The organism is Micromonospora sp. NPDC005163, from assembly GCF_053599835.1.
Genome location: NZ_JBSFYP010000045.1, coordinates 1 through 55,515 on the forward strand (window position 1 = coordinate 1; position 55,515 = coordinate 55,515).

Annotated in this window: 45 protein-coding genes and 2 pseudogenes; 19 read left to right on the forward strand and 28 right to left on the reverse strand. The window is 72.4% G+C overall.

Annotation, left to right across the window (positions count from 1 at the left end):
* The 4 genes from ACWD6N_RS25930 to ACWD6N_RS25945 all read right to left on the reverse strand — a co-directional run.
* On the reverse strand, positions 1-742 hold a 742-nt coding region (locus ACWD6N_RS25930), incomplete at its 3' end, for an NAD(P)H-binding protein (protein ID WP_450005207.1).
* Position 743: 1 nt separating this feature from the next.
* Positions 744-5,768, reverse strand: coding sequence for an amino acid adenylation domain-containing protein (locus ACWD6N_RS25935; RefSeq protein ID WP_450005208.1), 5,025 nt, complete (start codon positions 5,766-5,768; stop codon positions 744-746).
* Positions 5,765-12,196 carry an amino acid adenylation domain-containing protein gene (locus tag ACWD6N_RS25940; RefSeq protein WP_450005209.1) on the reverse strand — a complete coding sequence of 2,144 codons (6,432 nt, stop codon included), beginning with the start codon at positions 12,194-12,196 and terminating at the stop codon, positions 5,765-5,767. Before ACWD6N_RS25940 ends, ACWD6N_RS25935 begins: the two co-directional genes overlap by 4 nt.
* A 16-nt stretch (positions 12,197-12,212) precedes the next feature.
* Positions 12,213-13,181 carry a ferritin-like domain-containing protein gene (locus ACWD6N_RS25945; protein WP_354965239.1) on the reverse strand — a complete coding sequence of 323 codons (969 nt, stop codon included), beginning with the start codon at positions 13,179-13,181 and terminating at the stop codon, positions 12,213-12,215.
* A gap of 78 nt (positions 13,182-13,259) precedes the next feature.
* On the opposite strand from ACWD6N_RS25945, the gene ACWD6N_RS25950 reads away from it, so the two are divergent.
* Positions 13,260-14,537 (forward strand): condensation domain-containing protein, encoded by a 1,278-nt coding sequence (locus ACWD6N_RS25950; RefSeq protein WP_450005210.1) that lies wholly within the window; start codon positions 13,260-13,262, stop codon positions 14,535-14,537.
* Here ACWD6N_RS25950 and ACWD6N_RS25955 read toward each other — a convergent pair.
* Entirely contained in the window at positions 14,534-16,069 is a 1,536-nt protein-coding gene (locus tag ACWD6N_RS25955) for a GMC family oxidoreductase (protein WP_450005211.1), read from the reverse strand. The two genes, ACWD6N_RS25950 and ACWD6N_RS25955, sit on opposite strands and share 4 nt — an antisense overlap.
* A 79-nt stretch (positions 16,070-16,148) precedes the next feature.
* Here ACWD6N_RS25955 and ACWD6N_RS25960 point away from each other — a divergent pair, with 79 nt between their 5' ends.
* Positions 16,149-16,544, forward strand: coding sequence for a VOC family protein (locus ACWD6N_RS25960; RefSeq protein WP_354965242.1), 396 nt, complete (start codon positions 16,149-16,151; stop codon positions 16,542-16,544).
* Between the two features lie 35 nt (positions 16,545-16,579).
* On the opposite strand, the gene ACWD6N_RS25965 is transcribed toward ACWD6N_RS25960, so the two are convergent.
* Entirely contained in the window at positions 16,580-17,635 is a 1,056-nt protein-coding gene (locus ACWD6N_RS25965) for an acyl-CoA dehydrogenase family protein (RefSeq protein WP_450005212.1), read from the reverse strand.
* 40 nt (positions 17,636-17,675) lie between these two features.
* On the reverse strand, positions 17,676-18,836 hold the full coding sequence (locus ACWD6N_RS25970) for an acyl-CoA dehydrogenase family protein (RefSeq protein ID WP_387322613.1): 1,161 nt from the start codon (positions 18,834-18,836) through the stop codon (positions 17,676-17,678).
* Positions 18,837-18,914: 78 nt separating this feature from the next.
* On the opposite strand from ACWD6N_RS25970, the gene ACWD6N_RS25975 reads away from it, so the two are divergent.
* Positions 18,915-19,754 (forward strand): acyl-CoA thioesterase, encoded by an 840-nt coding sequence (locus ACWD6N_RS25975; protein WP_354965245.1) that lies wholly within the window; start codon positions 18,915-18,917, stop codon positions 19,752-19,754.
* A gap of 16 nt (positions 19,755-19,770) precedes the next feature.
* Here the strand turns inward: ACWD6N_RS25975 and ACWD6N_RS25980 are convergent, their stop codons facing one another.
* The 4 genes from ACWD6N_RS25980 to ACWD6N_RS25995 form a co-directional block, all read right to left on the reverse strand.
* Positions 19,771-20,535 (reverse strand): ABC transporter permease, encoded by a 765-nt coding sequence (locus tag ACWD6N_RS25980; RefSeq protein WP_354965246.1) that lies wholly within the window; start codon positions 20,533-20,535, stop codon positions 19,771-19,773.
* A complete protein-coding gene (locus ACWD6N_RS25985) occupies positions 20,532-21,305 on the reverse strand; it encodes an ABC transporter permease (RefSeq protein WP_354965247.1) in 774 nt (257 codons plus the stop codon). The genes ACWD6N_RS25980 and ACWD6N_RS25985 overlap by 4 nt, the downstream gene beginning before the upstream one ends.
* Positions 21,302-22,279 (reverse strand): ATP-binding cassette domain-containing protein, encoded by a 978-nt coding sequence (locus ACWD6N_RS25990; protein ID WP_387322618.1) that lies wholly within the window; start codon positions 22,277-22,279, stop codon positions 21,302-21,304. The genes ACWD6N_RS25985 and ACWD6N_RS25990 overlap by 4 nt, the downstream gene beginning before the upstream one ends.
* A 77-nt stretch (positions 22,280-22,356) precedes the next feature.
* Positions 22,357-23,409 (reverse strand): phosphate acyltransferase PlsX, encoded by a 1,053-nt coding sequence (locus ACWD6N_RS25995; protein ID WP_354965249.1) that lies wholly within the window; start codon positions 23,407-23,409, stop codon positions 22,357-22,359.
* Between the two features lie 167 nt (positions 23,410-23,576).
* Between ACWD6N_RS25995 and ACWD6N_RS26000 the strand changes: the two genes are divergently transcribed.
* Together ACWD6N_RS26000 and ACWD6N_RS26005 are read left to right on the forward strand one after the other, a co-directional pair.
* Positions 23,577-24,170: a nucleotidyltransferase family protein gene (locus ACWD6N_RS26000; protein ID WP_354965250.1), complete on the forward strand. Its 594-nt coding sequence runs from the start codon at positions 23,577-23,579 to the stop codon at positions 24,168-24,170.
* A gap of 109 nt (positions 24,171-24,279) precedes the next feature.
* The gene (locus ACWD6N_RS26005) at positions 24,280-26,181 is read left to right on the forward strand and encodes a S9 family peptidase (RefSeq protein ID WP_387322621.1); all 1,902 of its coding nucleotides are present in this window, start codon (positions 24,280-24,282) and stop codon (positions 26,179-26,181) included.
* Positions 26,182-26,386: 205 nt separating this feature from the next.
* Here ACWD6N_RS26005 and ACWD6N_RS26010 read toward each other — a convergent pair whose 3' ends face one another.
* On the reverse strand, positions 26,387-26,695 hold the full coding sequence (locus tag ACWD6N_RS26010; protein WP_354965252.1) for a hypothetical protein: 309 nt from the start codon (positions 26,693-26,695) through the stop codon (positions 26,387-26,389).
* Positions 26,696-26,906: 211 nt separating this feature from the next.
* Between ACWD6N_RS26010 and ACWD6N_RS26015 the strand changes: the two genes are divergently transcribed.
* Entirely contained in the window at positions 26,907-29,141 is a 2,235-nt protein-coding gene (locus ACWD6N_RS26015; protein WP_387322623.1) for a Tn3 family transposase, read from the forward strand.
* 643 nt (positions 29,142-29,784) lie between these two features.
* Entirely contained in the window at positions 29,785-30,348 is a 564-nt protein-coding gene (locus ACWD6N_RS26020; protein WP_354965254.1) for a dihydrofolate reductase family protein, read from the forward strand.
* 273 nt (positions 30,349-30,621) lie between these two features.
* Here ACWD6N_RS26020 and ACWD6N_RS26025 read toward each other — a convergent pair whose 3' ends face one another.
* Positions 30,622-31,629, reverse strand: a complete 1,008-nt coding sequence (locus tag ACWD6N_RS26025) for an RNA polymerase subunit sigma-70 (RefSeq protein ID WP_387322625.1) — start codon at positions 31,627-31,629, stop codon at positions 30,622-30,624.
* 178 nt (positions 31,630-31,807) lie between these two features.
* Positions 31,808-32,734, reverse strand: coding sequence for a recombinase family protein (locus tag ACWD6N_RS26030; RefSeq protein ID WP_449938761.1), 927 nt, complete (start codon positions 32,732-32,734; stop codon positions 31,808-31,810).
* Between the two features lie 575 nt (positions 32,735-33,309).
* Here ACWD6N_RS26030 and ACWD6N_RS26035 point away from each other — a divergent pair.
* Positions 33,310-33,783, forward strand: a complete 474-nt coding sequence (locus ACWD6N_RS26035) for an HNH endonuclease (protein ID WP_450005213.1) — start codon at positions 33,310-33,312, stop codon at positions 33,781-33,783.
* Here ACWD6N_RS26035 and ACWD6N_RS26040 read toward each other — a convergent pair.
* Both ACWD6N_RS26040 and ACWD6N_RS26045 read right to left on the reverse strand, forming a co-directional pair.
* Positions 33,723-34,280 carry a GNAT family N-acetyltransferase gene (locus tag ACWD6N_RS26040; RefSeq protein WP_354965258.1) on the reverse strand — a complete coding sequence of 186 codons (558 nt, stop codon included), beginning with the start codon at positions 34,278-34,280 and terminating at the stop codon, positions 33,723-33,725. The genes ACWD6N_RS26035 and ACWD6N_RS26040 overlap by 61 nt on opposite strands.
* A 41-nt stretch (positions 34,281-34,321) precedes the next feature.
* Positions 34,322-34,966, reverse strand: coding sequence for a GNAT family N-acetyltransferase (locus ACWD6N_RS26045; protein ID WP_354965259.1), 645 nt, complete (start codon positions 34,964-34,966; stop codon positions 34,322-34,324).
* Between the two features lie 156 nt (positions 34,967-35,122).
* Here ACWD6N_RS26045 and ACWD6N_RS26050 point away from each other — a divergent pair, with 156 nt between their 5' ends.
* Positions 35,123-35,437: a helix-turn-helix domain-containing protein gene (locus tag ACWD6N_RS26050; RefSeq protein WP_450005232.1), complete on the forward strand. Its 315-nt coding sequence runs from the start codon at positions 35,123-35,125 to the stop codon at positions 35,435-35,437.
* A 384-nt stretch (positions 35,438-35,821) separates the two neighbouring features.
* Here the strand turns inward: ACWD6N_RS26050 and ACWD6N_RS26055 are convergent, their stop codons facing one another.
* A complete protein-coding gene (locus ACWD6N_RS26055) occupies positions 35,822-36,046 on the reverse strand; it encodes a hypothetical protein (RefSeq protein WP_450005214.1) in 225 nt (74 codons plus the stop codon).
* Here ACWD6N_RS26055 and ACWD6N_RS26060 point away from each other — a divergent pair.
* Complete coding sequence (locus ACWD6N_RS26060) at positions 36,033-36,575, forward strand: MSMEG_1061 family FMN-dependent PPOX-type flavoprotein (protein WP_450005215.1); 543 nt, start codon at positions 36,033-36,035, stop codon at positions 36,573-36,575. The genes ACWD6N_RS26055 and ACWD6N_RS26060 overlap by 14 nt on opposite strands.
* 69 nt (positions 36,576-36,644) lie before the next feature.
* On the opposite strand, the gene ACWD6N_RS26065 is transcribed toward ACWD6N_RS26060, so the two are convergent.
* Positions 36,645-37,424, reverse strand: coding sequence for a maleylpyruvate isomerase family mycothiol-dependent enzyme (locus ACWD6N_RS26065; RefSeq protein WP_450005216.1), 780 nt, complete (start codon positions 37,422-37,424; stop codon positions 36,645-36,647).
* Positions 37,425-37,642: 218 nt separating this feature from the next.
* Between ACWD6N_RS26065 and ACWD6N_RS26070 the strand changes: the two genes are divergently transcribed.
* Positions 37,643-38,446 (forward strand): DUF1062 domain-containing protein, encoded by an 804-nt coding sequence (locus tag ACWD6N_RS26070; RefSeq protein WP_450005217.1) that lies wholly within the window; start codon positions 37,643-37,645, stop codon positions 38,444-38,446.
* A 373-nt stretch (positions 38,447-38,819) separates the two neighbouring features.
* Here ACWD6N_RS26070 and ACWD6N_RS26075 read toward each other — a convergent pair.
* Together ACWD6N_RS26075 and ACWD6N_RS26080 are read right to left on the reverse strand one after the other, a co-directional pair.
* Positions 38,820-39,251: pseudogene (locus ACWD6N_RS26075) on the reverse strand (Tn3 family transposase); the annotation flags it as partial.
* Between the two features lie 73 nt (positions 39,252-39,324).
* Positions 39,325-41,226: a S9 family peptidase gene (locus ACWD6N_RS26080; RefSeq protein WP_450005218.1), complete on the reverse strand. Its 1,902-nt coding sequence runs from the start codon at positions 41,224-41,226 to the stop codon at positions 39,325-39,327.
* A 101-nt stretch (positions 41,227-41,327) separates the two neighbouring features.
* On the opposite strand from ACWD6N_RS26080, the gene ACWD6N_RS26085 reads away from it, so the two are divergent.
* Positions 41,328-41,810: a hypothetical protein gene (locus tag ACWD6N_RS26085; protein WP_450005219.1), complete on the forward strand. Its 483-nt coding sequence runs from the start codon at positions 41,328-41,330 to the stop codon at positions 41,808-41,810.
* A gap of 116 nt (positions 41,811-41,926) precedes the next feature.
* On the opposite strand, the gene ACWD6N_RS26090 is transcribed toward ACWD6N_RS26085, so the two are convergent.
* The 3 genes from ACWD6N_RS26090 to ACWD6N_RS26100 are packed head-to-tail and all read right to left on the reverse strand — an operon-like array spanning position 41,927 to position 42,934.
* On the reverse strand, positions 41,927-42,253 hold the full coding sequence (locus ACWD6N_RS26090; RefSeq protein ID WP_450005220.1) for a DUF1048 domain-containing protein: 327 nt from the start codon (positions 42,251-42,253) through the stop codon (positions 41,927-41,929).
* Between the two features lies 1 nt (position 42,254).
* The gene (locus ACWD6N_RS26095) at positions 42,255-42,611 is read right to left on the reverse strand and encodes a DUF1048 domain-containing protein (RefSeq protein ID WP_450005221.1); all 357 of its coding nucleotides are present in this window, start codon (positions 42,609-42,611) and stop codon (positions 42,255-42,257) included.
* A complete protein-coding gene (locus ACWD6N_RS26100; protein WP_450005222.1) occupies positions 42,608-42,934 on the reverse strand; it encodes a PadR family transcriptional regulator in 327 nt (108 codons plus the stop codon). Before ACWD6N_RS26100 ends, ACWD6N_RS26095 begins: the two co-directional genes overlap by 4 nt.
* 197 nt (positions 42,935-43,131) lie before the next feature.
* On the opposite strand from ACWD6N_RS26100, the gene ACWD6N_RS26105 reads away from it, so the two are divergent.
* From ACWD6N_RS26105 to ACWD6N_RS26120, 4 genes are all read left to right on the forward strand, one after another.
* Positions 43,132-44,949, forward strand: a complete 1,818-nt coding sequence (locus tag ACWD6N_RS26105; RefSeq protein WP_450005223.1) for a glycoside hydrolase family 3 protein — start codon at positions 43,132-43,134, stop codon at positions 44,947-44,949.
* 10 nt (positions 44,950-44,959) lie between these two features.
* The gene (locus tag ACWD6N_RS26110) at positions 44,960-46,252 is read left to right on the forward strand and encodes an exo-beta-N-acetylmuramidase NamZ family protein (RefSeq protein ID WP_450005224.1); all 1,293 of its coding nucleotides are present in this window, start codon (positions 44,960-44,962) and stop codon (positions 46,250-46,252) included.
* Positions 46,253-46,263: 11 nt separating this feature from the next.
* Positions 46,264-48,060 (forward strand): serine hydrolase, encoded by a 1,797-nt coding sequence (locus ACWD6N_RS26115; protein ID WP_450005225.1) that lies wholly within the window; start codon positions 46,264-46,266, stop codon positions 48,058-48,060.
* Positions 48,061-48,179: 119 nt separating this feature from the next.
* Positions 48,180-48,746 carry a maleylpyruvate isomerase N-terminal domain-containing protein gene (locus ACWD6N_RS26120; protein WP_450005233.1) on the forward strand — a complete coding sequence of 189 codons (567 nt, stop codon included), beginning with the start codon at positions 48,180-48,182 and terminating at the stop codon, positions 48,744-48,746.
* Positions 48,747-48,753: 7 nt separating this feature from the next.
* Here the strand turns inward: ACWD6N_RS26120 and ACWD6N_RS26125 are convergent, their stop codons facing one another.
* Entirely contained in the window at positions 48,754-49,305 is a 552-nt protein-coding gene (locus ACWD6N_RS26125; protein WP_450005226.1) for a GNAT family N-acetyltransferase, read from the reverse strand.
* Positions 49,306-49,373: 68 nt separating this feature from the next.
* Entirely contained in the window at positions 49,374-49,880 is a 507-nt protein-coding gene (locus ACWD6N_RS26130; protein ID WP_450005227.1) for a DnaJ family domain-containing protein, read from the reverse strand.
* A 232-nt stretch (positions 49,881-50,112) separates the two neighbouring features.
* On the opposite strand from ACWD6N_RS26130, the gene ACWD6N_RS26135 reads away from it, so the two are divergent.
* Positions 50,113-50,763 carry a LysE family translocator gene (locus ACWD6N_RS26135; protein WP_354965277.1) on the forward strand — a complete coding sequence of 217 codons (651 nt, stop codon included), beginning with the start codon at positions 50,113-50,115 and terminating at the stop codon, positions 50,761-50,763.
* 8 nt (positions 50,764-50,771) lie between these two features.
* Here ACWD6N_RS26135 and ACWD6N_RS26140 read toward each other — a convergent pair whose 3' ends face one another.
* The 3 genes from ACWD6N_RS26140 to ACWD6N_RS26150 are packed head-to-tail and all read right to left on the reverse strand — an operon-like array spanning position 50,772 to position 53,643.
* Positions 50,772-51,605, reverse strand: a complete 834-nt coding sequence (locus ACWD6N_RS26140; RefSeq protein WP_450005228.1) for an SDR family NAD(P)-dependent oxidoreductase — start codon at positions 51,603-51,605, stop codon at positions 50,772-50,774.
* Positions 51,602-52,939, reverse strand: coding sequence for a flavin-containing monooxygenase (locus ACWD6N_RS26145; RefSeq protein ID WP_450005229.1), 1,338 nt, complete (start codon positions 52,937-52,939; stop codon positions 51,602-51,604). The genes ACWD6N_RS26140 and ACWD6N_RS26145 overlap by 4 nt, the downstream gene beginning before the upstream one ends.
* A gap of 56 nt (positions 52,940-52,995) precedes the next feature.
* Complete coding sequence (locus tag ACWD6N_RS26150) at positions 52,996-53,643, reverse strand: TetR/AcrR family transcriptional regulator (protein ID WP_450005230.1); 648 nt, start codon at positions 53,641-53,643, stop codon at positions 52,996-52,998.
* 57 nt (positions 53,644-53,700) lie between these two features.
* On the opposite strand from ACWD6N_RS26150, the gene ACWD6N_RS26155 reads away from it, so the two are divergent.
* Complete coding sequence (locus tag ACWD6N_RS26155; protein ID WP_450005231.1) at positions 53,701-55,038, forward strand: MFS transporter; 1,338 nt, start codon at positions 53,701-53,703, stop codon at positions 55,036-55,038.
* A 46-nt stretch (positions 55,039-55,084) separates the two neighbouring features.
* Positions 55,085-55,515 (forward strand): annotated as a pseudogene (locus ACWD6N_RS26160) (hypothetical protein); the annotation flags it as partial.

Below are 55,515 nucleotides of genomic sequence, written 5' to 3' on the forward strand. Positions count from 1 at the left end.
GCCGGGCGCCGGCGGCGAGCGCGGCCGGCAACCGGCTGCCGGCGAACGCCGACCACCAGTCGACGTCGGTGAGGCCGAGCCGGCGGGCGACCCGCTCGGTCTCGGTGCTGAGGTACGGCTGCAGCAGCACCGGCTCGTCGAAGAACGGCACCGCCACGTCGGCGCGGGCGGCGAGGACTCGGCTGTGCCGCCCACCGTTACGCCACGCGGCCAGCGGCTCGCCGTAGTCGGCGTTCCCGGCGGCGATGAAGTCCAGGGCGGCGCCGAGGGTGAAACCGTCGCGGCCACCGACGTACCCGGTCATCCGCCGTGCCGCCGGCAGCTGCGCGGCGAGGTAAGCGGGAAGCAGCCCGGACAGGCCGGGCATCAACCCGGCGGAGAGCACCGCGACCCGGTCCGCGGCTGCCGGCACGGCGGACACCGCCGCGTGCAGCGGGTCGTCACCGGCCGCGTCGACGTAGCCGGCGCCGCTGCGCGCCGCCGCGCGGGCCACCGTGTCACCGATCGAGGCGGCCGGCCCGGCGCAGTTGACGACGGTGTGGCAGCCGGCGCAGAACGCGTCCAGGCTGGCGGCGTCGGTGACGTCCACCGCCCGCACGTGCACTCGCGGGTCGTCGGCGACGAGCTGGGCGGGGTCGCGGGCGCCGGCCCGTACGGTGTCGGCGCCCCAGGCCAGCAGGTGCGCCAGCGCGTGCCGGCCCACGCCGCCGGTGGCGCCCACCAGGGCCACCGTCCCGGGCACGTCAGCCGTCCCCGGCGATCGGACCGGCCCACGCTGCCGGATCGTCCGGCACCCGGCGCACGGTCAGCTCGCCCAGGCACACGTCGCGCCACCAGTCGACGCTCGTCGGGTCCGGCTCGGACGGGCAGAGCAGCGTGACGTCTCCCGCGTACGGGGAACTGCCGTAGCCGTCGCCGGTGACCGGGTCGGCGACCACCAGCCCGGCGACGTCCGCCCCCGATTCGGTGAGCTGCCGGGCCAGCTCCAACGCCAGCACCCCGGCCTCGCCCCGGCCGACCAGCGTCAGCGACCCGGTCGACAGGTGCTCGGCCAGCGCCGCCGTGTAGTCGGCGGCGAGGCGTTGCACCAGCGGCGCCGGGTCCAGGCCGGCGTAGCGGTGCAGGCCGGTGTCCGCGATCCCGCACACGGCTCCCGAGCTGGCCAGCCGCTCGGCCAGCCCGGCGTACCCGTCGAGGCCGCCGCTGCCATCGTGGACCAGGACGTACCGGGGCGGGCCCCCGCCGGCCAGCGTCACCACCTCGCCGGTGTCGCTGCCCGCCGGTTGCTCGTCCGGCCGGACACTGCCGGCGGCGGCCAGGTGGTCGGCGAGGTCGGCCACGGTCGGGTGCTCCAGGATCCGGCGCAGCAGCTCGTCGAAGAAGACGTCGGCGGCGGCCGGCACCCGCTCGGCGAGCTGGCCGGCGAGCTTCGCGGCGAGCAGCGAGTCGCCGCCGAGGGCGAAGAAGTCGGCGTCCCGCCCGACCCGCTCCACCCGCAGCACGTCGGCCCAGACGGCCGCGATCCGCTCCTCCAACTCGGTGAGCGGCGCCGCGGCGGCCACCTCGGGACCGGCCGTCGTGGCCGCCACCAACCGTCGTACGGCCGTGCGGTCCAGTTTGCCGTTCGCCGTGCGGGGCAGCTCGTCGACCACCTGCAGCACGCCCGGACTCATGTAGTCGGGCAGCCGCTCGGCCAGGTGTGTCCGCAGTTCGTCGGGTACCACCCGCCGCCGGTCGGCCTTGACCCGGGCGGCGATGATCCGCATGCCGAGCCCGGCCATCGGGTCGCCGGCCGCCGGCAGGTCGAGCACGGGGGACGCGCCGGCGGCGGCGAGCAGGCTGCGCCACTCGTCGCCGGTGAGGAACGTCCGGTCGGTGCCGTGGCGCAGGTCAGCGAAGTCCCCGAGGTCGTCGTCGAGCCGGACCAGCAGCTCCAGCGACGTCATGATCTGGTAGTGCTCCCGGGTCATCTCCAGCAGCACCAGGTGTCCGCCGGGGGCGAGCAGGCCGCGCAGCCGCGCCAGGGTGGCCGGTACGTCCCGGGTGGCGTGCAGGACATCGCCGGCGATCACGATGTCGGCGCTGTTCGGCGGCATCCCCTGCCCGGCCAGGTCGGCGTCGAGGTCCAGTTGCGCGAAGCGGATGCCCGGCCGGTCGGCGAAGCGTTGCCGGCCGGCACCGAGGAAGAACGCGGACAGGTCGGTGTAGAGGTAGTCGACGTCGAGGCCGTCCAGCGCGTCGAGCACGGCCGCGGTGGTGCCGCCGGACCCGGCGCCGACCTCGACGATGCGCACCGGCCCGGTCAGCCTCTCGGCGAGGGCGCGGACGGTCGCGGCCGCGACCGTGTTGGCCCACCGGTTGAACAGGGCGTCGGCGTAGAGGTTGTCCGACACCGACAGTTCGCCGCCGGGAAACAGCAGCGCGAGGGGGTCCTCGTCGCCGCGCAGCAGCGCCGGCAGCGCGGCGGCGCTGGCCTGGAAGTACCGGACCAGCTCGGGAGACTCCCCGACCGACGCGGCCCGCTCGGCCGCCGCGTCCCAGGCGCGCGCGGCGGGCGGCGGCGCTGCCACCAGCCGGTAGCCGTCGTCGTGGCGCAGCACCCCGGAGTCGGTGAGCGCCCGCAGCCAGCGGCGCAGCAGCCGCCGGTGCCGGGGCGCGACGCGGGTGGCGGCGTACACCTCGTCCAGGCTGTGCGGGCGGTCGTCGAGGGCGAGGCCGGCGGCGCGCAGGGTGTCCAGCATGGCGGCGAGGCCGAGGCGGTCCAGCTCGCGCAGGTACGTGTCGTAGGCGCCCAGGTCGGTGCCGGCCACCAGGGCGGCCCCGGCCGCGGTGGGTACGGCCGGGTCGACCGGCTGCCCGGGGCCGGGTTCGACGGCTGCGGGCTGGACGACGGCGGCCAGCCGCTTCTCCAGTGGACGGTCACCGTCCACCACGGCGATCGCCCCACCCACCGCGGGGTGCGTCAGCAGCGCCGACTCGACCTCGGCCAACTCGATCCGATGGCCGCGGATCTTGACCTGGAAGTCCTCCCGACCGAGGAACTCGATGGTGCCGTCGGGCAGGTAGCGCCCGAGGTCACCGGTGCGGTACAGCCGCTCGCCGCTGGCCGGGTCGGTGACGAACCGCTCGGCCGTGCGCGCCTCGTCGCCGAGGTAGCCCAGCGCCAGCCCCGCCCCGCCGATGTACAACTCCCCGGTGACCCAGTCCGGTCGGGGTCGCAGCGCGGCGTCACGCACGTGCCAGGTCTGGTTGGTCAGCGGCACCCCGTACGGGATGCTGCGCCAGGCGGGGTCCACCCGGCCGATCGGGTGGATGATCGACCAGATGGCGGCCTCGGTCGCGCCGCCCAGGCTGACCACGGCCAGGCCGGGGACCAGGTCGCGGATTTGGTCCGGCAGGGTCACCGGAATCCAGTCGCCGCTGAGCAGGGCCAGCCGCAGCGAGGGGATCCGGACCATCGGCGCGGCCGCGAGGTAGTCGGCGAGCATCTGCAGCTGCGCCGGCACCGAGTTCCAGACGGTCACCTCGTTCTCGGCGACCAGTTCGGCCCAGTGGGTGGGGTCACTCCGCCGCTCGGGCGCCGGCAGCACCAGGGCGGCGCCGACCGCGGGCGGGCCGAACAGGTCGTAGACGGACAGGTCGAAGCCGAGGTTGGCCAGGCCGAGCACCCGGTCGTCCGGGGTCACGTCGAACCGGCTGTTGATGTCGACCACGGTGTTCAGGGCCGCCCGGTGGGTGATCACCACGCCCTTCGGCGTGCCCGTCGACCCGGACGTGTGGATGACGTACGCCCGGTCGTCCGGGCCGACCGGCCGCGCCGGCAGCTCCGTCGGCGCCGGGCCGTCGCAGTCGTCCACCGCGATCGGCAGCACCCCCGCCGACCAGTCGCCGTCCACCCGGGCGGCCTCGGTGAGGACGTGCCGGATCCCCGCGCCAGCGAGGATCAGGTCACGACGGGCGGGCGGCTGGTTGGTGTCGATCGGCACGTACGCGGCGCCCGCCAGCAGCGCGCCGAACACCGCGACCACCTGCCGCCAGCCCTTGTCGGCGACCACCGCGACCAGGTCACCGGGCCGGCAGCCCTTCTCTGCCAGCCGGGCGGCCACGGCGGCGGCACGGCCGGTGAGCTGCCGGTAGGTGAGCGTGCCGTCCGGGGCCACCACGGCCACCCGGTCCGGGGTCCGCAGCGCCTGGGCGAGGACGCCCTCGTGCAGCAGCCCGTCGGGCAGCGGCGCGGCGGTGGCGTTGACCTCGGCGCGGCGACGGGCGCTCGCCTCGGGCAGCGCGACCGGGGCCAGTTCCTCCCACGCCTCGTCGGTGCACGCCAGCCGGCGCAGCAGCGCGGCGTACGCGGCGAACATCTCGTCGACCACGCCGTCGGGAAAGACGCCGTCGCGGACGTCCCAGTTGGTGGCCAGCCCGCCGGAACGCTCGATGTTCTGGCAGTCGATCCACACCTGCGGGGTCTGGCTGATGCCGTACCCCAGCTCGCCGAAGCCCTCCACGCCGGTGTCGCCGCCCAGGCCGATGGCGCTGGTGAAGACGATGGGCATCAGCGCGGCGTCGGCGCCCCGGCGGCGGGCCAGCTCGCGGACCACGTCGACGCCGGAGAACCGGCGGTGGTCCAGGTCGGACCAGAGCTGCGCCTGGATCCGCTTGGCCCGCTCCTGGACCGGCGCGTCCGGGCTCTGCTCCACGGCGAGCAGGCTGACCGAGGTGAAGTCGCCGACGATCCGATCCACCTGCGGGTGCGTCGGCGTCCGGTTGAGCAGGGTGACGTCGACGGTGAAGCGCGGGTGCGCGCTCCACGCGGCGATCACCTCGACGTACGCGGCGAGCACCGCCCCGGAGGGGCTGATGCCGTGCTGCCCGGCGCGCTGGCGCAACCCGGCCCACTCGGACGGGTCCAGCCGCAGGTCGAGGCGGCGGAAACGGGGCGGCGCGGCCGTGCCGTCGCCACGCAGGGGCAGTTCCGGGGCGGGGGGCAGGTCGTCGAGCCGGGCCAGCCACCAGTCCCGGTCGGCCTGGTGGCGGGGGCCGCCGCGCAGCGGCTCGGTGGCCAGCAGGTGGTCGCGGAACGTCAGCGTCAGCTCGTCGGTGGGCGGGTCACCGGCGTACCGGCGGCCCAGCTCGTCGAGCAGGATGTTGATGCTGACGAAGTCGCAGATCAGAAAGTCGATCGAGAAGTGCAGGACGCAGCGCCCCGGGCCGCGGGTGACCCGGAGCGTGAACAGCGGCCACTGCTGCGGGTCGTACCGGCGGTGGTCCAGCTCCGCCCGGGTGGCGGCCACCGCGTCGTCGAAGCCGGCCGCGTCGGCGTCGCGCGCCTCGATCCGGTACGCCGGCACGTCGGGTCGTACCTGCTGGGAGCCGTCGCGGTTGACGACGGCCCGCAGCATGTCGTGTCGGGCGACGACCTCGTGCCAGGCGCGTTCCAGCCGGTCGACGTCCAGCTCGGTGAAGGTCAGCTCGCCGTACCCGTGGCAGCCGACGCCGCCGTAGGCGAAGCCGTCGCCCCGTCCGAGCAGGTACGCGCTCTGTACGTCGGTGAGCGGGAACGGCTCGTGGCGCTGCTCGGGGTGCGGCGCGGCGGTGGGCGCGGCGGCGTCGCGCAGCACGGCCAGCACCTGTTCCTTGTGCTGGCGCAGCGCGGCGCGTCGCTGTTCGGTGAGGGCGCCGGTGGGGGCCCGGAAGCGGAGTTGGCCGTCCTCCTCCCAGAGTTGGACCCCGAACTGCGCCAGCTCGGCAACCAGGTCCTGCCCGTTCATATCGCCCCTTCCTCGTACGTGCCGGCGGCGTGCTGCACGGCGGTGGCCAGGTCCGCGATGGTCGGCCGGTCGAGCAGGCCCCGCATCGGCAGGTCGACGCCGTACCGCTCGCGCAGCACGGCCAGCAGCCGGGTGGCGAGCAGGCTGTCCCCGCCGAGGCTGAAGAAGTTCCGGGTGCGGCCGGGGACGGGGCAGTTCAGCAGGTCGGCCCAGAGCGCGCCGAGGTCGCTCTCCAGGCCGGGCCGGGGCGGCTCGTCGGCCGGCCCGCTGTCCCCGCTGGCCAGCAGGGTGGCCACCGCGCCCCGGTCGATCTTGCCGTTGCCGCTCAATGGCAGCCGGTCGAGCACCGCGACGTGCTCGGGCACCATGTACGCGGGCAGCCGGTCGGTGACGAACGTGCTGGTGACGTCCGGGTCGAGGGTGACGTCCGGGTCGGCGACGACGGCGGCGGCGAGCCTGCGGGTGCTCGTGCCGACGGCTACCACGACCGCGTCGCGGACCCCGGGGCACTCCAGCAGGGCCGCTTCGACCTCGCCCAGTTCGATGCGGTGTCCGCGGATCTTGACCTGGAAGTCGGCCCGGCCGAGGAACTCCAGCGTCCCGTCCGGCCAGTACCGGCCGAGGTCCCCCGTGCGGTACCACCGCACCCCGTCCTGCGCCACGAACCGCTGCGCCGTGCGCTCGGGGTCGCCCCGGTAACCCGCCGCCACCCCGGCGCCACCTATCCACAACTCCCCCACCACCCAGTCCGGACAGTCCCGCCCCCGCCCGTCCACGACCCGGTAGCGCTGGTTGGGCAGCGGGAAGCCGTACGGGATGGACCGCCAGTGCGCGGGGACCACGTCCACGTCGAACGCGTTGGACCAGATGGCCGCCTCGGTGGCGCCGCCGAGGGCGGTCAGCCGGGCGTCCGGGCGGCGGGCGACGAGCCGGTCGCGCAGGTCCAGGCCGACCCAGTCGCCGGAGACCAGGGCGTGCCGCAGCGCGCCGAGCGGTTCGTCGCCGGCCGCGGTGAGCAGCATGTCGAGCAGGGCGGGCACGGTGTTCCAGATGGTGACGCCGTGCTGGCGGACGAGGCGCAGCCAGGTGCGGGCGTCGCGCCGCTGCTCCTCCTCGACGAGCACCACCGCGCCGCCGACGCCGAGGAGCCCGAAGATGTCGAACACCGACAGGTCGAAGTCGAGCGCCGACACCGCCAGCACCCGGTCGTCCGCGTCGAGGCGCAGGCGGTCGCTGACCGCGGCGAGGGTGTTCAGGGCCGCTGCGTGGGACATCTCGACGCCCTTGGGCTCGCCGGTGGAGCCGGAGGTGAAGATGACGTACGCCAACGCGTCCGCGTCGACCGGCACGCACCCGTCGAGGGCCGGCCCACCGTCGCCGGCCGAGGCGAGTCCGTCCGCGCCGACGACCGTCTTCACGTCGGCCCGGGTGAAGATCCGCTCCCGGCGGACCACCGGCTGGTCGACGCCGACCGGCACGTACACGCCCCCTGCCGCGAGCACACCCAACACCGCGACGACCTGGTCGACACCCTTGGGCAGGCACACCCCGACCGCGTCCCCCGGACCGACACCGGCCCGGCCCAAGGCCCCGGCCAGCGTCAACGCCCGTCCGGCCAGCTCCCCGTAGGACACCACCACCTCATCGCCCAGCAGCGCCACCCGCCCCGGCTCCCGCCCCGCCCGCGCGAAGAACCCGTCGTGCAGCAGGCCCAGTGGGGTCGGCGCGGTGGTCGCGTTCACCCGGTGGCGGACCGCCCGCTGCGCCTCGGGAAGCCCGACCGGCGCGGTTCGTGCCCAGTCGCCGGCGGCCAGGGTGGTCAGCAGCTCGACGTACGCGGCGAACATCGCCTCCACCATGCCGGCCGGGAACAGCTCGGCGACCACGTCCCAGTTGACGCTCAGGCCGCCGTCGCGTTCCATGACCTGGTTGTCCAGCCACACCTGCGGGGTCTGCGACGCTCCCCAGATCTGCTCACCGAACGGCAGGGACATGTTGACCAGTTCGTCGCTGATGCCCAACGCGCTGGTGAAGACCACCGGCATGGTGGCGGCGGGCGCGCCGGTACGCCGGGCGATCTCCCGCAGCACCCAGATGGCGGAGACCCCGTTGTGCTCCATGCCGTCCCACATCCGCTCCTGAAGGCGGCGGACCAGGGTCAGGAAGTCGTCGTCGACGCCGGGCCGGTGCGGGACGAGCAGCAGCGAGGTGAAGTCGCCGAGCACGTGGTCGATGTCGGGGTGGACCTCCCGGCGGTCGAAGAGGGTCAGGTTGAGGGTGAGGTCGCCTCGCCCGCTCCAGGCCGAGAGCACCTCGGCGTACGCGGTGGCGAGCACGGCGGCCGGGCTCACCCCGTGGGCGCGGGCGGCGTCCACCAGGGCGGTCCACGCCGCCGGGGTGAGCCGAGCCTCGTGGCGGACGAAGCGGGGCGCGCGTACCCGTTCGGGGTCGACGGCGAGCGGTAGTTGCGGCGCGGGCGGCAGCTCGGCCGACTGCGCCGACCAGTAGCGCTGGTCGGCCTGGATGGTGGCCTCGTCGGGCTGGGCGGTGAGCACATAGTCACGGAAGGACACACCGATCGGGCGCAGTGGCGCGTCGAGGTCGACGTAGAGGGCGGACAGCTCGGCGAAGACGGTGACGATGCTGAGCGCGTCGAGCACGATGTAGTCGAAGCTGAACGCCAGCCGGACCCGGCGCTCGCCGTACCGCACAGCCTCGATGGCCACCAGCGGCCAGCGCGTCGGGTCGGCGACGCGGTGTGACAGCCGCTCGCGCAGGTCGGCGAGCGCGGCCTCGCCGTCGCCGACCGGGATGGTCACCTCGGGCGCCTCGGGCTGGATGCGCTGGCGCCCGTCGGGGTCGAAGACGGCCCGCAGCATCTCGTGTCGCCGGACCAGCCGGTTCCAGGCCGCGGTGAGCCGTTCGAGGTCCACGTCCGCGCCGTCGAACTCCCAGTACCAGTGGGACCCGACCTCGCCGAGGGCGAAGTCGCCGGTCCGGCCCATCCAGTACGCCCGCTGCACGTCGGTCGCGGGGAACGGGTCGTGGCGGTGCGCCGGGTCGGCGACGAAGGTCCCGGTCAGCCCGGCTCCCGTGTCGAGCCGGACTCCGGCGGCGAACCCGGCGAGCGTCGGCTCGGCGAAGAGGCGGCGCAGTTGGCCGCCGGCGAGCCCGGCCGCGCGCATCCGGCCCAGCAGCCGGGTGGCGAGCAGGCTGTCCCCGCCGAGGGCGAAGAAGCTGTCGGTGCGGCCGACGGTCGGCACGTCGAGCAGGTCGGCCCAGAGGGTGGCCAGCGTCGTCTCGACCGGCCCGACGGGCGCCTCGACGGTGGTGGGCCGGTCGGTGCGGTCGGCGAGCCGGCGGGTGAGCGCCGGCCGGTCGATCTTGCCGTTGCCGCTCAACGGCAGCCGGTCGAGCACCGCGACGTGCTCCGGCACCATGTACGCCGGCAGCCGGTCGACGACGAACGCCCGGACCGCCTCGGGATCCAGGTCGGACTCGGGCACGACGGCGGCGGCGAGCCGGCGGGTGCTCGTGCCCACGGCGACCACGACCGCGTCGCGGACCCCGGGGCACTCCAGCAGGGCCGCTTCGACCTCGCCCAACTCGATGCGGTGTCCGCGGATCTTCACCTGGAAGTCCGCCCGGCCGAGGAACTCCACCGTCCCGTCCGGCCAGTACCGGCCCAGATCCCCCGTGCGATACCACCGCACCCCGTCCTGCGCCACGAACCGCTGCGCCGTGCGCTCCGGATCCCCCCGGTAACCCGCCGCCACCCCGGCACCACCGATCCACAACTCCCCCACCACCCAGTCCGGACAGTCCCGCCCCCGCCCGTCCACCACGCGGCAGCGCTGGTTGGGCAGCGGAAAGCCGTACGGAATGGACCGCCAGTGCGCGGGTACCGCGCCCACCTCGAAGACGGTGGAGTGGATGGCGGTCTCGGTGGTGCCGCCGAGGGCGACGAGCCGGGCGTCCGGGCGCAGCGCCACCAGCCGGTCGCGCAGGTCCAGGCCGACCCAGTCGCCGCCGAGCAGGGCCAGCCGCAGATGCTCCAGCCCGCCGTCGGCCTCGGCGGCGGTCAGCAGCATGTCCAGCAGCGCGGGGACCGACTGCCAGACGGTGACCCGGTGGGCGGCGACGAGCCGACGCCAGGCGCTCGCGTCGCGCCGCTGTTCCTCGCCGATCAGCACGACGGCGCCGCCGGCGCCGAGGAGCCCGAAAATGTCGAACACCGACAGGTCGAAGTCCAGCGCCGACACCGCCAGCACCCGGTCGTCCGCGCCGATGTGGAAACACCGGCGGATGGCCTCGATGGTGGTGCCGGCGGCGGCGTGCGGCACCTCGACGCCCTTGGGCTCGCCGGTGGAGCCGGAGGTGAAGATGACGTACGCCAACGCGTCCGCGTCGACCGGCACGCACCCGTCCAGGGCCGGCCCGCCGTCGCCGGCCGGGGCGAGCCCACCGTCGCCCACCACGACCGTCGCGCCGGCCCGCTGCCAGATCCGGCTGCGCCGTGCGGCCGGCTGGTCCACGCCGGCCGGCACGTACACGCCGCCGGCGGCGAGCACACCCAACACCGCGACGACCTGGTCGACACCCTTGGGCAGGCACACCCCCACCGCGTCCCCCGGACCAACCCCGGCCCGCGTCAACGCCCCAGCCAACGTCAACGCCCGCCCGGCCAGCTCCCCGTAGGACACCGCCACCTCATCACCCCGCACCGCCACCCGCCCCGGCTCCCGCCCCGCCCACGCGAAGAAGCCCTCGTGCAGCAGGCCGACCGGCAGTGTCGCCGCCGTGTCGTTGGCGCGCCGCCGGACCGCCCGCTGCCCAGCGGGCAGCAGGTCGGGTGCCGGCGCCGTCCAGTCGTCGGCGGTCAGCCGGGTCAGCAACTCGACGTACGCGGCGAACATCGCCTCGGACACACCGGGCGGGAACAGCTCCGCCACCAGGTCCCAGTTGAGGTAGAGGCCCCCCTCGCGCTCGGTGACCTGGTTGTCCAGCCACACCTGCGGGGTCTGCGAGGAGGTCCACACCGGGTCGCCGAAGCATGCGCGGACGTCGGCGCCGAACAGGTCGCCGAGGCTGAGCGCGCTGGTGAAGACCACCGGGGCGAGCACCCCCCGGTCGGACCGGGCGCGGGCCAGGTCGCGCAGCACGTCCACCCCGGAGTACGCGCTGTGCGCCACGTCCCGGGCGAACTGCTCCTGAAGCCGGCGGGCGCGCTCGACGAACGGCACCTCGTCGGTGGCGTCGACCTCGAGCAGCAGCAGGTTGGTGAAGTCCCCGCTCAGCAACGGCACGTCCGGGTGGTAGGGCGTCCGGTCGTACAGCGGCAGGTTGAGCAGGAAGCGCTGCCGGCTGCTCCAGGCGGCCAGGACCTCGGCGAAGGCCGTCAGGAACACCATCGACAGGGTGACGCCGTGCTCTCGCGCGCGGGCGGCGAGCCGGTCCCGGTCGGCGCCGGAGAGCCAATGGTGGTGCCGCAGCACCCGGTGGCCGGAGATGCGTTCCGGGGCCACGGCCACCGGCAGGTCGGGCCCGCCGGGCAGGTCGGGCACCCGCTGCCGCCAGTAGCGGGCCGCGGCATCGCGGGCGTCGGCCCGGCGCCGCTCGTGGGTGGCCAGATAGCGGTGGTAGCTGTAGCTGATCGCCGGCAGCGGCTCGTCAGGCCGGCGGTAGAGCCGGGCGAGGTCGGCGAGGAGCACCCGGAAGCTGTGCGCGTCGGCGACCAGCATCTCGATCTCCACGTGCACCCGGCTCGCCCCGTCGGGCAGCAGGGAGAGCTGGACGTCGAACACCTCGCCGCGGTCCACCCGCAGGGTGCGGTGGGACAGGGTGGCGCGCAGGTCGGCGAGCCGCCGGTCCCGCTCGCCGTCGGGCAGGTCGCGCAGGTCGTGCAGGGTCAGGCCGGGCCAGGCGCCGTCCGGGGTGATCTGCTGCCGCCCGTCGTCGAGGAAGCGCGCCCGGAGCATGTCGTGGCGGCGGACCAGCGCGCGGATCGCGTGGTGCAGCCGGTCCGGGTCCACCTGCCGGCCGTCGAACTCGTTGTAGAAGTGCGCACCCACACCGCCGAGGGCCTGGTCCCCGGCACGTCCGACCCAGTACGCGTGCTGCATGGTGGCCAGGGCGAACGGCTCGTCCGGGTCGACCTCCACCTCGTCGTCGTCCTCGGCCGACTCGCCGGCGGGCGGCGTGTCCCCGTCCGCCGGGTGGGCCAGCGCGTGCCACTGCCGAACGGTGCGGTGCTCGATGAGCTGGGCGAAGGTGAGCCCCGCGCCGGCCCAGCCGGCGGCGAGTCGCATCAGCCCGATCGAGTCGAGGCCGCGCTCCAGCAGGTCGTCGTCGGGCGCCACGGGCTCCTCGAGCAGCGCCGCGACGTCGGCGCACATGCCGTCCAGGGTCAGCGTGGTCAGCACTGGCATGTCTACTCCCGACAGGTCAGGCACGGGGGACGCGGATCGAGCGGTCGGCGAACCCGATGAGGTCCAGTCGCTCCAGGCCCTCGCGGACCCGGGGGGTCAGCAGGCCGATGTTGGCCAGGGCGGTCACCACCCGGGCGAAGATGGCCTGCCGGTACTTGATCATCAGCTCGTTGTGCGACGCGAAGTCGACGCCCTCGCTCCGGTCGACCTCGATGCGATCCCAGACGTCCTCGAGCAGGAACCGGCGTCGCATCAGGCTCGCCGAGTCGAGCACCATCTCCTCGCGGTCGGCCAACTCGGCGCTGGTCATCTCCCGGTAGATGCCCTCCAGCGACAGCACTCCGAACGACACGTGCCGGGCCTCGTCGCGGGCGACCAACCGGGTGATGTCGCAGATGAGACGGTCGTGAAAGGTGCTGTTGGCCAGCCGGAACGCGGCCATCGCCAGGGCCTCGACCACGATCTGCATGCCCAGCGCCGTGATGTCCCACCGGGAGTCGGAGAGCAGGTCCTTGATGAGTTCGGACAGCGCCGGGTTGATCGGGTACGGGTGCGGCACCTTCTCGCGCAGGTAGCGGGAGAAGGCCTCGACGTGTCGGGCCTCGTCGGCGGCCTGGCTCGCGGCGTAGTACTTGCTGTCCAGGTCGGGCACGACCTCGACCAGGCGCGCGGCGACGACCAGCGCCCCCTGCTCACCGTGCAGGAACTGACTCACCATCCACGACTGCAGCTCCCACCGGAAGGTGTCCCACATCGGGCGTCCCCGCCGCGCCAGCGGGGACGACTCGAAGGACGCCATGGCGAACGCGGAGTCGTCGGGTAGCGGCGCACCGAACGGCACCTCGATCGACCAGTCGACATCCGTGCTGGCGTTCCACTGCGCGCTCTTGGCCCGTTCGTAGAGGGAGAGCACGCGGGGCATCTCGGACTCGTACCGCCACGTCAGCTGCGCACGCACGGGGGTGGTCACCGACAGACCAGACATGCGCCCAAGGTACCGAGAGACAACACAAGATGCCAGACCCTTGATGACAGATACAACGACGGGCGGTACGGTCGTGCCGTGGCGCCCCGACCCGTACCGGCCTCCGTGGGACAGCGGCTGCTCGGCATCATCGAGCACTACCGGGCGGACCACGGGGCGTTGAACTGTCCACTGCTGTGCCGCCTCTCCGGCGACGTCGATGTCGCTGCGGTGCGGCAGGCGCTGACCACGCTGACCGCGCGGCACGAGGCGCTGCGGACCACCTTCACGGGGCGGGGGCCACGGCTGTCCCAGCTGGTGCACGAACCGCGGCCCGTCGAGCTCACCGTGGTCGACCTGCGGGGCGAGCCCGATCCGCACGCCGCGGCCGACGCGGCCGTCGCCGCGGAGCTGGCCACCCGGGTGGACGTCGCACACTGGCCGACCCGGGCCACCGCCTGGCGGGTCACCGACCACGAGGTGATCCTCTGCTTCACCATGCACCACCTGGTCACCGACGCCTGGTCGTGCGGGCTGCTCTTCGAGGAGCTGCGCACCCTCTGCACCGGGTCACCCGCCGAGCTGCCCCCGGTGCGCTGGCAGTACCCGCAGTTCGTGGCCTGGCAGGAGGATCGGCTGGCCGGCGCGGAGCTGGAACGGCAACGCGAGTTCTGGCGCGACCAGCTGACCGGGCTGCGGCTGCCGCGCCTGCCGTACCGCGAGCCGCCACCGGGGGCCACCCCGGGCGTGCTGGCCCGGGATCTCGGCGCCGGCGTCGCCGACGGGATGCGCGCCCTGGCCCGGCGCCACCGCACGACGCTGTTCACCGTGGCCCTGGCCGTCTACTACGCGGTCCTGCACCGCGTGACCGGGCAGGGCGATCTCGCCGTCGCCTCGCTGTTCGCCAACCGGAGCCGGCCGGAGAGCCAGGGCACCGTCGGCTTCTGCGCCAACATGGTGGTGCTGCGCACCCGGCTGCCGCCGTTCGCCACCTTCCAGGCCCTGGTACAGGCGACCCACGCGACGACCGCCGCGGCCTTCGCCAACCAGGAGCAGCCCTACCAGGCCGTGTCCACCGGCAGCGCCAACCTGGGCGGCCGGGTCGACGACGTGGTGTTCCAGATGATGGCCGAGCTGGCGCACCGCGTCCGCGTCGGCGACACCGAGTTCGAGTTGCTCGTCCCGGAGGCGATCGGCAGCCGCTTCGGCACCGAGCTGGCGCTCGCGCCGCGCGGGAACGGGCTGCGGGTGGTGCTGTTCCACACGCCACGGCTGGCGCCGGCGGACGCCGTCCGGCTGCTCGACGGCTACGTCACCGTCGCCCGGGCCGTCGTGGCCAACCCGGGCGCGGCACTGTCGACATTGCTGCGCCGTTAGCGCTTGTCCGCGATCAGCTCGGCGCCCCGCTCACCGATCATGATGCTGGTCAACGCGGCGGGCGCGCGCAGCGGCACCGGCACGATGGACGCGTCCACCACCCGCAGGTTGGCCACGCCGCGCACCCGGCAGCGGCCGTCGACGACCGCGCCCGGGTCGTCCGCCGCGCCCATCCGGGCGCCACCGACCAGGTTCAACCGGCTGTACGTGGTGGCGCGCAGCAGGTGGTCCAGTTGCTCGTCGTCGCCCACGACCGCGTCGTCGACGAGCGCGAACCGGGCGACCGTCTTGGTGAAGGCGGCCTGGTTGGCGATCTCCCACGCGTGCCGGTACGCGTCGCGCATCCGGGCGAGGTCACCGTCTGCGGAGTAGAAGTTGAGGTTCACGACGGGTGGGGTCGTTCCGCTGGCGTCGCGCACGGCGATCCGCCCCCGCGACGCCATCGCCATGTCGCCGATCATCACGGTGTTGACCAGGTCGGCGCCGATGATCCGGTCCAGACCCGCGCCGGCGCCCCGGGAGGTGCTCATGCCGGTGAACAGGCTCAAATAGAACGCCTGGTCGGCCTCGTGCCCCGGGATGCCGGCGAGCCGTGCGATGAGCTGCGTACGCGGCCAGTCGCCGCCCACCGTCTCCGGCTCGGGCACCACCAGGATGATCGCGCCGGGCTGGTCGATGACGTCGGTGCCCACGCCCGGCACGTCGACCAGCGGTGTGATCCCGGCGGCGCGCAACTCGTCGGCGGGGCCGATCCCGGAGCGCAGCAGAAGGGCCGGGCTGTACGGCGAGCCGGCGCAGAGGATCACCTCCCCGGCGCCGATGGTCTCCCCCGCGACCTGCACGCCCACCGCCCGCCCGTCGGCCAGCAGCACGCGCTCGACCTCGGCGTCGCCCCGGACGACCAGATTGGGCCGGGACCGGGCCGGGTCCAGGTGGGTGAGCGCGGTCGACATCCGCAGCCGGTCGCGCCGGTTCTGCGGATACATCCCGATGCCGACGGCGTCGGGGGCGTTCATGTCGTCCTGGTAGTCGTGCCCGAGGTTGAGCGCGGCCTGCAGGAAGCCGTCCATCGCGGGTGTCAGCTCACCGCGCGACCAGCGGGTGATCGGGACGGGACCGTCGGCGCCGTGGTGGTCGCGCTCGCCGAACTGCTGGTCGCTCTCCAGTCGGCGAAAGGCCGGCAGGACCGCCGGCCAGTCCCACTCCGGCAGGCCGCGGGCGCCCCACCCGACGAAATCGGCGGCCGGGGCACGCATCGCGCCCCGGTCGTTGATCTGCGTCGAACCGCCAACCACCCGGCCGCGCCGCAGCGGCGCTTCCCGGCCGGCGACGACGGTCGCCCGCAGGTCCCAGTCGAAGCCGTCCTCGGCCTCCACCGAGCCGGTCCGCAACGCCTCGGGCACGGCCGCTCCGACGAGGTCGGGGCCGGCCTCCAACAGCAGCACGGAACGGGCCGCGTCCTCGCTCAGGCGGGCCGCCAGCACCGCGCCCGCCGCACCCGCGCCGACGATCACGTAGTCGTAGCGAAGCATGGGGTCAGCCTAGCCGAATACACGACATGCCAGGACGCATCACATGTGCTATCCGCGATTCTTCATTAGACTCTCGTGTATGAGTAGAGGCCCGGAAGTCATCCCCACCCTGCGCTACCGCGACGCTCCGGCCGCCATCCGGTGGCTGGTCGACGTCGTCGGCTTCCGCGAGGAACTGGTCGTCCCCGGTCCGGACGACTCCATCAGTCACGCACAGCTCACCTGGGGCAGCGGCATGATCATGCTCGGTTCGCAGACGGACGGCAGCGACGGCCGGATGGTCCTGGACACCGGGCCCGCCGCGACCTATGTGGTCATCGACGACGTGGCAGCGCACTACGAGCGGGTCGTCGCCGCCGGCGCCGAGGTCGTGCAGAAGCTCCGCGACGAGGACTACGGAGGCCAGGGATACTCCGTCCGCGACGCCGAGGGCAACCTGTGGAGCTTCGGCTCCTACCGACCCGGCTCGTCCTGATCCCCGCCGGCTGATCCGGCGCGCGGCCGGCGGGCTCAGCCGTCGAGCAGCAGCCCGGCCAGCTCGCCCCGAACGTCCGCGACCGTCCCGTCGTAGGTGGCCAACCACCACGCCCGGCGGTACCAGTGGTGCAGTGGCTGCTCCCAGGTGAAGCCGCTGCCGCCGTAGGTCTGGATGGCCGCCTCGCAGGCGGTCATCGCGGCCTCGCGGGCCGCCACGCTGGCCGTGAGCACCGCCCGGTCGGCGATCGGGCCCGGCTCCGCGTCGACCGACCACGCGGCCCGGTAGGCCAGCGACCGGGCCGTCTCGACCTGCCCGTAGCTCTCGGCCAGCGGATGCGCGACCGCCTGGTTCGCACCGATCGGCTGACCGAACTGGGTTCGGGTGGCGGCGTACCCGCTGGCCCACGACAGAGCTCTCGCCGCCACGCCGACGGCCTCGGCGGCGAGCAGCGCCAGGCTCCGCCGTCGGGTCACCGCGAGCACGTCGGCTGCGGCGTCCGCGGCCACGAGGGGCGCCGAGGGTACGCCGGTCAGCTCCACCGTCGCGACGGGCCGGGTCGGGTCGAGCGCCTGCCCGCCGGCACCGGCCGGCGCCGGCCGCAACGCGGACGCGTCGACCAGACGCAGCTCGACGCCGCGCGGGCCGCTCGCCGTCACCACCAGGTCCACGGCTTCGGTCACGTTCGGCACTCGGACCTTGCGTCCGGTCAGTGTCCCGTCGGAGGCGACGGCGCAGCCGAGCGCCGGGTCGGTCACCGGCCGACGGACAGCGGCCACGGCGCCGGCGAGAGTGCCCGGGCCGTTCTCCTCGGCCCAGGCCAGCGTCGCGGGAGCGCAGAGAGGGCGACCCGCCGCCCGAAGCGCCGGACCGGCCAGCCCGATCGTGGCCCACCAGGGCGACGGGCTGCGCGCCCAGCCGAGCTGCTCGGCGAGCAGCGCCAGCTCGACCGTGCCCAGCTCCGCGTCCAGCCAGCCGAGGTCGGTCATCTCGGTCCAGGCCCGGCCGTCGCTCAGGGACCGGTCGTCGGCGAGGTACTTGGCCGCGGTGTCCCGCAGCGTCTCCTGTTCGCCGGTCAGTGCGAAGTCCATGGGGTCTCTCCTCGTCGTGGGCGTCGCCGCGAGGCGCGGGTCAGTACGACCGGGGCAGGCCCAGTACGCGCTCGGCGACCAGGTTGCGCAGCACCTCGGAGGTGCCGCCCTCGATGGTGTTGGCGCGGCTGCGCAGCATCTGGTGCCGCCAGTAGCGGTCCCAGCCGTCCGGTTCGGCGCCGGCGCCGAGCAGTTGCACGGCCAGGGTGGTCAGCCGCTGGTGCGCCTGCGACCAGCGCAGTTTGATCACCGAGGTCTCCGGGCCCGGCACCCCGGTACGCGCCAGCTCGGCCAGCCCGCGCCGGTTGGTCCAACGCAGACCCTCCAGCTCGACGTAGCGGGCGGCGATCTGGTCGCGTACCAGGGGGTCGGTGTCCCGGCCCCGGGCCCGCGCGGTCGCGACCAGGCGCCGGAACGCCACCTCCAGCCGGGCGGTCAGGGTGAACCCGAACGTGCCCCGCTCGTGAGCGAGGGTGGTCATCGCGACCCGCCAGCCCTCACCGATCCCACCCACCACCGCGTCGAGCGGCACCCGGACCTCGTCGAACTCGATCTCGGCAAACTCCGCCGCACCGGTCATCTGGCGGATCGGTCGGACCGTGACGCCGGGCGAGCGCAGGTCCACGAGCAGGCAGGACAGCCCCCGGTGGCGCCGCTGCTGCGGATCGGTGCGCGCCAGCAGCAGGCAGTGGTCGGCGAGGTGCGCGTACGACGACCACACCTTGCGCCCGGTCACCACCAGCTCGTCGCCCTCGTGGCGCGCGGCGGTCCGCACGGCGGACAGGTCGCTGCCCGCCTCCGGCTCGGAGAAGCCCTGGCAGAAGATGCTCTCTCCGGTGAGGATCCGCGGCAGGTACCAGGCGCGCTGCTCCGGCGATCCGCAGGCGATGATCGTCGGCCCGACCATGCCGAGGCCGATGACTCCGATGTGCTCGGCGGCCTCGGCGCGGGCCGTCTCCTCCAGGTAGATCGCCTGGTACGCCGGGGCCAACCCGCGCCCGCCGTACTCGGCCGGCCAGGTCAGGCCGGCGTACCCGGCGGCGTGCAGGGCGGAGGTGAACGACCGCACCGCGGCGATGTCGCCCCACCGCCCCTGTGGTGGGGCCCCGTCCGGCCCGGTGGTCGCCGGCACCGCGCCCGCCAGCCACTCGCGCAGTCCCGCCCGGAACTCCGCCTCCTCGGCGCTGTCATGCAGATCCATGCGCCGCATCGTACTCGTATCTGCTTTTGATCTGCAGTATCTTGTTTTTACGCGTTCCAACACCGGAAGGGGTCCTCGATGGCCAGTCTCGCGGACGACGCCGCGGTGCGGCAGACCGCGCCGGGCCGGTACCGCGCCCACCTGGCCGAGGACTGGTCGGTGTGGGGGCCCAACGGCGGCTACCTGGCCGCGATCGCGCTGCGCGCGGCGGGCGAGGAGGCCGGCGCCATGCTGCCGGTGAGCCTGAACTGCCAGTTCCTCGCACCACCGCGCTACGGCGAGGTCGACATCGAGGTGACCCGGGTGCACGGCACCCGCCGCACCGCCGCCCTGCACGTCACCTTGCGGCAACGCGGCCGGACCCTGCTCACCGCACACGTCTGGACCATCGCCGCCGGGCTGCTCGGCCCGGAGCGACGCTGGATGCCGCCACCGGACCTGCCCAAGCCCGACGAGTTGCCCACCCTGGTCGAGCTCATGCGCCGCGACGGCCTGCCCGTGCTGCCGATCTGGGAGCGGTGCTACGAGGTACGCCTGGCCGGCTGGCCCGCCGGCGGCTGGGAGCCGCAACGCGACGGCGTACCGACCATCCGGGGCTGGCTGCGGTTGCACGAGGAGCTACCCGCCGACGCCGGCCCCTGGCTGGCGGCGGCCCGGCTGGTCTTCGCCGTCGACGTGGTGCAGTTCCCGGCGGTCGTGCAGGCGTTCGAGCGGACCACCTTCATGGCCCCGAGCATGGACCTGTACGTGGGTTTCCAGGGCGGCGACAACGGCGCCGGCTGGCTGCTGGTGGAGGGGGAAGCCGCCGCCGCCACCGGCGGGGTGCTCGGCGCCCGCGCCCGCGTCTGGTCGGACACCGGGCTGCTGCTCGCCACCGGCGGTCAACAGATGCTCTACCGGATGGCCAGCCCGGTCTGACCGGCTCCGACTGCTTTCAGCGAGCCGTGCGCCGGCCGAACCGGCGCAGGGCCACCAGCAGGCAGACCGTGCCCAACCCAAGCACCCAGGCGATCGTCTGCAGCACCGGAACGAGGACCGGCCCGCCGCTGGACAGGCCCACCAACGCCTCGGTGGCGACCGAGAAGGGGTTGGCCCGCACCACCGGCTGCACCACCGACGGGAACGCCGACACCGGCACGAAACCCGAGGAGAAGATGAACAACAGGGTCGCCGGACCGGTCAGTGACGGCGGCAGCGACTCCTCGTCACCGGGCCCCGACCCCCGCCACAGCGCGATCGCCGCCCACATCAGGCCGAACAGCGCGATCACCGCGAAGAAGCCGACGACCGCCAGCGGCCCCTCCCGGAACCGGAAACCCAGCAACATCGCCACGCCCGTGGTGAGCGCTCCGATCAGGACGATGCGCAGCACGTCCCCGGCGACCCGGCCGGCCAGCAGCGCCCCCGGCGCCACCGGCATGGTGCGCAGCCGGTCGACCAGCCCGCCCCGCAGGTCACGCAGGAACCCGACGGCGCTCGACGGCGACCCGAACGCGGCGGTGGACAGCACCACCAGTGGGGCCAACCGCTCCAGGTAGTGCTGCCGGTCGCCGTCACCGACGATCCGGCCGAAGACCGCGTACTGGGTGAGCAGGAGCAGCACCGGAAACGCGAACGAGTAGACCAGCGCGGGCGGCGCCCGGAAGAACCGGCGAAGGTTGCGCCCGGCGAACAGCGAGGCCTGCGTGACGGTACTCATCGGCTCCTCCGAAACGAACGTGCCGCGGCCACTCCGAACAGCAGCCCCAGGACCAGCAGCCAGACGAGGGCCGGCCACACCCTCTGCTCGGCGCCCTCGGTGGACAGCGCGCGCAACGCGTCGACCTGGGCGGAGAACGGCGACACCTCCACCACCGGTTGCAGCCAGCCCGGGAACGCGTCGACCGGGACGAAGGCGGTGGAGACCGTGGTGAGCACCAGGTACGGCAGGGTCAGCGCCGAGTACACCTGCTCCGGGTCACGGGCGCCCAGCCCCAGGGCCGCGCAACCAGCCGCAAGTACCACCGCGAAGCCGACCGCCAGCAGCACGAAACCCGCCGCGCCGGCCGCGCCCGCGCTGAACCGGAACCCGACCAGCACCGCGGCGACGAGGATCACCGCCACCGCGACGGCGGCCCGGGCAGCGTCCACCACGAGCCGAGCCGCCGGCACCACGACCGCGCTCATCGGCAGCGTCCGGTAGCGGGCGATCAGGCCGCTGCGAGCATCGCCGGCGATCATGTAGCAGGCCGACATGGCGACCAGGGCGGTGGTCTGCACAACGATCGCCGGCGGGAGGAACTGCTCGTAGGCGATCCCGTAGTCGGACATCAGCCGTCGGAAGACGACCATGAAGCCGGCGAAGAACGCGAGCGGAAAGACGACGGTCAGGCCAACCGACCGGCCGGCGCGGGCCTGCTGGAGGTTACGGGCGGCCAGGACGGTGAACTGCCGCAGCGGGCTGGCCCCGGCATTGGCCGTGGTGCTCACCGGCCGGCCCCCGCCACGCCCGGCGCCATCCTGGACCGGTCCGCGTCCGCGTCGAGGGACCCGGTCACCGAGAGGAACACCTCGTCCAGGGTGGGCCGCCGGACGGTGACGTCGTCGGCCTCCACGCCGGCTGATTCGAGCCGCCGGACGACCTCGGTCAGCGTGCCGGAACCGGCGGCGAGCCGCAGCACGTCCTCGTCCTCGGTCAGCCCCGGGAAGGCGGCACGCAGCTGCTCGACCGCGACCGCCCGCGCCCGTGGGTCCTCCACCCGCACCTCGCAGACCGCGCCGCCGAGCTGACGCTTGAGCTCGTCCGGGGTGCCCTCGGCGACGACCCTGCCGTGGTCGATGAGCAGGACCCGCCCGGCCAACTGGTCCGCCTCCTCCAGGTACTGCGTGGTGAGCAGGACGGCGGTGCCGGCGTCGCGCAACTCCCGGACGATCTCCCAGAGCGCCCGCCGGCTGCGCGGGTCCAGCCCGGTGGTCGGCTCGTCGAGGATCAGCACGGGCCGGTCGACCACCAGGCTCGCGGCCAGGTCGAGGCGGCGGCGCAGGCCACCGGAGTACGTGCGGACCGCCTTGCCCGCCACCTCGCCCAGGTCGAAGCGCTCGACGAGCTCGTCGGCCCGGGTGGCGGCGGCGCGCCGGCCCAGCCCGAGCAGCCGGCCGAACAGGACCAGGTTCTCCCGGCCGGTCAGCAGTTCGTCGAGCGCCGCGAACTGCCCGGTGACCGCGATGCTGCGGCGCACCTCGGAGCCCTGGTCGACCACGTCGAAGCCGGCGACGCGGGCGGTGCCGGCGTCCGGCCTCAGCAGCGTGGTGAGACAGTGGATGGTGGTGGTCTTCCCCGCGCCGTTGGGCCCGAGCAGACCGACCACCTCACCCGCGGCGACCTCGAAGCTCACCCCGTCGACCGCCGCCGTCGTGCCGAACGACCGGCGCAGATCGCTGACCTGGATCATCTGTTGTGACATCGCACCACCCTCATGCCAGGAATCCCGGAACCATATCAACGCTCGTCTTCGCAAAGCCAGATACAAGAATGGATAGTTCAGCCGTCGACGGGGCTGCGTCGCCCCCGGAGTCGCTGCCGGGACGACGCCGCGAACGCCCCGGCGATCCGCCCCACCACACCCGAGCGGAAACACTCCCCGGCGATTCCCACGCTCGCCTCGACGTCGGCCGCCGTGGCCGTCCCGTGACAGATCACGCACACACCGCCTACCCCGAGCAGCGCCCCGCCCGGCTCGGCCGCGAGCCCGTCACGCACCGCCCGGGTCACCCGCCGCTGCCGGTCCCGGGCCAGGACGCCGATCGGCGAGAACGCCCGCACCGCGTCCAGCGCCAAACCGACGGTCGCGTCCAACGTGCGCTCGTACGTCTTCAGCGCCACGTCACCGGTGAATCCGTCGGTCACCGCCACGTCGACGCGGCCTCCGAGCACGTCGTACGCCTCGATCTGGCCGGTGTAACCGGGCATCGTGGCCAGCAGGAGGTGCGCGTCGCGGCGTACCGGCCCGCCCTTGACCGCCTCGTGGCCGTTGGACAGCAGGCCGATCCTCGGTCGGGCCAGCCCCAGCCGAGCCCGTGCGTACTCCGCGCCCAGCACCGCGAACTCGACCAGCCACTCGGGCACGGCCGCGGCGGTCGCGCCGATGTCCAGCAGCACGGTCGGGCCGGCGCCGGGCACCGGCAGCACCATCGCCAGGGCCGGGTTGCTCACCCCCGGCACCCGACCCATCCGGACGGCAGCGGCGAGCACCGCCGCGCCGGTGTTGCCCGCGGTCACCATGGCGTCGGCCCGACCCGCCGCCACCTCCCCAGCGGCGACCAGGAGTGAGGAGCGCCGCTTGGAGTACGTCGCGGCCACCGGATCCTCGGCCATCGCGACCACGTCGGGGGCGTCCACCAGTCGTACGCCGGGCGGCGGGACTCCACCGGGCAGCAGGGGACGGACGAGCGCCGGCGGGCCGACCATCAGCACGTCCACGGTCGCGGCCGCGGCCAGCGCGCCGGCGACGACGGGCTCCGGGCCGAGATCCGCCCCGGCGGCGTCGACCGCCACCCGCAGCCGCCGGCCCGGCCGGTCACCGGAACGTGCCACTATCGCGTCCCAGCCATCCGGCACCTCACCACAAACACGTGACAGCAGATACGAGATGCATGCTAGCCCTCCGGGCCGGCCGGATCACCCCCGGAGCTCTTCGCGGCCTGGTTCAGGCGGGCTCCGAGAAGCCAGAACCGAAGGAGAGCCGGGGCTACACTCCGCGCATGGCTACGGCGGGACTGCTCCTCGCGGCGGGTGCCGGCCGCCGGTTCGGCATGCCGAAGGCTCTCCTGTCGTACCGGGGGCGGCTCCTGGTGGAGCACGCCGCGGAGATCCTCACGGCCGCCGGCTGCCGGCCGGTCGTGGTGGTGCTCGGGGCGCAGGCCGACCGGATCCGCGCCCGGACGCGGCTACCCACCGTGGTGCTCAACGACGACTGGGAGACGGGCATGGGCTCGTCTCTGCGGGCCGGGCTGTCCGCCCTGACGTCCGGCACGGCCGTGGCAACCGTGGTCACGTTGGTCGACATGCCTGGCCTGACCCCCGATGCGGTACGCCGGGTCGCCCGCGACGCCACCGCCGACTCCCTCGCGGTGGCCACCTACCAGGACGGTCGTCGCGGGCATCCGGTGCTGCTCGGCCGTCACCACTGGGCCAGCGTCGCGGCGGCGGCGATCGGGGACCGGGGCGCCCGGGACTACCTACGGGCGCAGGGTGACGCCGTGCGGCTGGTGCCGTGCGCCGACGTCGCCGACGACACCGACATCGACCTGCCCGAACAGGCCGCGGCCCTTGAGGAACATCAGAATGAAAAGTAGCGCTAACGGTGATCTTGAGGCTACCGCTGCTTATCGGCACTCCTGCTGACCTGGCGCGTCGTGCCAACTCGGTCGCGTAGTGCGGTGTTGATGTCGGCAGACTGATCGCATGACAGGTCTGACCGCCGAACTTGTTGTTGATGGGTGCACCCCGCAGGCCCCGGCTCTCGCCCCCAGCGGGCATCTGCTCAGCTACGTCCTTGCTCCCACCAGCCGGACCGGTGACCACCTCAACACTGAAGTCTGGCTCTTCAACATCGATGGCACCGACGCTGCGGGCAGGGTGACGGGCGACACCGCAACGGAGTCCCGGCCACGCTGGTCCGCGGACTCGAACACGCTGTTCTTCCTCTCGGACCGTGCCGAACGCGGTATCCCGCAGCTGCACCGGCTTGTCCCCGCCGATGGCAGGGTGACCGCGTTGACCAGCTGGCGTTCCGGCATCATCGACCACCAACCACTGGCCGCCCCTGGCTTGGTCGCTCTGCTCGCCGAGGACGAACCCACCGAGCAGGACGCGCGCCGTGCCCGGGATCGCGACGACGCCGTTGTCGTCGGCGAGCGGGAACCGTGTGCCCGGTTGCGCCTGCTTGACCTACGTACCGGCCGGATCGCCACGCCGGACGCGTTCGGCGACCGGCACGTCGTAGAACTGCAGCAACGGCCCGACGGCGGGCCCGTCGCCGTGCTCACCCGAGCGAGCGCCGACAACGACTACGGTCCCCGCACCGGCCGGCTGCACCTGTTCGACCCGGTCACTGGGACAGCAGAGGACCTTGGACCGGCCGAGGCCGAAGCGCGCTCTCTGGCCTGGTGGCTCGCCGAGGACGGTTGGCACCTCGGCTACATCGCACTCACTCCACCGGTCCTCCAAGCCGGCACCGCCGTGTTCGACCTGGCCCTGGTCGACCGCATCCAGCGCAATCGAACAGTCGGTCTCTCGATGTGTCCCACCGAGCTGCGCCAGACCGATGCCGTCCCACTGGTCGTGTTCGCCGACGGCCTGAACGCGACCCTGGCCCGGCTCGACCCCACGGGTCTTACGATCCTGTCGCGGCACCCCGGGCGCCTCGACGGCCTCACCACCACGCGCAGCGGCGAGGCCATCGCGGTGCTGACCGGCAGCCGCTATCAGCCTGCCAACGTTCATCTCGGGCCACCGGCTGGGCCGCTGCGGAAGATCACGAATACTCGCCCGGAACTGGACGGCATCACTCTCAGCACGCAAGAACCTTTGACCTACCGTGCCTCCGACGGCCTCGACTTGGACGGATTGCTCGTCCTCCCAGCCGGAAAGAACGCGTCCGAGGGCCCGTTCCCACTCGTCACGATCGTGCACGGCGGCCCGTACGACCGCTACGCCGACCGTTGCCAGTTGTTCTGGTTCCCCAGCGCACAGTGGCTGGCCGCCGCCGGCTACGCGGTGTTCCTGCCCAACCCCCGTGGTGGTCAGGGGCACGGCCACCAGTTCGCTGCCAGCGTCGCCGGCCGGGTCGGCCAGCAGGAGTGGACCGACATCCTGACCGGCATTGACCTGCTCATCACCCAGGGCATCGCCGATTCCGACCGGCTGGGCATCGCTGGCTGGAGCCACGGCGGGTTCATGTCCGCCTGGGCCATCAGCCAAACCGAACGGTTCCGCGCCGCGCTGGTCGGCGCCGGCGTCAGCGACTGGGGCATGCTCGCCGCCACCGGGGAGAACGGCCAGTTCGAAGCCGCGCTCGGAGGCAGCACCGGCTGGTCCGGCATCGGCCCGCACCCCCATGACGCAGTCAGCCCGATCTCCTACGCCAGCCGCATCCGTACTCCGGCGCTCATCCTGCACGGCGCCGAGGACACCAACGTCCCCCTCGGGCAGGCCATGTATCTCCACCGTGCACTGCGCCACTTCGGCGTCGAGCACGAGTTCGTGACCTACCCGAGAGAGGGCCACTCGATCCAGGAACGCACCCACCAGCTCGACGTCATGCGTCGGACCCGCGCGTGGTTCGACCGCTGGCTCCGCCCCTGATTGCCGGCGCGTTGTCCTGCTCATCACCCGGCGAGCCGGGAAGGCGAAGAGATTTCGGAGCGCGGCGGCAGGCAACTGCGTCCGGCCAGTCCGCGCGTGCTGCGCCTTCGGGGCTGGTGTCGGCCGGGTCCTCGGGTCGTAGCCGCAGGCGTCAACGCCTGCGGGAACCGGCCATAGGTGGCCGCCTGCTCATCAGTGAGGAAGCTCAGGCGCTGCCGAACCGGGTCGACGTGAAGTCCTCCTCGTCATGGGCGACATGGAAGCCGATCTCCTCCAGCCGCTCGATCTCGGTAATGGGTACCCCAGCCGGCTGGGCACAGACGGTCAGCTCACCCGGCGTGCAGTGCAGCGGGCTGATGTCGTTGTTGTGGGCCGGGGCGAGGATCGCCAGGGCCTCGACGAGCTCGCACCACGCAGGCGGCGCGTCGGGGCCGAGTAGCTGCCTGACTAAGGCCCGGCGGGTCTCGGGGTCCATGGTGATCTCAGGCTCGTCCTCGTAGCTGAAGATTTTCATGCCACTGCCTCCGTCTTGATCTGCTCTAAGGCTTGCCTGATACGCCTGCCGCTATCGGCCCTTGAGGAGCATCGGAACGGAAAGTAACGCTAGGGATGATCTTGATCGGCAGGGCTCCCGGGTGGACACGTTCGGGGTACGTCGGTTGTCGTGATCGACTGACCGTTAACCTGTCTTCGATCATGTTCGATATCTTCTACCGTTTCGGCCTGTGCCGGTTGAGTTCCTCACTGATGAGCAGGCGGCGGCGTATGGCCGGTTCCCGGCTGGGCTGACGCCGACGGAGCTGGAAGGCCTTTTCTTCCTCGATGACGCGGACCGGGACCTGATCGCGGAGCGACGACGGGATGAGAACCGGATCGGGTTTGGTTTGCAGGTGGCCACGGTGCGGGCGCTGGGCCTGTTTCTGGAGGATCCGCTGGATGTGCCGACCGAGGCGGTCGACTATGTCGCGGTGCAGGTCGGTGCGGCGGATCCGTCGGTAGCCAAGGAGTATCTGCGGCGCCGGCCGACTCGGTTCGAACACCAGCGCGAGATCGCCCAGGCGTACGGGTACACCGATTTCGCCGGGGCGGAGCCTGACCTGACGCGCTGGATCGACGACCGGGCGTGGACCACCGGGGACGGACCGAAGGCGCTCTTCAACGCGGCGGTGGGCTGGCTGCGCGAGCGCAAGGTGCTGCTCCCGGCGGTGAGCACTCTGGCCCGCCTGGTCGCGCGGGTCCGGGCACAGGCAACGGACCGGCTCCACCAGCGGCTGTCCGACCTGGTGTCGGCCTTTCAGGCCCGACTGCCGGAGGATCTGCTCGAGACGGTGGACAAGGCCGCGTACGTGTTCTGCGTGCTCGAGCAGTTCCACCAGCGGCTCAAGCGCCGCGACATCTTCGCCGCGGTCTCCGAACGCTGGGGCGACCCGCGGGCCCGGCTGCTCGACGGCGAGGCCTGGCAGCAGGCCAAGGCGCCCGCGTTGAACGCGCTGCAGCTGCCCGAGGAACCGCGCGAGCTGCTTGGCGGGCACGCCGCGGCGCTGGACGAGGCGTGGCGGCAGGTCGCGGCCGGGCTGGCCGTGGACACGGCGGCCCGGCTCGACGACGAGGGCCGGCTGCATGCGCAGAAGGTCACCGCAGTGCCGGACCCGTCGAGCTTGGTAGACCTGCGTAACCGGGTGGAGGCGATGCTGCCGCGCATCGACCTGGGCGAGCTGATCCTGGAGGTGATGGCCTGGTATCCCGGCTTCGCCGGCGCGTTCACCGCGCTGTCGGGGGCGACCACCCGTCTGGACGACCTGCACGTGACGGTCGCCGCGACGTTAACCGCGCACGCGCTCAACGTCGGCTTCGGGCCGGTGATCTCCGACGGAATCCCCGGGTTGACCCGAGGCCGGATCAGCCATGTCGACGCTACCTACCTGCGGCCGGAGACCTACGCTGCGGCGAACGCGGTGCTGATCGACGTCCAGGACGGTATCGGCCTGGCCCGGGCCTGGGGCGGCGGTCTGGTCGCGGCGGCCGATGGGATGCGGTTCGTGGTGCCGGTCCGTACAATCCATGCCCGGCCGAACCCGAAGTACTTCGGCCAGCGGCGCGGCGCGACTTGGCTGAACGCGGTCAACGACCAGGCCGTCGGCACCGCCGGGATGGTGCTGTCGGGCACCCCGCGTGACTCGATGCACCTCATCGACCTGCTCTACCGGCGCGACGGTGGCCGCCGCCCCGAGGTCGTCATCGCTGACACCGGCTCGTACTCCGACGTCGTCTTCGGGCTGCTGCAGCTGCTCGGCTTCGACTACCGGCCGCAGCTGGCCGACCTGCCCGATGCCAAGCTGTGGCGGATCAACCGCACCGCCGACTACGGCCCCCTGAACGCGACCGCCCGCGGCACCGTCGACCTCGACCGGATCCGCCGGCACTGGCCCGACATGCTTCGCATTGCCGGATCCATCCACACCGGGCAGATCTCCGCCTACGATGCGCTGCGGGTGCTGTTGACCGGTGGGAACCTCACCCAGCTCGGCGAAGCCCTGGCCGGCTACGGGCGGATCTTCAAGACCCTGCACGTGCTGACCTTCGTCGACGACGAACCGTACCGGCGCCAGATCAAGGGCATGCGCAACCTCAACGAAGGCCGCCACGACCTGGCCCGGCACGTCTTCCACGGCCGCCGCGGCGAGCTGCACCGCGCCTACCACGAAGGCCTGGAAGACCAACTCGGCGCGCTCGGCCTCGTCCTCAACTGCATCACCCTGTGGAACACCCTCTACCTGGACCTCGCCCTCGCCGGCCTGCGCGCCCAGGGCTATCCCGTGCTCTATGCCGACGTCGCCCGGCTCTCGCCTTACGTTCGCCACCACATCCGGGTCCACGGCCACTACACGTTCACCCTGCCCGACCTGGGCGGACGCACCTACCGACCGCTGCGCGACCCGGACGCCGGCGACGACGAGTAGCGGGTGCTGCCACCCTTATAGTGATCGCGCCGGATGCTCTTCCCCCGTGGAGCATCCGGCCTCTTTTCCCTCACGGGGCGCACTCGCCGTCGGGGGCATTGCCCCTCAGGGGTCCCTTCAGTAGTAGGCGCCGAAAAGACAACGCTTAGCTGCGTCGGCGCTGGGAGAGGTAGGTACTCGCGGATCTTGCCGGGCACGTGCGGCCGCTGGTCGCCGAGCGAGATGCCCAAGCGTCGGGAACGGGTTGGCGATCTCCAGCGCGGTGAGGGGGCCTGGCTGGCGCTCTAGCTGTGTGATCAGGCGTTCGGGGGCCCAGATCGCTCACACTCCCGCTCGCGCAGCGAGCGCGTCGAGCGCTACCGCAACGCCTCTGCGAAAGTAGACAGCCTCTGTTGCAGGTGGCCGTGGAAGGCCTTCCCGTCCGGGCAGTCGGCAGTAGCGGCCGGAGAGAGCTGGGCCATGGGTGCGCCGCTGCCCGTACGAGGGTGAAGTCGAGATTCGGTGGGTAGTGCTCGAGCCCACCCGAGTACGCCGTGCCGAGTCCGGAACGCGAGGACTATTTGCGGACGCAGATCGCGCACCGATTAGGTTTGCGCGCCGTGCCCGTCTGTACGTGTGAGATCGACTACGAGAGGCTGGCACGATGCGGAAACTGATCTTCGGCATGAACCTGAGCCTGGACGGCTACATCGCCGCGCCCGGCAACGACCTCGGCTGGAGCGTACCGAGCGACGAGCTGTTCCAGTGGTGGTCCGACCGGGTGGGGGCGACCGGCCTGGCGCTGTACGGGCGCAAACTGTGGGAGACGATGAGCTCCCACTGGCCGACCGCCGACCAGCAGCCCGGCGCCACACCGGCGGAGATCGAGTACGCCCGCCGCTGGCGGGACATGCCGAAGGTGGTGTTCTCCTCGACGACCCGCACGGTCGACTGGAACACCCGCCTGGTCACCGGCGACGCGGTCACCGAGATCACCCGGCTCAAGGCCGAAGACGGCGGCCCCATGGACATCGGCGGCGCCACACTTGCCGCAGCGGCCATGCGGGCCGGGCTGATCGACGAGTACGTGCTGCTCACCGCACCGGCCTTGCTGGGCGGCGGCACGCCGTTCTTCACGGCCCTGGACAGCTGGGTGAACCTGAACCTGGTGGAGACGCGGACGTTTCCCGGCGGCGTGGTACTGACCCGATACGAGACGAGGCGATGAGCACGGGCCAGGTCCTGGGCTCGTGACGCCAGGACGAAATCCCTTCCTGGCGTGCTCACCGTGACCCCTCGGCCTTGAGGGAACCTTCCCCGGGCCCTTCCCTGCGCTCCGAACGATGATCTTCTGGCATCAAGATTCCCCGCCGGCAACGCCGGCGGGGCGGTGGTGTTCGCATTGTCGCGTTTGGTGTTCAGGCGGTCGGGGTGCTCATTCCGTGGCGACTTCGGTGACGGCGGCGTGCGCTGTACTCGTCGACGATGGTGACATGTGTGATCACAGTGTCGGTGGCAGGTCCAGCCATGGTTTGTCGGCGGCGTCGAATCCTGTGAGCTCGGCGATCTTCCCGTCGACGATGTGCAGGACCGCGATGGCGAATAGCCGGTACTCCGGGTCGTCGGGGGTGCGGAGGTACAGCACGGCGGCAGGCATGCGGTTGACCGTCGTGGTGATACCGCGCCAGTCGTCGTAGCCGCGCTGGAAGAGCCCACCGGAGACCCAGCCGTCCACCGCGTCCTTGGCCGTCGTGGTCACGGTGCCCGGATCGGGCAGCATCGCGAAGCGCAGGTCGTCGCGCAGTAGGGACGTCAGCCCGTCGAGGTCGTTGCGCTCATGGGCCTCGATGTACGACTTCACCGCGCCGCGCTCGTCATTCGACAGCTCGTGGGTGGCGGGGCTCCGCCAGTCGAGGCGGCGGTCGGGCAGCTGCTCGCGCATCGTCACACGGGCCCGCTGCAGTGCGCTGGTCACCGATGCGACGGTCAGATCGAGGGCGTCGGCGGCTTTCGACGCCGGCCAGCCGAGGACGTCGCGCAGGATGAACACCGCCCGCTGCCGCGGCGGCAGGTGCTGGACGGCGACGATGAACGCCAGCTCGATCGTCTCCCGTGCCACCACCGATTCCTGCGGGTCCTCGGGGAGCATCCGGTCGGGGTACGGCTGCAGGTACAGCACCTCGGAGTCGGGGTCCGGCAGCTCGGACGGTACGGGTGTGCGGTTGTTGCGCTTCTCCAGGAAGTCGAGGCAGGCGTTCGTCGCGATCCGGTACAGCCAGGTCCGCAGGGCCGCGTGGCCCTTGAACGACTCCCGCTTGTTCCACGCTCGCAGGAACGTTTCCTGCGTCATGTCCTGAGCGTCCTCGTAGTTCGCGAGCATCCGGTAGCAGTGCACCTGCAGCTCACGCCGGTGGCGCTCGGTCAGGAGCGCGAACCGCCCGGAATCCTCCGCGCGGACCGCCGCGATGAACGTGGCCTCGTCGGCGCCCAGCCGTCTGGCGTCGGTCATGGTCATTAATCCTTCCACCGGTGCGAGAGGGCTAACAGAACTGACGACGTGGCGGAGGATTTCTGATCGGTGAAGCCGCTGACACCGGGTCGTTCGCCAGGCCGGATGGGTCGGGTCGATCCAGGGGACGTGCTCCGGTGTCGGGCACGCCCTCGATGTCGAGGTGGGGCCAGCACGGCTAAGCGTTGTTTTTCGGCGCCAGCTCGGCGTCGATCGGGTCGAGGACACGGGCGGGCCGGGGGCGCACGATCGCCGGAAGGTCGGCGCCGGTGCGCTGCGCATGCTGGATACGGGCTTGCTCGACGGCGGCTGGGTACGCCTGGGTTTTCTCGTGGGCGGCGAGCGCGCGGTAGATGCTGGCCACGCTCGGGTTGCGGCCCTTGCGCTTACCGGTCGCGATGAACAGGTCAGGGCGGATCTGCTCGACGGTCTCACCGTTGGCACGCCGGCGCAGCACGGTATGCAGCATGTCCTCGGTGATGACGGCCGGGCGGCCGCCGTGTTTGCCTTTGCGGGCGGCGGCGTCGAGGCCTTCGAGGGTGGCCTCGCGAATGTTTTCCCGTTCGGTGTCGCCCATCGCGGCGAAGAAGGCGAACAGCATGCGCCCGGAGCCGGCCGGGTCGTAGAGGCCGGGCAGCGGGCCGGCGAGCATCTCCAGGACCAGGCCGTGCGCGCTGAGATGATCGGCCAGCGCAGTGAGTTCGGCGGCGTCACGGCCAAGGCGTTTCATCTCGTTGACGGTCAGGATGACCCGGCAGTGCGAGGCGTGGGCCTTGATCTGCCGGGCCAGCGCGAGTGCCGCCTCGAACTGCGGTCGCATCCGGACCCGGGTGGAGATCTTCTCGGCGAAGATCTTGTCGCGGGGGATGCCGTGCGCGGCGAGGGCGTCCAGCTGTGACTGGAGTTCCTGGGTCAGGGTGCTGCATCGGGCGTACCCGATCCGGATGTCCGCGGCCGGGGCGTCGGCGGGCAGCGGTGCCGGCGGCGGGGTGCCCGGGCGCCGCAGCTGCCCGGGGCCGCGGTCGGCCGGGGTCAGCACCCGCAGAGCCTTGCTCAGTCGGCGGACCTTGGTCAACCGGCCGGTGTGGTACGAGGTGGCCACCACGCCGGACCGCGATCGGCACGGCGAGCCGGGCTGCGCCTGACAGCGCGGGCACGGGTGCGCTCGACATCATCGGCGTCTCGGGTCTCCGGATCGCGGTCTTCTTCACCAGCCATGCCCAGCATGCTCGCACAAACGTTGCTCAGAACATCACAGCGACACTTTTGCGTGAGAACGGATCCGGGTCCGGATCAGCGATTCCTGACCGGATGCTGATCTGTTCCCAAAATGGACCGTTTCTGCGAAAGCGGTAGCAGCCGGGCAAGCTGTTCCAGCCAAGATCATCGCTAGCGTTACTTCTCGTTCCGATGTTCCTCAAGGGCCCTATCGGCGGCCGGCCCACGATCATCAACCTCGAGATCCTGCGCGCCGGCCGCGACATGCTGCCCAACCCCAAACTTCCCGCCACTATCGGTCTCGGCTAGGCAGGGCAACCACTAGGTGGCAGTTTCTCGTCCCTGGGGCGAGAATCCGCGACAGTTGAATAGGCGGTCTCACCAGTCTCAAGGGCCGCCGCCTACCGGCTCACCCGGGGTACGGCGGACGCCTGACGTGCGAGCCCCCGGATAGAGTGACGTGTGCTCAGCAGGGTCAACGGCTTGTCCCGCCACTTCACTGAGGACAGCCTCCGCCGATATCTCCTGGAGCGTTCGGTCCGGCAGGCCGACGGCTGCCTGATCATCCGCGGGTACGGCACCCAGCGCGGCGTGTACCAGAAGGTCGCGGGCCGGGCCTGGGCACACATCGCCGCCTACGCCGCCTTCGTCGGGGGCTACGACCCCGACCTGGACGTCGACCACCTCTGCGACGCCCGGGACTGCGTGGAGCCCACTCATCTGCGGCAGGTCACTCACGCGGAGATCTGCCGTACCCGGGCGCAGCCGTCGACCTGCCGCAACGGGCACGACCGCGAGGTCGACGAATCGACGGGGCGGTACCGGCGGACGTGCCGCGCCTGCAACCGGGACAGTCAGCGCCGTTGGCGAGAGCGTCAGGCCGCCGAGGTGGCGCTGGCCCGCTCGGCGATCATCGCGAAGACGGCCAGGTCATGAGGCTCGCGCCCGTCCTGCCCGGCCATCCGTAGTGTGCCCTCGCGCTGGTACCCGGCCTTCTCGGCCACCCGTAGGGAAGCCACGTTGTCGACCCGGCAGTGCAACTGAACCCGTCGCATCCCGCCGTCGGCGAGCGCCCACCGTCCCACCGCCCGAGCTGCCTCGCTCGCGAAACCGCGACCTCGCTGACTGGCGTGTACGCCGTAGCCGATCTCGGTGCGACCGGCCTCCCAGTCGGTGTCCCGCAACCCGGTGCTGCCGACGATCTCGCCGGTGGCCCGCTCCAGGATCACCAGGTGTACGCCCTCGCCGCCCAAGCGCCGCTGATGCACCGCATCCGCCAGCCACGCGTCCACGTCAGCGACCGCCTCGGGGAAGCCGGGTGGCAGTGCCGTTCGATCCCCCGCCGCCACAAACGCCGCCACAGCCGCGGTGTCCTGCGGCCCGAACTCGCGGATTTCCAACCGGTCGGAGGTGATCTTCACTGGAGGGAACATGGCGTGCAGGCTAAGCCTCACCCGTACGTAATGCAGGGGAATTACGCCCGTTCGGCGCCTGACGGTCTCGGCTGAGCACCACGACACGCCTCCCACATCCCGCGGGTCATCTCGTACTCGACCTCACCCAGGTCCGCCCCCGGCAGCGGGTCGTCCCAGACCGAAACCCACGTGCGCACGTACCGCATGCCGATGGCCTCCATCACACCCCGGGACCCGGCGTTGACAGCCATGGTCTGCGCGATCACCCGGCTCTGCCCGACGGTGTCGAAGGCATGTCGCAGCAGGACGCGGGAGGCCTCGCTGGCCAGGCCTTGGCGCCAGTACCGGCGAACGAGGCGGTAACCCAGGTCCGTGACGGTGGGGTCGTCAGGTTGGTCGGGGCCATGCGCCGGCGGAAGCATCATGAGCCCGACGAACTCGCCCTCGTCCTCACGTGCTGGCGACGTCGAGCCACGCGCGCCGCCAGCAGACCCGAACGCCATCCAGTAGCCCAGGCCGTCCACCACGCGCGCCAGGGCCATCCTCTGCGCATGGGACGCGAGCACCTCGTCCCTGGACCGCGCCCGGCCGCTGAGGTAGCGAAGCACCTCCGGATCGGAATCGAGCTGGATCTCCAGCTCGAGATGCCGGTCGGCGAGCGGAACCAGCAGCAGACGGTCGGTACGCAAGATCGGTTGCGGCATACGGCGACGATCGCACGACTCACGCCGGCGGGGCGATCGGATTTCGCCGCAGGTCAGAGGCGCACTCCTGCACAGTCGTGGTGCTGCACCCCAGACACCATCCTGAAGTCTTACGCACAAGAACTGTCATTATGATGCATGCGCGCTATGCCCCTTATGTGGCGATGCATTATCGCATTATCGTTACTGGTAAACCGACAATCTAGCGCCAGTCTCGGGCAACGCCCCCTCGCTGGCCTGGCCGCTGCCCGTGCCCGCGGCCGCACTGGCGGTCGCAAACCTAAGATGACCCCCGCCCTGATCAACAAGGCGCAGCGCATGTACGGCTCGAAGCAGTTCACGATGGCCGAGATCGCCGCTTCCTGCGGCGTCACCCCCACGACCATCTACCGCAACATCCGCGCTGACACCGCGGAGCGGCCCACCACGGCGACCGCGTCTACCGCCGCACCGAGAGGCGGGCCCCGGTGAACCGGCCGGGCTGGCTGCTCGACGTCGACGGCATCCTCAACGTCTCCCGCCCCCCGCGTAGCGCAGCGGCCCGCCCGCGGCCGCAGCTCCCGGTACGACGAACGTGATTACATGTACCGGGCCGCCGTGGACGTCATCACCATGAAGATTCGGCTACGAGACCTCACGCGGGACTCGGGGTGACACGGTCAATCGGCCAGCTCATCAAACGCTGCGTACTGCCGCCGAGAGCAACGCCGGGTCGGGCGCGGCGGCGAGTACGTCGGCGACCGCGTCGGCGTATTTGATCGCGTGCGGATCGCCGATCGCCACCGCCCGGTCGGCCAGCTCCGCGATGGTGAGGTCGGGGCGAGGCTGCGGTAGCAGGCGCGGTTCGGCCGGTGCCTATGCGGCAGTGATTGCAGCCGTTGCCGCCCAGGCCGCGGCGAGACTTGCCGGCCACATCGCCTCGGGAAGAACCGGCAGGACGCGCATGACCGCGTTCGGTGCGGTGACGGCGTGCACCAGCATCACCGGGTTGCCGTACCCGTAGCTGCCGCGCCGCTCGGCGGCCGCCGTCACCACAGCCGCAAGCCGCGCCGCCGTGCGTAAGCAGATGACCGAACTCACCGAGCAGACCCGGCGGTTGATCAGCTGCTCGTCGCTGGTCCTGGTCGCCAGCGTGGACGCCGAGGGCAACTGCGACGTCTCCCCGCGCGGCGGCCCCGCCGGGTTCGTCGCCGTCCTGGACGCGCGGACGGTGGCGATACCGGACGCGACGGGCAACAAGCGCCTGGACAGCCTGCAGAACGTCGTCGCCACCGGGCGGGCCGGGCTGCTGTTCGTCATCCCGGGGCGCACCACGACACTCAGGGTGAACGGCCGGGCCTGCGTCTCCACTCGCCCCGAGCTGCTGTCGCAGCTGACCGCCGTGGGCAAGCCACCGGCCAGTGCGCTGGTGCTGGGCATCGTGGAGGTCTACCCGCACTGCCCCAAGGCGCTGCTGCGCGGCGGGGCCTGGAAGCCGGAGCAGTGGCTGCCGGCGGACGCCCAGCCGACCTCGGCCGAGGTGACGCTGGCCCAGCTGCGGATGCCGGCGCTGATGATCGCCGACATCGAACAGGTGGAGGCGGACTCGCTGAAATACCGCTACGAGTGACGGGCCGCGGACCCACCGCCGTGCGCTGAGGCCGAGGTCGGCGCAGGGCGGTGGGTCCGTCGTCGCGTCCTATTCCTCCGGCTCCCAGGCGATCAGCTGGTCGAAGACGCGCCGGTCGCCGTCGAGCTGCAGCGAGTCCATCGGAATGCGGCCGTAGCAGAACATGACCAGCTCATTGGCCGTGCCCCGGGCGGAGACATAGGCCGCCTCCGGGCCCACGCCGGCGACCGGCGTGGGGAGGCGGGCGGTCCGGGCGCCGTCGGCGGAGAACCCGAGCCGCCAGGAACGGCCCTCGGTGGCGTGGTAGTCGATGACCGCGGGCTTGTGCGGCCACGCGGCCGTCGTCGCGACGCAGGTGGTCAGGAACTCGTCGACACCGTCGAGGGCCACCTCGTCCGGCAGCGGCTGCGGGGCGCCCACGGCGACCTGGGCGTCGTAGGTGTGCACGGCGACCTGCTGGAGCTGGTGCCGGGCGACGGCACCAGTCGTCTGCGGCGACTGCGACGGACCCCACCACGTCCAGCAACCACGATCCGGGCCGGCCTCCCGCAGCGCGTCCAGCAGCTCCCCCGTCGACGCGGCGAACCAGGCCAGCAGGGCCTCGCGCTCCCGGGGCGCCACCGGGGCGGACATCGCCGGCGGAGCGTCGGCGGGCCCCGCGGCCACGATGGCGGCCCACTTGCGGCGCCCCTCGCCCAGGTGCTGCACCAGGTCGAACAACGTCCACTCAGGGCAGGTCGGCACCCACACGTCGAAGCTGGGTGCCGCGGCGACCGCCGCCCGGAAAGCGGTCGATCGTTCGTCCATCAGCCGCAACAGGTCAGCGAACTCCAGAGTCTTTTCCACCACCGCGGCTTTGTACCACCCCCCCTCCGACAACCGACAGCGGATTTCCCCACCCCCGGCGGCGGGGCCACGCGGAAAATCCGTTGCCCGGCGGCCCACGGGTTGACCATGCTGACGCGCATGGATCAGTGACCAGTGGCGCACGTGCGCGATGAAGACGGGTTCGAGTCACCTCCCCGTCTCCGTCCGCCGTGCCACTCGAAGCCCGCACCACGTGACCGGTGCGGGCTTCCTTCACGCGACGTGATCTGCGACGTCGCGCCAGCCGGCGTGCTCCCCGCCGAGACGCCGGCTGCCCGCCACTGGATCCGGGAGGCACCCCCCGGCGCGCCATCGCGCTGCCGGGCGCCTCCTGCCTAGACCTTGGAATCGCCGAAGCCATGAATAGTTCCCGCCATATCCGCGTGCCGGCCCACGGTCGCGGACCCGGCATCGACCGCAAAGCGCTGTGGGTGGTCAGCGAGCTCGGACTGCCCACCATCGTCAAAACCTGCGTGTCATGCAGGTCCACGCGGCACCGTCCCACCGGCAAGATCCGGGTCAACGCGAACCACAAGCTGCTCGACGTGTGGCTGCTGATCTGCTGCGACCTGTGCGGCCGCACGTCGAAAATCCCCGTCCACGAGCGCATCAACGTGCGGGCGCTGGACAACGAGCGGCTACTGATGTTCGAGAACAACGATCCGGCCATGGTGCGACAGCTGACCATGGACGCGACGCTCGCCCACAAGGCCGCCTACCAGCTCGACTGGACCGGCACCTGGCAGCTGGACACCGACATACCGTTCTACGACCTCCAGCGCGAGGATGCCGCGCCACTCGAGGTCATCATCAGGTTCGAGCTCCCGGCACCTATCCGGGTCGAGAAGCTGCTCACCGCCGGGTTCGGCCTGAGCCGTCCCGCCGTGCGAGGCATGGTCGACTCCGGGCGCATCCGCCTGCCCCTGCCCATCGACGCCAAGGCCCGCGAGGACTTCACCTTCCTGGTCGTCACCGCCCCACCGCTGTCACCCGAGTGGGCATAAGGTGCCACCCCACGGCGCGATGACCTGCGCCGTGGGGCGGCCCGTACCTTCCGGCCCGCCGGCCGTCGCGGTCGGCGGGCCGGCCCAGCGTGCGGCGGCTCACTTGAATGTGCCGGCCTTCGCCCGCACGGACATGCCTGCGTGCGAATCCCGTGCTTTCAAAGACCTCCGCTTGGCTGTCCGCGACATCTCGCCTGAGCGACTACTCCCGCCTCGCGAGCAACGCATCCACCCTCGGGGCCGGACAGCACCTCCGCTCGCGGCCCGCGACGCGGACACCGAACCCGCGCCTTATCGCCCCGTTACACACCGCTGCCACGCACTCAGACGGGCGCCCCCTTGAGGCCGGGCGCGGATCGCCTGCGTCATGGCATCAGCCGACACCGGCATCCGGGTCGCGCAGGGACTTGAGCTGCTGTGCGCTTGACGGGGCGGGGAATGTGTAACGCCCCAGCATGTTGATGTGCGCGTACCCGAGCGGTGACAAGCGGGCGGCGTCCTCGTCGCGGACCTGGTAGCCCTGGGCGCGGAGCGCGGTGACGGCCAGGTCGATGTAGCGGGTGTTGAAGAGCACGACCGCGTTGAGGACGAGTCCGAGCGCGCCGAGCTGGTCTTCCTGTCCGGCGCGGTAGGGCTGCATGATGTCGCCGCGGTGTCCGTGCAGGATCTTGCGGGCCAGGGAGTGTCGGGACTCGCCGATGTTCAGTTGCCGGGTCACGGTACGCCGGTAGGTTTCGTCGACCGGGTCGACCATGGCCAGCAGGTGCTGGGTCTTGGCGATCCGGCCGTACTCGGCCAGGGCTGCCTGGGGTCTTGACGTCAGCTCAGGTCAGTAACGACCGGTTGGAGGGCAACGACATCTGGTCCACGCGCCCCGGTCAGGGCCGGAGCCAGCGATCAAACCAGGCGCGGGTCCGGCGCAGGACGTCGAGTTGGTGGTTGCGTTCGCGGATCGAGTGGCCCTCTCTCGGGTAGATCACGAACTCGTGCTCGACGTCGAAGTGGCGCAGCGCCCGGTGGAGGTACACGGCCTGTCCGAGGGGAACGTTGGTGTCCTCGGCGCCGTGCAAGATGAGCACCGGAGTACGGATGCGGCTGGCGAAGGAGATCGGGCTGACCGCGTCATGCGGGTGTGGGCCGACGCCGGACCAGCCAGTGCTGCCACCGAGCGCGGCTTCGAACTGGCCGTTCTCCCCGGTCGCGGCGAGCATGCCCCAGTCGCTGACGCCGGCGCCGACCAGCGCGGCGCGGAAGCGGTCGGTCTGGCCGATGGCCCAGGCGGACATGAACCCACCGTGGCTCCAGCCGGCGATGCCCAGCCGGTCGGGGTCGGCGACGCCCTCGGCGATGAGCAGGTCGATGCCGGTCAGGATGTCGGTCCACTCCTGCTGCCCGACCCGGCCGGCGACGCTGGCGGCAAACTGGTGGCCATGGCCCTGGCCGCCGCGAGGGTTGGGCAGCAGGACCGCGTAGCCGGCGGCGGCCAGCCACTGCGCGCTGGGAAACCAGAACAACTGGCAACGATCGGCGTAGCGATCGTAAGGGCCTCCGTGCACGATCGTGACCAGCGGGAACGGGCCATCCGATGCGGTTTTTCCAACCGGCAGTACGAGCAAGCCGTCCAGGTCGAGGCCGTCGGCGGCGCGGTAGGCCAGCGGTTGTTGCGTGCCGAGCGCGGTGCCGTCCAGTTCCGGGCGGGTGTTGGTGAGTCTTCGCAGCGGGCCGGTTGGCGGTCCGATGTGAACGTTCGGGGGCTGATAGCGGGCACCGGTAAGTACCGCGATCTCTTCGCCAGCAGGGGTGGTGGTGAGGTTGTCGAGGCGTCCAGGGTGATGCGACAGGGTCGTGAGGTCTTTGGGGTCGAGCCGGGCCAGGGTGGTGTTCAGGCCGTCGGCGAACACAACCAGCGGGGCGGCATCGGTCTGGCAGAGGGTGGTGGGGCACATCGAGAGACCAGCGGTGCGGTTGCGCGGGACGCGGCTGTCCACGGCCAGGTCGAACACGGCAGTGCCGGCCTGCAGAACCGGTGGGGTGAGCGCGATGTAACCGAGGTGCCAACCGTCCTCGCCCGGCCACCAGGCCAGGGATCGTGCGTCTGTCCCGACCGGTCCGAGGTTCTCTGCAGTCCCGGTCGGGGGGTCGAACAGGTGCAGTTGGCCGGTGCGCGGGCCGTAGTCGTTGTCGCCGCTGGCCCCGGTCAGCACGGCAAGTGGGCCGCCGTCGGGACGTTGCCGCAGTTCCACGACGTGCCGGTCACCGAGCAGATCCGGGGTGGTGACCCGCCCGGTGCGCAGGTCGAGCAGGCGCAACCGGGCACGCGGTTCGCGCTCGCCGACGACAATGGCGTCGTCGCGGTCCCGGGCGCGGCGCGCGTCCTGCTCGGTGGGTTCGTCCTCGGCGAGCAGAGCGACCAGGTCGGGATCCGCGAGCGGCAGGTGGTCGATGACGCCGGCGCGCCAGGTGGTCAATGTGGTCATCGTGCCGGTGGCGAGCGTGAGCCTGTGCAGCTGCGGGGTACCGCGGTCGGCGCGGTCGGACAGGAAGAACAGCGTCTCCGAGTCGGCCGACCAGCGTGGCCGGGACTCGGTTGCGGTGTCGGCGGTCGCCCGACGCGAAGCGACGGCGCCATCGGTATCGACGAGCCAGAGTTCGGTGTCGAGGTGGTCACCGGTCCGGCTGACGGGAGCGAGGACGTAGCAGAGCAGGCGCCCGTTCGGGGCGAGCGCCGGGGTCTGTGGGGCACGACCATCGACCACGAGTTCGGCGGTCAGACCTGTCATGCGATCAGTTTGTCAGCATCAACTGGATCGGTGCACGGGCGAGGCGATCCACGAGAAGCGACGTTGACCCTCGACGAGGTTGAGCCTCGACCATCTGCGGCATGGACGACCACGACGGCCAGCCCGCGCCCGACCCGACCATGACCCGTATCGTCAAGGCGGTACAGCTCGGTCGATCAGGACAGCAGGCACTGGCCCGCGACACCCTCACCGCGCTCTGGGACGAGATCGGCGCCGACGGCGACGCCTTCCACCGCTGCACTCTCGCGCATTATCTGGCTGACCTTCAGGAGAGCACCGAAGCTGAACTCAGCTGGGACGAGCGAGCACTGGCCGCCGTCGCCGACCTCACCGACGAGCGCGCCCAGCAGTACCACCACTCGATGCAGGTCCAGGGATTCCTGCCGTCGCTGCACCTCAACCTCGCCGACGACCACCGGCGCCTGGGCAACACCGCCCTGGCCCGGGAACACCTGGCACTGGCCGAGCGCTTCGTCGGGCGGTTGCCGGACGACCCGTACGGCGAGGTGATCCGCGCCGGCATCCGCAACGCCACCGAAGCCTTGGAGTCGGTGCGGGAGTAGCGGGAGCGGCCGCCGCATGGCCGAAGGACTGTCCGACCAGGCCCTCGGCCATGCGGCTCACCTACGTGAGAGAGCTACCTGTTGGGCTGACGCCGCTGGCATGGTGCCGACAGGTGTTACTTCTTGTCCGTGTCGGGGTTCGTGCGGATGGACTCCTGATAGACGTCCGCGTAGGTGCGCGAGTCCTTGATCAGGTCGTCGCAGAAGGCGGCGACGTCGGTGCCGATGAGTTCCAAGACCCCCTTGCCGGCCGCGACGCCCTCCTCGAAGAAGTCGACGATCCCGGAGAGCAGGCGCCCGTCAGCCAGGTCGACCGGTCCGACCTTGAACAGGTACTTCTGCATCTCCTTGTAGACGATCTGGTAATCCGGCGGGAGTGTCTTGACTCGAGCCACGTGCGCCCGCCACTGCTTCTTGCCCTCGATGATGTCCTGGACTCCCACGTCAGCCTCCTAGCCGGGCCAGTTTCCTTGCGACGGTCCTGTTCAACTGCTCGCGCCACCGGTCTCGATAGGTCCGGGCTCCCTCTCCGCCGGCCAACGCCGTGCAGAAGCCGGGGATGTCGTCGCCGAGCACCTCGTGGATGCTCTGCCCGTCCGCCGATGCTTCTTCGAGCAGCCCCAGGGCGGCGCCGAGGATCGGCATCAGGTTGCGACCCGTGAAGCCCCCGTAGGGGAAGAGGTTGCCCTTGACCTGTTCCCACGCCGCCTGGTAGTCGGCCGGCAATGCCTCCGCCCGGGCTTCGAACACCTTCCATTCCCTGGTGAGATCGCTGCCCGTGATGGTCTCCCAGAAGCTCATCTCGCCCCCTCCCTGAGCTTGTCGATGCGTGATGAGACGTACTGCCATTTCGCCCAGAACCGTGCGAGTTCCTCGCGCCCGGCGTCGTTGAGCGTGTAGAACTTGCGCGGGGGTCCCACCTCGGATGGTCGTTTCGTCACCTGGACAAGTCCGTTCCGCTCCAGTCGCAGCAGGATGGTGTACACCGTCCCCTCGATGACGTCGACGAAGCCGAGCTCGTTCAACCGACGCGTGACGGCGTACCCGTAGGTCTCCTCGCTGCCGATGATTTCGAGCACGCAGCCCTCCAACGTGCCCTTCAACATCTCTGTCAGATCCTCCATGGCGGCTCCTCTTCGGTCCCCCTGGTACCCCGTAGCACTGAGTACCGCTATAACGTACCACTGACTACCGGTATTCGGTAGTACCAAGTAGCGCCTCGAATCTCAGCCCATCGCCGAAAACCACAGTTTGTAGGTAACCTTCTTGACTGGCGGTCATGGCGTAGCTAAGTTTCAGTCACCCGGACTGAGAGGCGTCTATGCAGACCCGACTCGTTACCGCGACCGCCTGGGTGGCCACACTGGCGGCCACCCTCGCCCCCATCCCCGCCCAGGCAGCCACCTCGGCCCACCCCCCGTCGGCCGAGCACGGCTGGGTCACCTCGACGCTGCGGCACATGAGCCTGGAGCAGAAGGTCGGCCAGCTCTTCTCCACCTACGTCTACGGCGGTGACGCCACCGAGCCCACGGCCGCCGACCGCGCCGCCAACCTCGCCGCGTTCGGTGTGGAGACGCCGGCCGAGGTGATCCAGCGGTACCACCTCGGCGGCGTCTGCTACTTCTCCTGGTCGCACAACCTGGACAGTCCCCGGCAGATCGCCACCCTCTCCAACGGACTCCAGCGGGCCGCCCTCGGCGACGGCGCGAAGGGCCGGGTGCCCCTGCTCATCTCCACCGACCAGGAGCAGGGCACCGTGCTGCGGATGCCCTCCCCCGCCGCCCAGTTCCCGGGGGCGATGGCCCTGGGCGCGGCACGCTCACCCGGGCTCGCCCGGACGGCGGCGGACGTCACCGGGCGAGAGCTGCGTGCCGTCGGCATCCGGCAGCCGTACGCGCCGATCGCCGACGTCAACGTCAACGCGGGCAACCCGGTGATCGGCGTCCGGTCCTTCGGCGCCGACCCCCGCCTGGTGGCCGACCTCACCGCCGCCCAAGTCACCGGCTTCCAGCACGACGCCCGGGTGACCGCCGTGGCGAAGCACTTCCCCGGGCACGGCGACACGGCCACCGACAGCCACACCGGCCTCCCGGTGATCAACCACAGCCGCGCCGAGTGGGACCGCGTCGACGCGCCACCGTTCCGGCGGGCGATCAGCGCCGGCGTCGAATCGATCATGACCGCGCACATCGTGGTCCCCGCGCTCGACCCCTCCGGCGACCCGGCGACGTTGTCGCCGACGATCCTCACCGGCGTGCTGCGCGGTGAACTCGGCTTCCGGGGCGTCATCGTCACCGACGCGCTCAACATGGCCGGCGTGCGGGCGAAGTACGGCGACGAGCGGGTGCCCGTACTGGCCCTCAAGGCCGGCGCCGACCAGCTCCTGATGCCACCGGACCTCGCGCTGGCCCGGGACGCGGTGCTGCGCGCCGTCGCCACCGGCGAGCTCACCGAGCGGCGGATCGACGAGTCGGTCCGGCGCATCCTCGGCATGAAGTACCGCCAGGGACTGGCCCGCTCGCCGCTGGTCGACGTCGAGCGGGCGGTACGGACGGTCGGCGCACCGGAGCACCTCGCCGCCGTCACCCGGGTCACCGACCCGACGCTCACCGCCGTCCGCAACGACGCCAGCCTGCTGCCACTGCCCCGCGCCGACCGGTCGGTCCTGGTCACCGGCTGGGACAGCGCCGCCTTCGCCCCGGTCGCGACGGTCGCCGCCGGCTTCACCGCCCGCGGCGCCCGGGCCACCGCCCGACCGGCGACGCTGCCCTCCGACGCGGTGATCGCCGCGACGGCCACCCAGGCCGCCGAGCACGACCTCACCGTCGTGCAGGTGAACAAGGCGTGGGACACCACGGTCACCGACCCGCGCGCCACCCAGCAGCGCCTCGTCGCGGCGCTGCTCGGCACCGGCAAACCGGTGGTCGTCGTGGCGGTCCGCGATCCCTACGACATCGCGTACCTGCCAGGCGTGAGCACCTACCTGGCGACCTACTCGTACACCCGGGCGGCGATGGACGCGCTCGTCCGCGCGCTGCACGGCGAGCTGTCCCCGAGCGGGCGGCTGCCCGTCACGATCCCCACGGCCGAGGGAACGGGCTCCGTGCTCTACCCCTACGGCCACGGCCTGAGCTGGTAGGAGGCAACCAATGCAGCGGAGGAATTTCCTGGTCGGCACCGGCGCGCTGGGCGCGGGAGCGCTCGGCGTCGGCGCGGCCGTGACGCCCGCGGCCGCCAGCCCCGGTGGCCGGCGGGTCCGCACCGGCTTGGACGAGCTGGTGTCCTCCAGGTTCGCCGAGCTCGCCGGCCAGCGGGTGGGGGTCGTCTCCAACCCGACCGGCGTCGACCCGGCCTACCGGCACCTCGTCGACCTGATGCACGGCTCCGGTCGAGTGCAGCTGGTCGCGGCGTTCGGCCCCGAGCACGGCTTCCGCGGCTCCGCGCAGGCCGGCGGCAGCGAGGGCACCGGCGTCGACGCGCGCACCGGAATCCCGGTCTACGACGCGTACGGCGCCTCGCAGGCCCGGTGGGAAGCCATGTTCACCGAGGCGGGGGTGGACACGGTCGTCTTCGACATCCAGGACGTCGGGGTCCGCTTCTACACCTACATCTGGACGATGTACACCTCGATGGTCGCCGCGGCCCGGGTCGGCAGACGCTACGTCGTACTGGACCGACCCAACCCGATCGGCGGGCGCGCCTACGGGCCGCTGATGACCTCGCCGTACACCTCGGGGGTGGGTCTGAAGGAGATCATCCAGCAGCACGGGATGACCGTCGGCGAGCTCGCCCGGTACTTCAACGCCACCTTCCTGCCGGCCGAGGCGGGGCGACCGGTCGACCTGCACGTGGTGCGGTGCCGGCACTGGAAGCGCGACGACCTCGCCGCCGACACCGGCGTGCCGTGGGTGATGCCCAGCCCGAACATGCCCACCCCGGACACCGCGCTCGTCTACCCGGGCACCGGCCTGTTCGAGGGCGTCGCGTCGATCACCGAGGGGCGCGGCACGTGCCGCCCGTTCGAGCTGATCGGCGGGCTGGCAACCGACTTCGACCACCACTGGGGTGACCGGCTCAACGCCCGGAACCTGCCCGGAGTCGAGTTCCGCGAGGCGTACTTCTCGCCGACCTCCGCCGGGCAAAAGCCGGCGCTGCTCAACAAGCTCTGCGCCGGCGTGGAGGTCAAGGTCGTCGACCCGGCGGCGTACGACCCGATCCGCACCGGGGTGGCGATGCTGATAGAGGCGCACAAGTACCCGGCGTTCGCCTGGCGGCAGGACTCGTGGGACACCGCACGCCCGTACTGGATCGACAAGCTCACCGGCTCGCCCCGGCTGCGGACCCAGATCGACGCCGGAGCCGACGTGGACGACGTCGTCGGCGCCTGGGCCGACGAGCTGGCCACCTTCAACCGGCAACGCCGGCCCTACCTGCTCTACTGAGGAGTGCGGTCATGACCAGGTCGACCCGTCGTCCGCTCCGCTCACTCGCGATCGGCCTGGCCCTGGCGGTCGTGGGCACGACGCTGCCAGCCAGCCCGGTGGCAGCGTCGCCCCCGGCCGGTCCGCCGACCGTCACCCCCGCCGACATCCAGTTCCGGCACGACACGCTGCGCCGTGGCGACGCCCGCCAGGTCGGCCTGCTCCCGGAGCACGTGGACCGCCTCCCCGCCGACCTGGCCGCGTATCTCCAGCCGACGCCGGACCATCCCGGCTACCCGGCGTACGCCGGCGCGGTGGTCCTGGCGGCCAAGGACGGCGTGATCGTTCAGCACGCCGCCGTCGGCAGCGCGGTGCGCTACTCCGCCGTCGGGCCACCGCCCGGCCTGGTCGGCGTGGAACTCCCCGCCGACCAGCAGATCGCGACCCGGCCGGACACCATCTTCGACCTGGCGTCGGTGTCGAAGCTGTTCACCACGATCGTCGCCATGCAGCAGGTGGAGCGGCGTCGGGTGGAGCTGGACGCGCCGGTCGCCCGGTACGTCCCGGAGTTCGCCGCTGGCGGCAAGGCGACGGTCACTGTCCGGATGCTGCTCACCCACACGTCGGGTCTGCCCGCGTTCGTGCCACTGTGGAGCAGGTATCCGACGCCGGCCGAGCGGTTCGCCGCCGCCCTCGCCACGCCACTGGCGGCCGGTGCCACACCCGGCTCCCAGTACGTCTACTCCGACCTCGGGCTGATCGCGCTGGGCGTGCTGCTGGAACGGGTCACCGGCCGGCCGCTGGCCGACTTGGTCCGCGACGGCGTGACCGGGCCGCTGGGCATGACCGACACCGGCTACAACCCCGGTCCGGAGCGGCGGTCGCGGATCGCCGCGACCGAGTACCAGCCGTACGCCGGGCGCGGCATGGTCTGGGGTGAGGTGCACGACGAGAACGCCTGGTCGCTCGGCGGGGTGGCCGGGCATGCCGGGGTGTTCTCCACGGCGGCGGACCTGGCCGTGCTCTGCCAGTCGCTGCTCAACGGCGGCGAGTACCGCGGTCGGCGGATCCTACGGTCGGACACGGTGCGCTCGATGCTGGTCAACTACAACGCGCCGCTGGAGTCGGCCTACCCGGAGAGCGACCGCGGCCTCGGCTTCGAGCTGAACAAGCACTGGTACATGATGGGGCTCTCCTCGCCGGTGGCCTTCGGGCACACCGGCTTCACCGGGACGTCGATCGTCATCGACCCGCTGTCGCACTCGTTCGTCGTCATGCTCAGCAACCGGGTGCACCCTGACCGTGGCTGGGGCAGCAACAACGTGGCCCGCCGTGCCGTCGCGCGCGACCTGGCCGAGGCGATGCCGGTGCGGCCGCGTTCGGCCAGCGCCTGGCGGGCCGATCCCCGCGACTCCGCGACGAGCACGCTCACGGCGCCGCTGCGCCGGCCCGCGCGGGGCGCCACGGCGAGTTTCCTGCTCTGGTACGACACCGAACCCCGCTACGACAGCGCACGATTCGAGGTCTCCACCGACGGTGGGCAGACCTGGGCGCCGGCGACCATGCAGCTGCGCGAGGCCGGCCGGCGGTGGAGCGCCGACGGCACGGTCACCGGCTACGGAGGCCGGGTGTGGTGGCAGGTCTCCGTGGAGCTGCCCGACCAGGCCACGCACCTGAGGTGGAGCAGCAGCACCGACGGCTCGGGGCAGGGGCGTGGCGTCTACGTCGACCGGATCGCCGCGACGGACCGGTACGGCGTGCTCTTCCGCGGCGAGGGCGCCGATGCCTCCCGGCTCGTCACCGACGGATGGTCACCCGCACGCACCTGAGCCGCTCGCCCGGGGCCGGACGCGCTGGCGGCGGCCGGCCCCGAAGCGAACGGACGGCCTCGCGTCGAATCGCGTTGCGGCGGGCCGGCGGGCACTGCGAGGGTCGACGGATGCCAGCGATGAACGGCGGCGATGTGCGCGACGCGGCCGAGGAGATGACCCGGGTCCTGGACCCGCACCGGGACCACGACTGGGCGGTGCGCGCCGGCACGCTGCGCTGGACCTGCTGGACCACCGCCGCGCACGTCGCGCACGACCTGCTCGCATACGCCGGTCAGGTCATCGGCCGACCGGACGACGCCTACCTGCCGTACGACCTGCGGGTCTCCCCCACCGCGACGCCGGCGCAGGTCCTCACGGTGGTCCGGGCGTGCGCCGGGCTGCTGGCCGCCGCGGTCGACGCGGCCCCGCCGGAGACCCGGGCCTGGCACTTCGGGCCGTGCGACCCGGCCGGCTTCGCCGCGATGGGGGTGGCGGAGACCCTGCTGCACACCCACGACATCACCCTCGGCCTCGGCGTGCCGTGGCAGCCGCCGCACCGGCTGAGCGCGCTGGTGCTGCGGCGACTGTTCCCGGACGCCCCGCCCGGCGCGGCGCCCGAGGTGCTGCTGTGGATGACCGGGCGCGGTGAGCTGCCCGGCCGGGCACGGCGCACCTCGTGGACCTGGCGTGCGGCGCTGGACTGACCGGCCCTCAGCCGATCGAGGGGGCGGTGAGCGCGTGCCGGTGGCCGTCGCGCGGGAACGGCGGGTACGCGGGCAGCACCTCCTGGAAGACGTAGCCGCTCTTCTCCGCCACCCGACAGGAGGCCGGGTTGTCGACCTGGTGCAGCAGGTCGAGGCGCTCCAGCCCGGTGAGCTGCGCGAACGCCCAGCGGCTGAGCGCGGTGACCGCGCGCGGGGCGACGCCCCGACCGCGCGCCCACGCCGCCGTCCAGTAGCCGACCTCGGCGGCCGGCCGCCCCGGCGCGATCCGCTTGAGCACCACGCACGCCACGAGCAGTGGACCGTCCGCGGCGTCCTCCAGCACGGCGAAGGTGAACCGCCGGCCGTCGTCCCAGTCCTGCCGTACCTTCTCCAGCCACTGACGCCCCTCGTCCGGGGTGGTCAACGGGTGCTGCGTCCACCGGTGCAGCACCGGATCCCGGTACGCCTCCAGCAGCGCGTCCAGGTCGTCGTCACGCCAGGGCCGCAGGACCAGGCCCGGTGCCGACGGGGTGGCCACCGCTCGCAGCTCGATCGACATGGGCACATTCTGCCTGCACGCCTATGTCCCGCCGGGGGGCGGTCAGCTCACCGGCGCCGCCGGGCGGATCAGGTCGCCTGGCGGCGGCGCCACGGCAGCCACGCCCACCAGGACCGGCGTACCGGTGCGACGGCGGGCGCCGGCCCGCCGGTGGGCGCCAGCGAGTCGGTGGGCGTCCGGGATCCGGCGGGGGCGCGCTCCGCGCGCCAGCGGCGGACAACCTCGTCGGCGTTCACCGGCCGCACCACCACCCGGGGGCCCTCGGGGTTACGCAGCCAGGCCACGATCTGGGCGTTCAGCTGACCCACGAAGTCCCGCACGGACTGTTCGGTGGGCAGGTCGCGGACCTCGGCGGGAACCTGCTCGATGCGCCGGCGCAGTTGCAGCGGAGTGGGCAGCAGCAGGTCGCTGGGGAGCGCCTCGCGCTCCAGGAAGCTCTTGATCCACCACGATTCGTCGTAGGGCGCGCCGCGGCCGGGGATCGGCTTGCCCATGCCGGGCAGGTTGTCGAACTCGCCGCGTTGTACGGCGCTCCGGATCTGCGACTCCACGGCCGCTTCCCACGCTTCGGTCACCCTGCGGCACCTCCCTGGCCACCGTAACGCGCCGCCTCCGGCCGGCGGTGCGCACCGCAACGGGTCAGCGCGCCCGGGCCGACTGCCATTCCCGTCGCCGCCCGGCGGGGGGTGGTTTCCGTCGGGACGTCCGGTTCCGCAGCAGCAGGCCACGGCCTGGCAGGTGGCCCTGGGCCGGTGTGGCCGCCCGGCCTACGGTCGGTGCGGGTGTCGGAGTAAACGGGGGTTCGTCATGGTGGGTGCGGGTGCGCTGCTGGGTATCGCGCTGGTGGCGTTGGGGCTGGTGCTCACGCCCGGCCCGAACATGGTCTACCTGGTCTCCCGCTCGGTGGCGCAGGGCCGCCGGGCCGGGATGGTCTCGCTGCTCGGGGTGGCCGCCGGGTTCGGCGTCTACCTGGCCGCGGCGGTCGCCGGCCTGGCCGCCGTCTTCGTCCTGGTGCCGACGCTGTACGCGGTGGTGAAGCTGGCCGGCGCCGGTTACCTGCTCTGGCTGGCCTGGCGGACGCTGCGCCCGGGTGGGCACTCCCCGTTCACGCCCGCGCCGCTGCCGCCGGACCGGCCGCGGCGGCTGTTCACCATGGGCCTGGTCACCAACCTGCTCAACCCGAAGATCGCCATCCTCTACGTCTCGCTGCTGCCGCAGTTCGTCGATCCGGGGCGCGGGCATGTGGCGGCGCAGAGCCTGCTGCTCGGTCTGACCCAGATCGCCGTCGCGTTGAGCGTGAACGCGTTGATCGTGCTCAGCGCCGGCGCGCTGGCCGGATTCTTCGCCCGCCGGCCGGTCTGGCTGCGGGTGCAGCAGTGGGTGACCGGCACGGCGCTGGCCGCGCTGGCTGTCCGCATCGCCACCGACCGCTCCCGCGCCGCGATCGCCACACCCTGATCCGACGCTCACTGTCCCCGGTGGCGGCGGACCATACCGGCGGCCAGCGGCGCGGCGTCCAGGTCGCCGGCGGCGAGCCGGGCGGCGAGGGTACGACGTACCAGCCGGTCGGCCAGCGCGGGCGCGTGCCGGCCGACGGCCATCTCCAGGCGTCCGCGCGTGGTGGTGGCCACGTCCCGGGGTGCCCGTCGGGCGGTGGCGGCGCGCAGGATCGCCGCGACGACGCCCTCGACGGGCTCCGGACGGGACACGCCCCGCAGGGACAGGCCAGCCTCGGCGGTGCTGTCGTGGATCGGTGAGGCCACCATGCTCGGGTAGACGACGCTCACCCCGACGTGGGTGCCCACCTCGTGGCGCAGCGCGTCGGCGTAGGCGACCAGTGCCCGTTTGCTGACCCCGTACGCGGCGGCGAGCGGCAGCGGCAGCACCGCCATCCTGCTCGACACGAAGATCACCCGTCCGCGCGCGGCGAGCAGTGCGGGCAGCGCCGCGGCGGTGGTCCGCCAGGCGGCGAGCAGGTTGACGTCGAGCTGCCGGCGGACCACCTCGTCCGGCGGCAGCTCGGCCGGGGCGGGGCCACCGACTCCGGCGTTGTTGATCAGCAGGTCGAGGCCGCCGAGCCGGTCGACGGCGGCCTGCACCGCCGGCGGTACGGCGGCCGGGTCGGTCAGGTCGCAGCCGAGCACCGGCAGCTCGTCGTCGGGCCGCGCGTGCAGGTCGAGCCCCACCACCCGGGCGCCGGCGGCGGTCAGCGCGGCGCCGAGGTGACGGCCGAAGGTGCCGCTCGCCCCGGTCACCAGCACCCGGCGGCCGGTCAGGCCGGTGACCGTCCGGCCCCTCACCGCCCCGCTCCGACCGGCGTGCCCGCGCGGGGGCGGCGGCGGGCGCCGGCGGTCAGCTCCCGGGTCAGCTCGGCCAGGTAGGCGTCGAAGTCGACCCGCATCGCCGGGCGGCGCTGGCCCCAGCGGGCGGTCGCGGCCCGCAGCTCGGCCCGGTAGACGGCCCGCTGCCGGTCGGGGTCCGGTAGCGCGTACCGGCCGGCGAGCTGCGCCGCGATCAGCTTGGCCTGCGCCTCCACCAGCGGGAACGCCGACCCGGTGGACTGCATCAGCCCCACGAAGGTCAGGCCGGGAGCGTCGGGGTGAAACACGTGCCGGTACAGCGGCAGGGTGTCCGCGCCCCCGCTGAGCAACGCCGGGTCGAGGAACGGGATCTCCACCCGGTAGCCGGTGCACCAGATGATCAGATCGACGCTGTCGGCGCGGCCGTCGGTGAACTCGACCCGGTCGCCGTGCAGGGCGGCGACGCCGGGTCGGGCCTCGATGTCTCCGTGGGTCAGCCGGGACAGCAGCCCGTCGGAGAGCGTCGGGTGGTCCTGCAGGAAGCCGTGGGTCGGCGCGGGCAGCCCGTAGCGGGCGGGACCGCCGACGGTGGTGCTGAGCATCGCCTGGCTGATGCGTTGGCGCAGTCGCCACGGCAGCCGGCGGGCCAGCGCCCCGTTGAGGGTGTCCGAGGGGCGGCCCAGCAGGTACTTCGGCACCACCCAGACGCCCCGGCGCAGCGACAGCAGGGTGCGGGTGGACGCGTAGGAGGCGTCCACCGCGATGTCCATTGCGGAGTTGCCGCCCCCGACGACCAGGACCCGCTTGCCGGCCAGTTGTTCCGGGCCCCGGTAGTCGTGGCTGTGCAGCTGCTCGGCGGTGCAGGTGCCGGGGTACGGCGGGTCAGGCAGCCGGGGCGCCCGGTTGTGGCCGTTGGCGACGACCACGGCCTCGACGGTGACCTCGACCGGCCCGTCCGGTCCGTTCGCTCGGACGGTCCAGGTGCCGGCGGGATCCTGGGTGACCTGCTCGACGGTGTGGCGCAGGCGGATGGTGTCCCGTAGCCCGAAACGGTCGGCGTAGTCGGCGAGGTAGCCGGCGATCCGTCGGTGGTCGGGGTAGTCGGGCCAGTCGGTGGGCATCGGGTGGTCGGCGAACTGGGTGCGGCCGCGGCTGGTGTTCAGGTGCAGCGTCCGGTACGCGGGCGAGTCCGGCGCCCCGTACACCCAGAGGCCGCCGACCTGGTCGGTGGCCTCGAAGCAGACCGTCGGCACGCCGGCGTCGAGCAGTGCCTTGACCGCGGCGAGCCCGGCCGCGCCGGCGCCGATCACCGCCGCCCTGGGTGGTACGCCCATCGCTGCCCCCACTTAATCCAACGTCTGATGGATAATTGTCGTGAGCAGCCGGCCCGTCAAGGGCCCGGCGGTCCGTACAGGCCGTGCAGGAGGCGGTGCACGAACACTCGGAACTCGCGCCGCTCCCGGGCGCCCGGCGCACCCGCGGCCAGCGCCACCACGTGCCCGTGCGCGGCCCAGACCAGGCTCCGTACGGTGATGTGCGGGGTCGGTTCGACCAGCGCGCCGGTCGCCGCCGCGGCGGTGAGCAGCTCCGCCACCAACCGGTACAGCGGCTCGGCGTAGCGCTGGTCGAGCTCGGTGTGCCGCTGCGGTTCCAGCCAGCGACGCAGCCACAGCGCGGTGGTCTCCGGGCGGTCCTCCAGGAAGTCGACGAACACGTCGACCAGGTCGTGCAGGGCGCGTCGCGCCGCGTCCGGCCCCGCGTCGAGAGCCGAGCGGGCCTGCGCGGCGGCCTCGGTCAGGACGTCCCGCTCGGCGGCGAAGACCCGGGCGAAGCAGGCGTCGTAGAGCGCGGTCTTCGTACCCGTGTGGTGGGCGACCGTGGCGACGTCGACGCTGGCGGCGGCGGCGACCTCCCGCAGCCCGACGGCGTCGAAGCCGCGCTCGGCGAACAGCGCGGTGGCCGCGGTGAGCACCACCTCGCGGGTCGGCCGGCTCTCGTCGCGGCGGGGCCGACCCGGACGGCGTCGGGGCATGGTCATGGCCGCCATTCTGCCCCTAGAATCCAGCAACCGTTGGATTGCGGAGAGGATGCGGCGATGACCGGGCTCGACCGGCGGCCCGCTGCCGCCACGGAAGCGATGCTGCCCCGAGGCCCGCTGGCCGGCTTCGCCGCCGGCTCGCTCGGCATGGGTGTCTGGGTGACCGTGCCCGGCCTGCTGCTGCTCTACTTCCTCACCGACGTGCTGGCCGTCGCGCCGTGGCTGGCCGGCCTCGCGCTGCTGCTGCCGAAGGTCGCCGACGTGCTGCTGCACCCGTGGGTCGGGCACCGCGCCGACGTCGAGCAGACCCGCAGGGGCGACCGGCGACGGCTGCTGCTGCTCGGCTGCGCCCTGCCGCTCGCGTTCGCCGCGCTTTTCGCGGTGCCGGGCGGGCTGACGGGCGCACCGGCCGCCGCGTGGGTGGCGGTGTTCTTCGTCGCCGGCAACCTGCTCTTCGCCACCTACCAGGTCCCCTACCTGGCCACCCCGGCCGATCTGCGGATCGGGTATCACGAACGCACCCGGCTGATGGCGTTCCGGATGGTCGTGCTGACCTTGGGCATCCTCGTCTCCGGGCTGCTGGCCCCGCTGCTCACCGGCGGCGACGACGCGACCCGCGCCGGCTACCAGCGGATGGGCGTGGTCCTGGCCGTGGGGATGCTGGCCGCCATGCTGGTGGGCGTCGCCGGCATCGCCCGGCTGCGCGGCTCGGCGGCGGCCACCGGTCCCGCCGGGCACGGCGGGTGGCGGGCGCTGCGCGATGCGCAGTTCCGCTGGCTGGTCGCCGCCTACCTGGCCATGTCCACCACCACCCATCTGGTGCTGGCCGGGGTGCCCTACTACGCCGAGTACGAGCTGCGCGCACCCGGCCTGACCACGGTGCTGGTGGCGGCGTTCGTCGCGCCGGCGCTGCTGGTCACTCCGGCCTGGCTGGTGCTGGCCCAGCGCATCGGCAAGCAGCGGGCGCTGCTCGGCGCGCAGGGCGCGTTCGCGGTCGGCTCGCTGGTGCTGGCGGTGGGCCGACCGGCCGGCCTGCCGGTGCTGATCGGGGCGGTGGCGGTGCTCGGGGTGGCGTTCGCCGGCATGCAGCTGCTGCCGTTCTCGATGCTGCCCGACGTGATCCGCGCGGCCGGCACGACCGGCGCGGGCACCTACACCGGGGTGTGGACGGCCACCGAGGCCACCGGCGCGGCCCTGGGCCCGTACGCGTACGCCCTGTGCCTGACCGTCGGCGGGTTCGTGGCCTCGACGGCCGGTGACACGCCGGTCCAGCCGGACGCGGCGCTCGCGGCGGTCCGCTGGGGCTTCGGGCTACTGCCCGCGGTGGCGATGCTCGCGGCGTTGCTGCTGCAACGCCGCTACACCCTGGACGCGACCGCCCGCGCGGCCAGCTGACGGCGCGGCGACGCGGCCCGGCGTCCGGCACTAGACTTCGCGCTCGATGGACGCCCAGCCCGCCCCCGCCGAGACCCGTCCGTGTGCCCACTGTGGACGGCCGGTGCCGCAACGTGTCGGCGCGGGCCGGCCGTTCCGCTACTGCCGAGACAACGACGGCGCCTGCCAGCGCGCCTCCCGCAACAGCCGGATGCGCCACCGCAACGCCCCCGGCCTGCCGGGTCAGGTGGCCCGCACGTGGGAGGCGGTGGACCGCCTCGACCAGGTCGTCGAGACGTTGACCGAGGCGCTGCACGCCGAGCTGTCCCCGGTGGGTGTGCAGCGGCAGCTCGCCCAGGCCCGCGCCGAGGCCGCCACCGAAATCGCGGCCGCGCAGACCGAACGCGACGAGGCCCGCGGTGACGCCGAGGACGCGGTGGCCGACGCGGCGCGCTCCCGCGAGCAGGCCCGCGAGGCGGTGGCCGCCGCCGAGGGGGC

What these genes read in the sequence shown, in the direction of transcription:
- ACWD6N_RS25935 (WP_450005208.1), bottom strand. Translation starts at nt 5,768, where the DNA reads ATGAACGGGCAGGACCTGGTTGCCGAGCTGGCGCAGTTCGGGGTCCAA.
- ACWD6N_RS26150 (WP_450005230.1), bottom strand. Translation starts at nt 53,643, where the DNA reads ATGACCATGCCCCGACGCCGTCCGGGTCGGCCCCGCCGCGACGAGAGC.
- ACWD6N_RS25970 (WP_387322613.1), bottom strand. Translation starts at nt 18,836, where the DNA reads ATGGATCTGCATGACAGCGCCGAGGAGGCGGAGTTCCGGGCGGGACTG.
- ACWD6N_RS25955 (WP_450005211.1), bottom strand. Translation starts at nt 16,069, where the DNA reads ATGCTTCGCTACGACTACGTGATCGTCGGCGCGGGTGCGGCGGGCGCG.
- ACWD6N_RS26040 (WP_354965258.1), bottom strand. Translation starts at nt 34,280, where the DNA reads ATGTTCCCTCCAGTGAAGATCACCTCCGACCGGTTGGAAATCCGCGAG.
- ACWD6N_RS25945 (WP_354965239.1), bottom strand. Translation starts at nt 13,181, where the DNA reads ATGTCTGGTCTGTCGGTGACCACCCCCGTGCGTGCGCAGCTGACGTGG.
- ACWD6N_RS26050 (WP_450005232.1), top strand. Translation starts at nt 35,123, where the DNA reads ATGTGGCGATGCATTATCGCATTATCGTTACTGGTAAACCGACAATCT.
- ACWD6N_RS26020 (WP_354965254.1), top strand. Translation starts at nt 29,785, where the DNA reads ATGCGGAAACTGATCTTCGGCATGAACCTGAGCCTGGACGGCTACATC.
- ACWD6N_RS26145 (WP_450005229.1), bottom strand. Translation starts at nt 52,939, where the DNA reads ATGGGCGTACCACCCAGGGCGGCGGTGATCGGCGCCGGCGCGGCCGGG.
- ACWD6N_RS25960 (WP_354965242.1), top strand. Translation starts at nt 16,149, where the DNA reads ATGAGTAGAGGCCCGGAAGTCATCCCCACCCTGCGCTACCGCGACGCT.
- ACWD6N_RS26085 (WP_450005219.1), top strand. Translation starts at nt 41,328, where the DNA reads ATGGACGACCACGACGGCCAGCCCGCGCCCGACCCGACCATGACCCGT.
- ACWD6N_RS25975 (WP_354965245.1), top strand. Translation starts at nt 18,915, where the DNA reads ATGGCCAGTCTCGCGGACGACGCCGCGGTGCGGCAGACCGCGCCGGGC.
- ACWD6N_RS26100 (WP_450005222.1), bottom strand. Translation starts at nt 42,934, where the DNA reads ATGGAGGATCTGACAGAGATGTTGAAGGGCACGTTGGAGGGCTGCGTG.
- ACWD6N_RS26095 (WP_450005221.1), bottom strand. Translation starts at nt 42,611, where the DNA reads ATGAGCTTCTGGGAGACCATCACGGGCAGCGATCTCACCAGGGAATGG.
- ACWD6N_RS26120 (WP_450005233.1), top strand. Translation starts at nt 48,180, where the DNA reads ATGAACGGCGGCGATGTGCGCGACGCGGCCGAGGAGATGACCCGGGTC.
- ACWD6N_RS26110 (WP_450005224.1), top strand. Translation starts at nt 44,960, where the DNA reads ATGCAGCGGAGGAATTTCCTGGTCGGCACCGGCGCGCTGGGCGCGGGA.
- ACWD6N_RS25980 (WP_354965246.1), bottom strand. Translation starts at nt 20,535, where the DNA reads ATGAGTACCGTCACGCAGGCCTCGCTGTTCGCCGGGCGCAACCTTCGC.
- ACWD6N_RS25940 (WP_450005209.1), bottom strand. Translation starts at nt 12,196, where the DNA reads ATGCCAGTGCTGACCACGCTGACCCTGGACGGCATGTGCGCCGACGTC.
- ACWD6N_RS25965 (WP_450005212.1), bottom strand. Translation starts at nt 17,635, where the DNA reads ATGGACTTCGCACTGACCGGCGAACAGGAGACGCTGCGGGACACCGCG.
- ACWD6N_RS25990 (WP_387322618.1), bottom strand. Translation starts at nt 22,279, where the DNA reads ATGTCACAACAGATGATCCAGGTCAGCGATCTGCGCCGGTCGTTCGGC.
- ACWD6N_RS26115 (WP_450005225.1), top strand. Translation starts at nt 46,264, where the DNA reads ATGACCAGGTCGACCCGTCGTCCGCTCCGCTCACTCGCGATCGGCCTG.
- ACWD6N_RS26135 (WP_354965277.1), top strand. Translation starts at nt 50,113, where the DNA reads ATGGTGGGTGCGGGTGCGCTGCTGGGTATCGCGCTGGTGGCGTTGGGG.
- ACWD6N_RS26000 (WP_354965250.1), top strand. Translation starts at nt 23,577, where the DNA reads ATGGCTACGGCGGGACTGCTCCTCGCGGCGGGTGCCGGCCGCCGGTTC.
- ACWD6N_RS26045 (WP_354965259.1), bottom strand. Translation starts at nt 34,966, where the DNA reads ATGCCGCAACCGATCTTGCGTACCGACCGTCTGCTGCTGGTTCCGCTC.
- ACWD6N_RS26155 (WP_450005231.1), top strand. Translation starts at nt 53,701, where the DNA reads ATGACCGGGCTCGACCGGCGGCCCGCTGCCGCCACGGAAGCGATGCTG.
- ACWD6N_RS26125 (WP_450005226.1), bottom strand. Translation starts at nt 49,305, where the DNA reads ATGTCGATCGAGCTGCGAGCGGTGGCCACCCCGTCGGCACCGGGCCTG.
- ACWD6N_RS26105 (WP_450005223.1), top strand. Translation starts at nt 43,132, where the DNA reads ATGCAGACCCGACTCGTTACCGCGACCGCCTGGGTGGCCACACTGGCG.
- ACWD6N_RS26025 (WP_387322625.1), bottom strand. Translation starts at nt 31,629, where the DNA reads ATGACCGACGCCAGACGGCTGGGCGCCGACGAGGCCACGTTCATCGCG.
- ACWD6N_RS26005 (WP_387322621.1), top strand. Translation starts at nt 24,280, where the DNA reads ATGACAGGTCTGACCGCCGAACTTGTTGTTGATGGGTGCACCCCGCAG.
- ACWD6N_RS26010 (WP_354965252.1), bottom strand. Translation starts at nt 26,695, where the DNA reads ATGAAAATCTTCAGCTACGAGGACGAGCCTGAGATCACCATGGACCCC.
- ACWD6N_RS26060 (WP_450005215.1), top strand. Translation starts at nt 36,033, where the DNA reads ATGACCGAACTCACCGAGCAGACCCGGCGGTTGATCAGCTGCTCGTCG.
- ACWD6N_RS26080 (WP_450005218.1), bottom strand. Translation starts at nt 41,226, where the DNA reads ATGACAGGTCTGACCGCCGAACTCGTGGTCGATGGTCGTGCCCCACAG.